At 41.5% G+C, this 49,107-nt stretch carries 39 protein-coding genes and 4 tRNA genes (1 of these 43 running past the window's edge); 14 read left to right on the top strand and 29 right to left on the bottom strand.

The genetic code is table 11. The features are described 5' to 3' along the window. Positions 1-840 precede the first annotated feature (840 nt). Complete coding sequence (locus D7322_RS17955; RefSeq protein WP_183078746.1) at positions 841-2,247, top strand: Gfo/Idh/MocA family protein; 1,407 nt, start codon at positions 841-843, stop codon at positions 2,245-2,247. Between the two features lie 69 nt (positions 2,248-2,316). Next, the gene (locus D7322_RS17950) at positions 2,317-3,354 is read left to right on the top strand and encodes a formylglycine-generating enzyme family protein (protein ID WP_121125615.1); all 1,038 of its coding nucleotides are present in this window, start codon (positions 2,317-2,319) and stop codon (positions 3,352-3,354) included. 45 nt (positions 3,355-3,399) lie between these two features. Here the strand turns inward: D7322_RS17950 and carB are convergent, their stop codons facing one another. Then, entirely contained in the window at positions 3,400-6,219 is a 2,820-nt protein-coding gene (gene carB, locus D7322_RS17945) for a carbamoyl-phosphate synthase large subunit (protein WP_121125614.1), read from the bottom strand. A gap of 260 nt (positions 6,220-6,479) precedes the next feature. Further along, positions 6,480-8,738, bottom strand: a complete 2,259-nt coding sequence (locus tag D7322_RS17935) for a glycoside hydrolase family 20 protein (protein ID WP_121125612.1) — start codon at positions 8,736-8,738, stop codon at positions 6,480-6,482. Between the two features lie 150 nt (positions 8,739-8,888). Between D7322_RS17935 and lipA the strand changes: the two genes are divergently transcribed. Then, the gene (lipA, locus tag D7322_RS17930) at positions 8,889-9,770 is read left to right on the top strand and encodes a lipoyl synthase (protein WP_104385109.1); all 882 of its coding nucleotides are present in this window, start codon (positions 8,889-8,891) and stop codon (positions 9,768-9,770) included. Between the two features lie 195 nt (positions 9,771-9,965). Here lipA and D7322_RS17925 read toward each other — a convergent pair whose 3' ends face one another. The 6 genes from D7322_RS17925 to upp all read right to left on the bottom strand — a co-directional run bounded on the left by D7322_RS17925 (position 9,966) and on the right by upp (position 14,748). Beyond that, positions 9,966-11,600, bottom strand: a complete 1,635-nt coding sequence (locus tag D7322_RS17925) for an amidohydrolase (protein WP_220700100.1) — start codon at positions 11,598-11,600, stop codon at positions 9,966-9,968. 154 nt (positions 11,601-11,754) lie between these two features. Then, a complete protein-coding gene (locus D7322_RS17920; RefSeq protein WP_104385107.1) occupies positions 11,755-12,165 on the bottom strand; it encodes a BrxA/BrxB family bacilliredoxin in 411 nt (136 codons plus the stop codon). 149 nt (positions 12,166-12,314) lie between these two features. Next, a complete protein-coding gene (locus tag D7322_RS17915; protein ID WP_121125629.1) occupies positions 12,315-12,848 on the bottom strand; it encodes an AAA family ATPase in 534 nt (177 codons plus the stop codon). Between the two features lie 23 nt (positions 12,849-12,871). Beyond that, the gene (pnuC, locus tag D7322_RS17910; RefSeq protein ID WP_121125611.1) at positions 12,872-13,474 is read right to left on the bottom strand and encodes a nicotinamide riboside transporter PnuC; all 603 of its coding nucleotides are present in this window, start codon (positions 13,472-13,474) and stop codon (positions 12,872-12,874) included. A gap of 49 nt (positions 13,475-13,523) precedes the next feature. Next, a complete protein-coding gene (locus D7322_RS17905) occupies positions 13,524-13,997 on the bottom strand; it encodes a ribonuclease H-like YkuK family protein (RefSeq protein WP_077438020.1) in 474 nt (157 codons plus the stop codon). Between the two features lie 103 nt (positions 13,998-14,100). Beyond that, positions 14,101-14,748 (bottom strand): uracil phosphoribosyltransferase, encoded by a 648-nt coding sequence (upp, locus tag D7322_RS17900; RefSeq protein ID WP_121125610.1) that lies wholly within the window; start codon positions 14,746-14,748, stop codon positions 14,101-14,103. Between the two features lie 284 nt (positions 14,749-15,032). Between upp and uvrB the strand changes: the two genes are divergently transcribed. The 6 genes from uvrB to D7322_RS17875 all read left to right on the top strand — a co-directional run bounded on the left by uvrB (position 15,033) and on the right by D7322_RS17875 (position 20,821). Continuing rightward, a complete protein-coding gene (uvrB, locus tag D7322_RS17895; RefSeq protein ID WP_121125609.1) occupies positions 15,033-17,066 on the top strand; it encodes an excinuclease ABC subunit UvrB in 2,034 nt (677 codons plus the stop codon). A gap of 130 nt (positions 17,067-17,196) precedes the next feature. Continuing rightward, positions 17,197-17,505, top strand: coding sequence for a hypothetical protein (locus D7322_RS28490; RefSeq protein WP_183078745.1), 309 nt, complete (start codon positions 17,197-17,199; stop codon positions 17,503-17,505). Further along, positions 17,436-17,801 (top strand): hypothetical protein, encoded by a 366-nt coding sequence (locus D7322_RS17890; protein ID WP_121125608.1) that lies wholly within the window; start codon positions 17,436-17,438, stop codon positions 17,799-17,801. The genes D7322_RS28490 and D7322_RS17890 overlap by 70 nt, the downstream gene beginning before the upstream one ends. Positions 17,802-18,126: 325 nt before the next feature. Further along, a complete protein-coding gene (gene proB / locus D7322_RS17885; protein ID WP_121125607.1) occupies positions 18,127-19,158 on the top strand; it encodes a glutamate 5-kinase in 1,032 nt (343 codons plus the stop codon). Beyond that, entirely contained in the window at positions 19,155-20,405 is a 1,251-nt protein-coding gene (locus D7322_RS17880) for a glutamate-5-semialdehyde dehydrogenase (RefSeq protein ID WP_121125606.1), read from the top strand. Before proB ends, D7322_RS17880 begins: the two co-directional genes overlap by 4 nt. An 11-nt stretch (positions 20,406-20,416) precedes the next feature. Beyond that, positions 20,417-20,821: a hypothetical protein gene (locus tag D7322_RS17875; RefSeq protein ID WP_147430468.1), complete on the top strand. Its 405-nt coding sequence runs from the start codon at positions 20,417-20,419 to the stop codon at positions 20,819-20,821. Between the two features lie 64 nt (positions 20,822-20,885). Here D7322_RS17875 and D7322_RS17870 read toward each other — a convergent pair whose 3' ends face one another. Continuing rightward, entirely contained in the window at positions 20,886-22,022 is a 1,137-nt protein-coding gene (locus D7322_RS17870) for an acyl-CoA dehydrogenase (RefSeq protein WP_121125604.1), read from the bottom strand. A gap of 287 nt (positions 22,023-22,309) precedes the next feature. Between D7322_RS17870 and D7322_RS17865 the strand changes: the two genes are divergently transcribed. Further along, a complete protein-coding gene (locus D7322_RS17865) occupies positions 22,310-22,945 on the top strand; it encodes a peroxiredoxin (protein ID WP_121125603.1) in 636 nt (211 codons plus the stop codon). A gap of 298 nt (positions 22,946-23,243) precedes the next feature. Here the strand turns inward: D7322_RS17865 and D7322_RS17860 are convergent, their stop codons facing one another. Both D7322_RS17860 and D7322_RS17855 read right to left on the bottom strand, forming a co-directional pair. Then, entirely contained in the window at positions 23,244-24,350 is a 1,107-nt protein-coding gene (locus tag D7322_RS17860) for a S1 family peptidase (protein ID WP_245971372.1), read from the bottom strand. Positions 24,351-24,374: 24 nt separating this feature from the next. Next, positions 24,375-24,947, bottom strand: a complete 573-nt coding sequence (locus D7322_RS17855; RefSeq protein WP_121125601.1) for an RNA polymerase sigma factor — start codon at positions 24,945-24,947, stop codon at positions 24,375-24,377. Positions 24,948-25,235: 288 nt separating this feature from the next. On the opposite strand from D7322_RS17855, the gene D7322_RS17850 reads away from it, so the two are divergent. The 3 genes from D7322_RS17850 (at position 25,236) to D7322_RS17835 (ending at position 31,050) form a co-directional block, all read left to right on the top strand. Beyond that, positions 25,236-29,285, top strand: coding sequence for a glycoside hydrolase family 2 TIM barrel-domain containing protein (locus tag D7322_RS17850; protein WP_220700099.1), 4,050 nt, complete (start codon positions 25,236-25,238; stop codon positions 29,283-29,285). Between the two features lie 250 nt (positions 29,286-29,535). Beyond that, entirely contained in the window at positions 29,536-30,777 is a 1,242-nt protein-coding gene (locus D7322_RS17840; RefSeq protein WP_121125598.1) for an MFS transporter, read from the top strand. Positions 30,778-30,825: 48 nt separating this feature from the next. Continuing rightward, positions 30,826-31,050: a (4Fe-4S)-binding protein gene (locus tag D7322_RS17835; protein WP_121125597.1), complete on the top strand. Its 225-nt coding sequence runs from the start codon at positions 30,826-30,828 to the stop codon at positions 31,048-31,050. Positions 31,051-31,108: 58 nt separating this feature from the next. Here D7322_RS17835 and D7322_RS17830 read toward each other — a convergent pair. The 9 genes from D7322_RS17830 to D7322_RS17790 form a co-directional block, all read right to left on the bottom strand. Further along, positions 31,109-31,185 (bottom strand) — tRNA-Asp (locus D7322_RS17830). A gap of 26 nt (positions 31,186-31,211) precedes the next feature. Then, positions 31,212-31,285, bottom strand: a tRNA-Asp gene (locus D7322_RS17825). A 33-nt stretch (positions 31,286-31,318) separates the two neighbouring features. Beyond that, positions 31,319-31,392, bottom strand: a tRNA-Asp gene (locus tag D7322_RS17820). A gap of 60 nt (positions 31,393-31,452) precedes the next feature. Continuing rightward, a tRNA-Asp gene (locus D7322_RS17815) sits at positions 31,453-31,526 on the bottom strand. A gap of 72 nt (positions 31,527-31,598) precedes the next feature. Then, positions 31,599-32,672 carry a peptide chain release factor 1 gene (gene prfA, locus D7322_RS17810; RefSeq protein WP_104385093.1) on the bottom strand — a complete coding sequence of 358 codons (1,074 nt, stop codon included), beginning with the start codon at positions 32,670-32,672 and terminating at the stop codon, positions 31,599-31,601. Positions 32,673-32,770: 98 nt separating this feature from the next. Beyond that, on the bottom strand, positions 32,771-33,100 hold the full coding sequence (locus D7322_RS17805) for a DMT family transporter (protein WP_108636081.1): 330 nt from the start codon (positions 33,098-33,100) through the stop codon (positions 32,771-32,773). Between the two features lie 73 nt (positions 33,101-33,173). Beyond that, positions 33,174-33,755, bottom strand: a complete 582-nt coding sequence (locus D7322_RS17800; RefSeq protein ID WP_183078744.1) for a Crp/Fnr family transcriptional regulator — start codon at positions 33,753-33,755, stop codon at positions 33,174-33,176. Beyond that, entirely contained in the window at positions 33,737-34,492 is a 756-nt protein-coding gene (locus D7322_RS17795; RefSeq protein ID WP_121125596.1) for a UDP-2,3-diacylglucosamine diphosphatase, read from the bottom strand. The genes D7322_RS17800 and D7322_RS17795 overlap by 19 nt, the downstream gene beginning before the upstream one ends. A gap of 58 nt (positions 34,493-34,550) precedes the next feature. Continuing rightward, entirely contained in the window at positions 34,551-36,719 is a 2,169-nt protein-coding gene (locus D7322_RS17790; protein WP_121125595.1) for a M1 family aminopeptidase, read from the bottom strand. 215 nt (positions 36,720-36,934) lie between these two features. Here D7322_RS17790 and D7322_RS17785 point away from each other — a divergent pair, with 215 nt between their 5' ends. Next, positions 36,935-39,058, top strand: coding sequence for a prolyl oligopeptidase family serine peptidase (locus D7322_RS17785; protein ID WP_121125594.1), 2,124 nt, complete (start codon positions 36,935-36,937; stop codon positions 39,056-39,058). A 106-nt stretch (positions 39,059-39,164) separates the two neighbouring features. Here the strand turns inward: D7322_RS17785 and D7322_RS17780 are convergent, their stop codons facing one another. The 9 genes from D7322_RS17780 to D7322_RS17740 form a co-directional block, all read right to left on the bottom strand. Next, positions 39,165-40,403 (bottom strand): thioredoxin family protein, encoded by a 1,239-nt coding sequence (locus tag D7322_RS17780; RefSeq protein WP_121125593.1) that lies wholly within the window; start codon positions 40,401-40,403, stop codon positions 39,165-39,167. Positions 40,404-40,661: 258 nt separating this feature from the next. Next, positions 40,662-41,900 carry a thioredoxin family protein gene (locus tag D7322_RS17775; RefSeq protein ID WP_121125592.1) on the bottom strand — a complete coding sequence of 413 codons (1,239 nt, stop codon included), beginning with the start codon at positions 41,898-41,900 and terminating at the stop codon, positions 40,662-40,664. A gap of 113 nt (positions 41,901-42,013) precedes the next feature. Then, positions 42,014-43,201, bottom strand: a complete 1,188-nt coding sequence (locus tag D7322_RS17770) for a C1 family peptidase (protein WP_121125591.1) — start codon at positions 43,199-43,201, stop codon at positions 42,014-42,016. A 199-nt stretch (positions 43,202-43,400) separates the two neighbouring features. Then, positions 43,401-44,453 carry a TerC/Alx family metal homeostasis membrane protein gene (locus tag D7322_RS17765; protein ID WP_121125590.1) on the bottom strand — a complete coding sequence of 351 codons (1,053 nt, stop codon included), beginning with the start codon at positions 44,451-44,453 and terminating at the stop codon, positions 43,401-43,403. Next, positions 44,453-45,424, bottom strand: a complete 972-nt coding sequence (locus D7322_RS17760) for a polyprenyl synthetase family protein (protein WP_121125589.1) — start codon at positions 45,422-45,424, stop codon at positions 44,453-44,455. Before D7322_RS17760 ends, D7322_RS17765 begins: the two co-directional genes overlap by 1 nt. A gap of 50 nt (positions 45,425-45,474) precedes the next feature. Then, the gene (locus D7322_RS17755; protein ID WP_121125588.1) at positions 45,475-46,038 is read right to left on the bottom strand and encodes a DUF3109 family protein; all 564 of its coding nucleotides are present in this window, start codon (positions 46,036-46,038) and stop codon (positions 45,475-45,477) included. 5 nt (positions 46,039-46,043) lie between these two features. Further along, positions 46,044-46,829, bottom strand: a complete 786-nt coding sequence (locus tag D7322_RS17750; protein ID WP_104385082.1) for a DUF3108 domain-containing protein — start codon at positions 46,827-46,829, stop codon at positions 46,044-46,046. Positions 46,830-46,924: 95 nt separating this feature from the next. Next, positions 46,925-47,470 carry a DUF2480 family protein gene (locus tag D7322_RS17745; protein ID WP_183078743.1) on the bottom strand — a complete coding sequence of 182 codons (546 nt, stop codon included), beginning with the start codon at positions 47,468-47,470 and terminating at the stop codon, positions 46,925-46,927. 63 nt (positions 47,471-47,533) lie between these two features. Beyond that, on the bottom strand, positions 47,534-49,107 hold the 3' portion of the coding sequence (locus tag D7322_RS17740; RefSeq protein ID WP_121125586.1) for a peptidylprolyl isomerase. Its footprint extends 532 nt past the window's final position; 1,574 of the gene's 2,106 nt are visible here — the last part of the coding sequence; its start codon lies beyond the right edge, outside the window; the stop codon is at positions 47,534-47,536.

Raw genomic sequence — 49,107 nt, 5'->3', positions numbered from 1 at the left:
GAAGCCCTTGCTGGAAACAGTCAAGGGCTTCTTTCGTTTGGGTGCTCCCCAAGGACCTTTATTTATCCTCCGGTCCATTTCCTCCCTTTGCCGGTACCATGCCCCCGCTCCATGTTCGCTATCAAGAAGCGGCGGGGAACAACTACGGAACAGGGATCCTAAAGCGCATTTAGAATAGCATTGTTCCAAAGGATTGAGTAATCATCATCCTGACACGATCCATCTCACCTCATTGGCTTTTCCCTTTTCGTTGGGCACATAGATTTGATAGCTTCGTTCATTTAACTAACTTGATCGATTAACTATTTTCATTCTATGGCTGGATAGGCGAAGGGGAGTTTATTAATATTTAATTTGCTGCTAAACGTTCAAATCTGTAATCTTCAACACCAGGAATTAGTCGAAGATTATTTGAAAACATAATCATTAAATTTCGCTTTAATGATTCAATATTTTAGAAAACCATTCAAAAAAGACCCCGCAAAATGACCTATCGATGGAAGAGTACAGGGCTAAAGTTTTGTGTATATGTTTTTTCGGATTTTGCTCTGATATTGGAATAGTGTATTTACTGTGATGCGATACTTTTCATTAAAAAGACAAGATAGTAATAAATTAAGCAATCGTTTGTGTAGATTGAACAAACGATTGCTTTCAAGTTTGATTTTTTATTTTGAGAAAAGTGTTATATTATTGTTAAAGAGATTAAGTTCTTTAGTTAGAACCAAATATAAATCCAAATCCAAAGGGATTTTTCTTATTGACTGTTTAGTTTGTTTTAAAATAGGTGATTTTTTAGAGGGACCAATTGGTCCCTTTAAATTTACATGACTTTAAATTATGGATTCTAGAAGAGATTTTTTAAAAAAGGCCGGGATTTTATCATCGCTGGCTGTTTCACTTCCTACTTTGGTGAATGCCAATGCAACGGCAGAAGCATTTAATATGTGTGGTTACGCCGCACCCAAAATTGATAAGGTGAGAGTTGCTGTAATTGGATTGGGGATGCGTGGTCCCGGAGCAGTCGAACGACTGTCTTTTATCGAAGGTTGTGAGATCGTTGCACTTTGCGATAAACACCCTGAACGAGTTGAGAAAGCACAAAAGATTCTTACTTCGAAGGGCTTGAAGGCTGCAAAGCCTTATTCAGGAGAAGATGGCTGGAAATCATTGCTGAAAGAAGAAAAGTTAGATCTTGTCTATATTTGTACGCCTTGGGATTACCATGCACTCATGAGTATTGCAGCTATGAAAGCGGGTAACCATGTGGCTTGTGAAGTGCCAATTGCATTAACTATAAAAGATTGTTGGGAGGTAGTCAAAACATCTGAAGCGACAAAAAAACATTGTATGATGTTGGAGAATTGTTGCTATGACTTTTTCGAAATGTTGACATTGAATATGGTCCGCCAAGGTTTATTTGGTGAATTGATCCATGGTGAAGGTGCTTATATCCATGACCTATTGGACTTGAATTTCTCAAAGAATGGTTATGACAATATGTGGCGTCTAAGGGAAAATATTAAATACAATGGTAACCTATATCCAACTCACGGACTCGGGCCTGTCGCACAGTGTTTAAACATCAATAGAGGAGACAAGATGGATCATCTTGTCGCGATGTCGTCCAATGATTTTATGATGGGCGAGAAGGCTAAGGAACTCGCTGGAAAGGATTCGTTCTTTCAGGAATTCGTCGGAAAGAAATACCGTGGCAATATGAATACCACGCTAATTCGGACAGCGAAGGGTAAAACAATTATGCTACAACATGATGTGACTTCGCCTAGACCATATTCAAGACTACATACATTAAGCGGTACAAAAGGTTTCGCTCAAAAATACCCAACTGAGAATATTGCATTCGGTCACGAATTCATCAAGGAAGAAAAACTCAAAGAATTATATGATAAATATACACCAGAATTAGTGAAATACATCGGTGATAAGGCCAAAGAAGTTGGCGGTCACGGCGGGATGGACTTTATGATGGACTGGCGTCTAATCGACTGTCTGCGTAACGGATTGCCATTGGATCAAGATGTTTATGATGCCGCTTCATGGAGTTGTATTGTACCATTAAGTTTTGAGTCTGTTGAAAAGAACTGTAAAACGGTAGCTGTACCAGATTTTACAAAAGGTGCATGGAAGAATAATAATCCTGTGGATATCACCTTAAATGGTGGAGGTAATACACCTATTCGCTCAAAAAATACGAAAAAAGAAAATGTACAATTGGATGTATAAATTGTGCATCTAAGTCAATAATTGAAAGGGGAGCATTTTATTGTTCCCCTTTTATGTTTATCTTTAGGTATGTTAATCAATCTGACGCTAGTTACCTGTCTATCTATATTTTCCACAAAAGATACCCTTTCATGCTGTGTCGGTGAAAATATACCTACCCGGGCCGGAATGATCAAATCTCAGTTAGCCAAACAAAGCAGTAATGCTACGGGAAAGATGGTTTTAATTGAAGGTGGTAAATTTCTGATGGGAAGTTCGAATTTCGAAGATAGTAAACCTGTACATACTGTAGAACTCCATTCATTTTATATGGATGAGCATGAAGTTACAAATGCACAATTTGCTCAATTTGTAAAAGAGACTGGATATGTGACCGTAGCTGAGCGAAAGCTTGACTCAAAGGATTTTCCCGGTGTTGATCCGAATATGCTTGTCCCTGGTTCAGCTGTATTTTCAAAACCCAAAGAACTCAACTCTTTAAATAATTATCTGATGTGGTGGGAATATATTCCTGGCGCAAATTGGCAGCATCCTGAAGGACCCAATAGTTCAATAGAAGATAAAATGAATTACCCCGTTGTTCAAGTCGCCTACGAAGATGCTGCTGCTTATGCAAAATGGGCGGGGAAAAGATTGCCTACAGAGGCGGAATGGGAATATGCTGCCCGCTCGGGTAGGGATACGAACGAAGACCTGTACTATTGGGGAAAAGAACTTAAACCCAATGGCAAGTGGGCAGCGAATATATACCAAGGAAAATTTCCGGTTGAAGACTCAAAAGAAGATGGATACGAGGGAGCCGCTCCCGTAAAATCTTTTCAGGCGAATGCATTGGGACTCTATGATATGGAAGGGAATGTCTGGGAGTGGTGCTCCGATTACTACCGTCCGGATTATTACAAGAGTAGCGCGGTGGCAAATCCCAAAGGACCTGAAAACTCCTATGATCCACAGGAACCTAATCTTGAAAAACGTGTTCAGCGTGGTGGATCATTTCTCTGTAATGATCAATATTGTGAACGTTATAAAGCGGGGAGCAGGGGAAAAGGGGAGGTCAATAGCCCGACAAATAATGTCGGTTTCCGATGTGTTAAAGATATAAAATAGAAAGGGCTTGCAAAATGCAAGCCCTTTCTATTTTATAATGACGCGTTATTGTGCATTCAAAAACATTGATTTTTGATTGTACAATTCTCTGAAATATGGATCTTGAAGATCTTTGATAAAGCGGATCGCTTCACCGGTTGATTTCATTTCAGGGCCTAATTGTTTGTCTACTTCAGGGAATTTATTGAAGGAGAATACTGGTTCTTTAATTGCATATCCTTTCAATTTACGTTCGATTGTGAAGTCACTCAATTTATTGACACCTAACATCACTTTTGTCGCGATGTTGATGTAAGGAACATCATACGCTTTTGCGATAAAAGGAACTGTACGTGATGCACGTGGATTAGCTTCGATGACATACACATTCTCACCTTTTACAGCAAATTGGATGTTTAGTAGACCACGTACATTCAACGCTTTTGCTAATTTGATGGAGTATTCTTCCATCTTATCCTGAACAGCTTGTGAGAGGCCGAATGGAGGTAATACCGCCGATGAGTCTCCGGAGTGAATACCTGCAGGCTCAATGTGTTCCATCATACCGATGATATGTACATCTTCACCATCACAGATTGAATCTGATTCTGCTTCTTCAGCGCGATCCAAGAAATGGTCGATCAGGATATGGTTACCGGGAAGGTTTTTCAATAAGTTAACAACCGCTTTTTCCAGGTCTTCATCATTGATGACTATGCTCATCCCTTGTCCACCCAATACATAGGAAGGGCGAACCAATACTGGATAACCAACTTCGTTGGCTACTTGTAAAGCCTCTTCTGCCGAGGTAGCTACGCCATATTTTGGATATGGAATATTTAATTCTTTCAATAGATCAGAGAAACGGCCGCGGTCTTCTGCCAAGTCCATATTCTCGAATGATGTACCAATGATTTTTACACCAAGTTGCTCCAAACGCTCAGCCATTTTAAGTGCTGTCTGCCCACCTAATTGAACGATTACACCTTCTGGTTTTTCCAGTTCGATGATCTCACGGACATGCTCCCAGAATACGGGTTCGAAGTATAACTTGTCTGCCATATTGAAATCTGTTGATACTGTCTCAGGGTTACAGTTCACCATGATTGCCTCGTAACCACATTCTTTCGCAGCCAATAATCCGTGTACACAAGAGTAATCGAACTCGATACCTTGACCGATACGGTTTGGACCTGAACCTAAAACGATGATTTTCTTTCTGTCTGAAGAAATGGATTCGTTTTCTTCTTCGAATGTCGAATAGTAATATGGGGTCTGTGCAGGGAATTCCGCTGCACAAGTATCAACCATTTTGTAAACACGGTTGATGCCTAGTTCCTTACGGCGGTCATATACCTGATCTTCCGTTACATTACCTAATAACCAGGCAATCTGTACATCTGAATAACCTTTTTGTTTTAAGGTCATGAAGAAATCGCGTGGAATGTTATTCAATTGATAACGACGTAATTCTTGCTCAAGGTGTACCAACTCTTGGATCTGTACCAAGAACCATTTGTCGATACGTGTCGCTTTGCGGATAGATTCCAAAGGAACACCTAATTCGAATGCATCTTTGATATGGAATAGACGGTCACCGCTTGGATGCTCTAGGCTATCCATGATCTCGTCCAGATTTCTCCATTGACGACCATCAGCACCTAAACCTGCACGACCAGTTTCAAGAGACTGACATGCTTTCTGTAAAGCTTCGATAAATGTACGGCCGATCGCCATCACTTCACCTACAGCTTTCATTTGAAGACCTAATTCCTTGTTTGCACCTTTGAATTTGTCAAAGTTGAAACGCGGGATTTTTACGATAACATAATCTAGCGTTGGTTCGAAATATGCTGAGGTTGTTTTTGTAATCTGATTTTGCAACTCATCCAAGTTGTATCCGATGGCTAATTTAGCCGCAATCTTTGCAATTGGATAACCAGTTGCTTTCGATGCTAAAGCTGAAGAGCGTGATACACGTGGATTGATTTCGATCGCAATAATTTCTTCATTTTCTGGATTAACAGAGAACTGAACGTTACATCCACCGGCGAAGTTACCAATCGAACGCATCATCAAGATCGCTTGATTACGCATATCTTGGTAGCATTTGTCTGATAATGTCATACCTGGCGCAACTGTGATGGAGTCTCCGGTGTGGATACCCATCGGGTCAAAGTTCTCAATGGTACAGATAATGATGACATTGTCGTTGGTATCGCGAAGTAATTCCAACTCGAACTCTTTCCAACCCAATACAGCTTGTTCTACCAAAACTTCATGTGTTGGTGAAGCATGCAAACCTCTGTTTAAAGCTGCATCAAAATCTTCTTTTCTATGCACAAATCCACCTCCGGTACCTGCGAGTGTATAGGAAGGACGAATAACAAGAGGATAACCAATTTCTTGTGCAGCTTCTTTACCTTCAAGGAAAGAGTTAGCAATTTTGGATTTTGCAACACCTACACCGATATCAACCATTAATTGACGGAATTCTTCACGGTTTTCAGTTTTTTCAATGGCAGCAACATCAACACCGATTACACGAACGTTGTATTTTTCCCAAAGGCCCAGATTGGAAGCTTCGATACATAAGTTCAAAGCGGTCTGACCACCCATGGTAGGAAGTACTGCGTCAATGTTATGTTTTTGCAATATCTCTTCAATACTTTCGCATGTTAATGGAAGTAAGTAGACATTGTCTGCAACAACTTTGTCCGTCATGATTGTTGCAGGGTTTGAGTTGATGATGGATACTTCAATACCTTCTTCTTTCAATGAAAGGGATGCTTGAGATCCAGAATAATCAAATTCACAAGCTTGACCGATAACGATGGGACCTGATCCGATGATTAAAACCGACTTAATGGAAGTGTTTCTTGGCATTATATCTAGTTCAAAAAATTAAATTTCCTATTGTAAATCTGAGCAAAGACAATCAAAAATAGCTCATGGGGAAGGGTCATTCCGACTGCTTTGTCGGAGTGCAAAGTTACATTTTAAATTTTGAAAATGAAGTATTTATTTTAAGAATATTTCAAAATAAAATATGCTTTATTGGAAAAGTGGTCTTGAAAATAGGAATACTAGTTGGAAAACGTAAGGAATTGGTGCTCCAACTAGTATCGGGAATCGCTTATTTTCTGTTAATAAACAATGATTTCGTCTGTAAATAAATATCCTTTTTTCGGATTGCTAGCTTTGATTTTTATGTAGCGTGCCTGCTGCGCTTTATTGAGTTTCAGCTCGAAGCGTTTAAATGTTAATTTGGATTCTGTATCGGATACATCGTTTTTTACTGTCCCTATGGAACGGAATGTCCGACCATTGTCAGAAACGAGAACCTCCATTTCCCCGGGCATATAAACTCCGGGGCCTATCATTTGCATGAAATTCATGGCAACTTGATGGATTTCTTCCCTTCTTTCCAAATCAACGACCACATCGATCGGGCTGGTAAACCCCTGCCATTGACCATCGTGATAAGAAAGGCCTCCCATTAGTCCATTGGTTAAAGTCGAATCTTTTTGCGCTGGATATCCTGACCACTGGGTGTTGTATGTTACTTTTTTTCCAATGGCACGATGAATATCAATATCAAAGGATAATGTTGGGCCTATTTTGATAGAGTCCTGAAAGTATGCTGCATTAATATGCCCTGTTGAGCTCAGTTCAAACGGACCTGTATAGGGCGTAGACTGAATCGTAGGCTCACTCCCATCAATGGTATAACGGATCTGATCCGTTTTTAGTTGCTCCGTTGTAAGCGTAATCTTGCTGTTGTTTTTAATCGCATTATATGATGCTGTATAGGCAACATTGAACGAGGGGCGGTAATAGTTCAGATTCAGTTCCTGCAGCAGCTTATAGTGTGATTGTATTCTTCGTTGAAAGTCCGGCCAGCTTTTTGCGTCTTTATTTGTCCAACTGACTTCTGACAAGGCTAAAGCACGTGGAAATACCATATATTCGACATGCTCTGTCGTTGGGACATATTCTGTCCAAATATTAGCTTGTGCACCCAGGATGTGTTTCACCTTGTCCGTTTGTATCGCGTTTGGAATAGGGTCATAAGAATATACCTTATCCAGGGTTAGGTATCCGCCAATTGCTTCGGGTTGTGTCCTTGGATCGGTCTGATAAGAATCAAAATACAGGTGTGAACCGGGAGTCATAATGACATCATGGCCGGCATTTGCCGCTTTTATTCCGCCTTCTTCGCCGCGCCAGCTCATGACCGTGGCACCTTCAGTCAGACCACCTTGTAAAATTTCATCCCAGCCGATAAGCTTTCGGCCCTTTGATTGCAGGTATAAATCCATTTGCTTGATGGCATAGCTTTGTAATTCATCAACTGATTTTAAACCTTCCTTTTGCATCAGGGCCTGGTCTTTTGGACATTTTTCCCAATGTTTCTTTTCGGCTTCGTCCCCGCCAATATGGATGTATTGGGAAGGGAATATGGTGAGTACTTCATCCAGTACATTTTTTAGGAACTCAAAAGTCTTTTCATTGCCGATGCAAAACTCGCTTTGGCTGTAGGGTTTCCCTGAACAGGAAAGTTCGGGATATACAGCTAATACCTCTTCCGAGTGTCCGGGCATTTCTATTTCCGGAATGACATTGATGCCTTTTCGGGCAGCGTAGTCGACCAGTTCGCGCGCTTCTTCCTGTGTATAAAAGCCACCACTGGCATTCGGATTTCCTTTTTCTACATATTGACGGCCATTGTTCCACCAATCTTTCCAATGCGCATGTGTACGCCAGGCAGCCTTTTGTGTTAATTCCGGATATTTTTTAATCTCCAGTCGCCATCCGGCTCCATCTGTCAAGTGCCAGTGAAAGTTATTGAACTTATAAATGGCCATGACGTCGATATATTTCTTTACGAAAGAAAGCGGCATAAAATGACGGGAAACGTCTAAATGAAGCCCGCGATAGGAAAAACGAGGTTCATCAACGATTGTCGCAAATGCTATTTTGCTGGGCTCAGCTTGGAGGTAGCCTAACTGAATCAAGGTATAAATCCCATTGATGACCTGCGGCGTATCCCAGGCTTTGAGCAGAAGACCTTTTTCATCAATTTGAATTGAATAGGCATTTTTGCTGAGGTTGTCTGCATCAACAGCCTTTACGATACGAAAGCCTTCTTTCGGTGCTTTTTTGTTTTTCTTCAGTACTTCAACCGCTAAGCCTTTGATCGCGGGGTGCTCAGTAAGCAATTGTGCCGCAGCTTGAAAATCATCCGAAACAATAACGGAGAGCTGTGTGGGGATGTTATATATTCCGGACGCTACGGTCACCTTGGATGGCTTGGGAATTAGATCAAAATTAGTTTGGGCCTGAGCGCTAAAAATGCAGGTTCCCCCAAGCAATAAAAGGGATAAGGATCGACTCAATCGCATAGTAAAGTAGTTAGATCAATAGATAATCAACACAAATATCCTAATTTTTGTTTCATTATTCTATTATTGCTGTTATTCGATAAGCTTTTATGATATAAATCCAACAAATTGCCGGATAGAAATTACATTTTTAATCCTTAACTTTGTTGTATGATTGAACTTCCAGTTATTCCGGCAACTCCTGCACAACGCAAGCCCGATTGGTTGCGTGTCAAATTGCCTGTTGGTAAAGAGTATAGACATGTCAGAAGTCTTGTTGATGAACATAAATTGCATACCATTTGTGAGAGTGGAAATTGTCCAAATATGGGTGAGTGTTGGGGGGCGGGAACAGCGACCTTCATGATCTTAGGCAATATCTGTACGCGATCATGTTCGTTTTGCGCTGTGGCAACAGGTCGTCCTCTAGCGGTCGATTTGGATGAGCCTAACAGGGTCGCAAACTCAGTGAAGCTAATGCAGGTCAAACATTGTGTCATCACCTCTGTTGACCGTGATGATCTGAAAGATGGTGGTTCGACGATTTGGGCCGAAACAATAAATGCCATCCGTAGAGAGAGCCCCGAGACAACCCTGGAAACGCTATTGCCAGATTTCAAAGGGCAATGGGACAATCTGGACCGTGTCATTGCAGTTCGCCCTGAGGTCGTTTCACATAACTTGGAAACAGTTCGCCGTCTAACTAGAGAAGTGCGTATCCAGGCGAAATATGATCGTTCTTTGGAATGTTTGCGTCGGATTTCCGAAGCAGGCCTTCGTACAAAATCAGGCATCATGCTTGGTCTCGGTGAAACGGAAGAAGACGTCATTGAAGCAATGCAGGACTTATATAATGTTGGTGTTCATATTTTGACACTTGGACAATACTTACAGCCAACGAAAGCACATCATCCCGTTATTGAATTTATCACACCAGCTCAATTTGAAAAATATCAAAAAATTGGTTTGGAAATGGGATTCAAATATGTTGAATCTGGACCTTTGGTTCGTTCATCTTACCATGCTGAAAAGCATTTGTTCGATATGCAATAATAACGTGTTAAACAGTTAGACTTCAAGTCAAGGAAAACAGGTGCTGTTTTCGTGTTGATATATAAGAAGCCTGTGTGAGATTATATCATACAGGCTTCTGTTGTCATAATGAGTCGCCAAGTTCTTGCTGTTTCTTTACAGATAAAAGTGCGGCGCTGCGACAATTTGTACTTGCTCAGCATAAATAGCTTATGCTTACCGTGTAAAAACCGTTTCTCCGGCAATGACGGTGCGCAAAGTTTTCACGTTGCGCAGCTGCTCATTCGGTATTTTGAGAATGTCGTGTTCGAGGATAACAAAATCAGCGTCTTTGCCGGCTTCTATGCTTCCCCGTTTTTTCTCCTGAAAGCAGGAGTATGCAGCCCAAATTGTCATTCCGCGCAATGCATCTTCCCGACTGATAGCGTCTTGCATTTGGAAGCCCTGATCTGGGTAACCTTTTTTATCAACGCGGGCCACGGCTGCGTGAAAACCGTATAGCGGATTGAAATGTTCAACAGGGAAATCACTTCCTAGAGCGAGTTTACCATACGCTTTCAATAGGTGCTTGTATGCATAGGCTCCTTTCATCCGCTCTTCTCCCAGGCGGTCTTTGGCCCAGTACATGTCCGATGTAGCATGGATTGGCTGTACAGAGGGAATAATCTGGAATTTTCGGAATTTATCGAAGTCGAATGGTGAGATAATCTGTGCGTGTTCAATACGCCATCTGCGATCTGTATGTGGTTGTAGATATTTGCCATAGATGTCCAGGATAATTCTGTTGGCTGAATCGCCGATTGCATGGGTGTTGGCCTGGAAATTACTCGCGGCAATCGCTTTGATCATGTTTTCATATTCCTGTGGGCTGTGTAAAAGAAAGCCATGTGTAGGTGCATCATGATAATGAGCGAGGAGGCAGGCTCCCCTTGAGCCTAACGCGCCATCTGCAAGTAATTTAAACGACTTTATCTCCAGTCGGTCTGTTTCATAAAATCCCTGCGCTATAAATGAGTCGATATTCTGCGGATTGCCAAGGATCATGGCATAATCCCTAAATTTCAATTCCCCATCCTGGTAGTATTTTTTTAAGAGGTCGAGTCTTTCTTTTGATAAACCGGCATCCACAATAGAAGTAAGGCCCACAGAAAGCAATGAGTCCTGGGTTCGCTTTAACATTCTCAGGTACTCTTTTTCATTGGGTACCGGGATTGTTTTGTTGACCAGATCCATGGCGTTGTCGATCAAAAGACCATTTGGTGTATTGTTACTTCCACCGACAACGCCACCATGAATAAGGGGAATGCTTGTCAATTTGGCCCATTCTAAGGCTTTGGAGTTTACCACAGCGGCGTGATAATCTACCCGTATCAGGTACACCGGTATATCTGGGAAAGCTTTATCCAGTAGTTCTTTTGTAGGAAAGGATTTGTCTCTCCAGCGATTTTGGTCCCAGCCACTCCCGATGAGCCAGGTTTTATTGGGATTTTTTTGCTGATAACTTTTAACCCGTTGAATCACTTCTTCGAAAGAATCAGCTCCATTGAGGTCGACCTGATCCATCAGTTCGGCTTCATCAAATAGATGCGCGTGTGCATCATAGAATCCGGGATAGATCGCTTTCCCTGCAGCGTCTATTTTTTCTTTGGCTTTATACTTTCGTTGAATCTCTTCGTCTGATCCTATGGCAATAAATTTACCGTCCTTAACTGCAAATGCTTGTGCTGCGCTAAAGGTGGAATCAACGGTATACACTTGGGCGTTGTGCACTATCAGATCTACCTTTTCTTGAGGGGAACAGGCAATGAAGATCATGGAAAAGAGGAAAACGATAACTGGAAATTTTCTCATATCCTAAAAATAAAAAAAAGTGTTTATAAAGCGAGGGGATATTTCTTTGAAATATGAACTGGCTGGAATATCATAAGGTATATTATGGGAGGTACAAAAACGGCTATCCAAATAATTCGGATAGCCGTTTTAATTCAAAAATCAAAATACGTGATTAGCAGTACTCGTCAAATGCTGCAACTAAATTGTCAGCAATCATTTGTGCCGGGCGACCTTCAATCATATGTCTTTCAATCATGTGTACCAATTTACCATCTTTGAACAATGCCATTGCCGGAGAAGATGGGGGGTAGGGCAACATGTAGTTACGTGCTGTGTTAACAGCGTCAGTTTCCATACCTGCGAAAACAGTAACTAGTTTTGCCGGATGTTTTTCGTTTTTTACAGCCGCTTTTGCTGCAGGACGCGCATTTGCTGCCGCACAACCACAAACGGAGTTTACAACCACAAAAACGGTTCCTTCTGAAGCGATTGCAGTATCAACTGCTTCTGGAGTTTTTAATTCTTCGAATCCCGCATCAACTAACTCTTGACGCATTGGAGCTACTAAATATTCTGGATACATTATTTCTTAAGTAAAATGTTAATATTCTAATTTAATTCGGTAGAGTACAGCTTTTAGTTACATTATAACTTTCTTGTTTATTGCACTAAGAGGTATACTTTACAAGTACAAATATAGCTGTAAAAGGCTGCTTCGTCAAGGTGCTTGTCTCAAATCAATGTCAGAAAATCGTTGACAGCTGTTAAGCCATTTTCCAGTCGCTGCTGTCCCTCGCCTGAGATAATGTGATATTGACCATTGACAGCATTTAATTCCGTTTTCCATACCTCCATAAAGTATTCTCGTTGCTCCGGAAAATCTCTTAAGGGATCGTCCTGCCAGGGAAGGTCGATATCCATCAGTAAGTAGAGATCATATGGATGTTGCCGGATCTTGTCCGTGATTTCTTTTGGGGTATGCTTGAATAGATAGTCAGACCAGATTTTCACAGTCATAAAAGTAGTGTCACAGAACAGGATATTTCCCTTTGCTAAAGGGAGGAGTGCTTCTTCCAAAGCAACCTGTCCATAAAACATGTTGACCTCATCCTGTAAAGTGTATTTGTTATTGAGGCTCTGACAGTAGTAGCGCGAATATTCCGGAACGCAGACCGTTTGAAATTTTTCAGCGAGATACTGTGCCATGGTTGACTTTCCTGTAGACTCGGGGCCTACGACGGCAATTTTTATTAACTCTTTTCCCACATCTATCCTTTTGATAGGCAATATTACGCAAAATTTTTATAGCTTTTTTGCCAGTCACGATAACCATTCCAGGCAATTATGGAGAATACAAGATACAGTACAGCTGTTAGCATAAGTTCTTTGTGTATATACAATGGAATATAGCAGATATCCACGAAAACCCATAGAAGCCAGTTCTGAAGGATCTTTCTCGTCATTAGAAACTGGGCTAGAAAGCTAGCTGAGGTACAGAATGCATCGATATAAGGGACATCGGAATTCGTCTTATTGTCCAAGAGGTAACCTATTAGAGCTGTTAAACAGATGATAGCGAGAATGATTAGCATCAGCTGCTTTTTATTGGCCTTAACAATTGGTTTCTTATTTTCCTCCCTTCGCTTATGCCAATAATACCAGCCGTATATGGCTGTGGATAGAAAATAAAATTGCAATACGGTATCGCCGTAAAGCCTGGCATCATAAAAAAGAATGGCATAGGACAACACACTGATGATACTAATGGGCCAGTTCCATATGTTCTGCTTTGCCGCCAAATAAACACAAAGAAAGCCCGTCAGTGTACCTAACCATTCAAGCCAAGGGGTCTGGGCAAATTGACGCGCAACCTGCTGAAAAAAATCTTGCATCTGGTGATTAAAATTACACCTAAAGATACAAAGTCTGTCCAATAGTCAGCTACTGCACCTGTTTATTGGCACAGTTGGTACTCGCAAACGACTCTGGTTTGGCCTTAAATACAAAACCCATACCCATAATATACCCCATGGCCTCTTTGAGGGCAACATTTGACTGGAAATTTGGATTGGTGTTGATGTCGGCGTGGACTTCGAGGTCTACTTTGTATTTTTCGAGGAGGGGGCAGAGTTGGTAGGCGATGTCGATGGATTTTTGGACTTCGAGCAGCATCCGTTCTTTAATACTCATTCGGTGATGCCTTTTGTCCCGCTGGATAAACATAAATCCACCTTTATGTTCCCGGAGAAAGACGATGACGGTGGCGAAGTCGATGATTCCCCTCTTTACCTGGGAATCGGTGCCGATATAAACCTTGAGCTTATTCCCGAGGGCATCTTCTCGTTTAATGACTTCTTCAACAGCATCGAAAATCGTGGAGCGAATGGATTCGCCATTGTATTTTTGCCATCTCATAGTGGTATAAATTAGATATAAAAAAATTAAACTTCATCATTGACATAAATTTACTGAATTTCAATGAGCTAAGTGTTAATTTAATTTTAAATAATTATCCACATTAATGAAGTTTTTCACCATAGGCCAGATCTCCGGCATCGCCAAGACCGGGAACAATATAGGCTTTTGTTGTCAATTCATGGTCGACATCGCCTACCCAGATATGTGCGGTAGGAACGAAAGCCTTGACATGGTTTAATCCTTCTTCCGAGGCAATTGCTGCAACAATATGAAGTTCTTTAATCTCGTATTCAGCCAAAAGATCTTTGCAGCATAAGACGAGGCTCTTTCCGGTTGCCAGCATTGGGTCGACGATGATGACCGTTCTATTATCTAAATTGGGGGTATTTACATATTCTTTATGAACTTCAAACTCACCGCTCTTCTTAGTGTGGCGATACGCCGCGATAAAGGTGTTGTCTGCTTGGTCAAAGACATTTAATAAGCCTTGATGGAAGGGAAGTCCGGCTCTTAGGATGGTCGCCAATACCGGTTGTTCCATTAACAGATGTGTTTTGGCGACGCCCAATGGTGTTTCAACTTCCACAGGTTTAAATGTCATGGTTTTGCTGATCTCATAAGCAAATACTTCTCCGAGTCGTTCCAGATTCCGTCGGAAACGCATACGATCGCGCTGAATCGTAACATCTCTCAATTCTGCAATAAAATGATTTGCAATGCTATTTTGGGTAGATAGAATAGTGACCATGGCGTGCGTGCTAGTTCTGTTAAAGCTAAAGATAGTAAATAATCAACTGAAAGTAATAACATCTTCGGCATAATTATAGTTTGATATAAAATGGTAAAAAAATTAGTAAATTTGTGGGTAGACCATTTGATATATGGCCCTAGACCATTGTTGCACAATCGCAACGTTAGTAGATTACATCATGGAGTTTGTGTGACGGATTTTTTTAGCAGAAATGTAGTAACACACCTGTTATGATGTTTAGCGAAAGGTCGAAATAGTTTTCTTTAAGAAATAGGAATTGTATGAAATTTGAATTAACATCAGAGTATAGACCGACAGGTGATCAGCCAGAGGCAATCAAAGAATTGGTAGCAGGTGTGGAGCAGGGCGAGCAATATCAGACACTTCTGGGGGTTACGGGATCCGGTAAAACATTTACCGTAGCCAATGTAATTCAAGAAACACAAAAGCCAACGCTGATATTGAGTCATAATAAAACATTGGCTGCACAGCTGTATGGTGAATTCAAACAGTTCTTCCCGAATAATTCGGTCAATTACTTTGTTTCTTATTATGATTATTATCAGCCTGAAGCATTTATAGCCTCCACAAATACCTATATAGAAAAAGATCTGGCGATCAACGAAGAAATCGAGAAACTGCGATTGGCGACGACTTCTGCATTGATGTCCGGACGACGCGATATTGTTGTGGTCTCTTCGGTGTCCTGTATTTATGGTATGGGAAATCCAGAAGATTTCTCACGATCAATTTTTCGTTTTGGCGTAGGGATGACAATTACGCGAAATGCCTTTTTACATAAGTTGGTTGAAATTCTCTATTCCAGAACAACAACAGAGTTTAAGCGCGGTACATTTCGTGTTAAAGGAGATACCGTAGACGTATATCCGGCTTACCTGGATTTTGCGATCCGTATTTCATTTTTTGGCGATGAGATTGATGAATTGAGTGAGATCGATCCGGTATCTGGTAAGACCTTGAACAAAATGGAAGATCTAGCGCTTTTTCCTGCGAACCTTTTCGTTACACCGAAAGAGAAATTTAAGGAATCGATCTGGGCTATTCAGGATGAATTGATGCAGCGTAAGACGCAATTGGAGGAGGAAGGGCTTATGCTGGAAGCCAAACGTTTGGAAGAGCGGGTGAACTATGATCTGGAAATGATGCGCGAACTGGGCTATTGTTCCGGGATAGAAAATTATTCCCGATTCTTTGATGGCAGAAAACCGGGTATGCGCCCTTTCTGTTTACTGGATTATTTTCCGGAGGACTACCTGCTTGTTATTGATGAGAGCCATGTTACCTTGCCCCAGTTACGGGCCATGTATGGTGGTGACCGTTCACGTAAGGTCTCTTTGGTAGAACATGGTTTTCGATTGCCGGCAGCATTGGACAACAGGCCGCTCAATTTTCCGGAGTTTGAATCGCTGACCAATCAGACCATTTATGTTTCAGCTACCCCCGGAGACTATGAATTGCAGCAAACAGAAGGTGTTGTTGTTGAGCAGGTCATCCGTCCGACAGGCTTATTGGATCCTGTTATTGAGGTTCGCCCGGCGATCAATCAGGTCGATGATTTCTTGGAGGAAGTCGATAAAACAATTAAAGAAGGGGGGCGTGTCTTGGCAACGACCCTGACCAAACGGATGGCGGAGGAGCTGTCCAAATACATGACCAAGCTGAATCTGAAAGTGCGTTATATACACTCCGAAATTAAAACCTTGGAACGTGTGGAGATTTTAAGGGGATTACGTTTGGGTGAATTTGATATTTTGGTGGGAGTGAATTTGCTTCGGGAGGGATTGGATCTGCCTGAAGTCACACTTGTCGCTATTCTCGACGCTGATAAAGAAGGTTTTTTACGTTCTGAGCGCTCGCTGATCCAAACCATTGGACGTGCTGCCCGGAATGATAAAGGGCGGGTTATTATGTACGCGGATAAAATGACAGATAGTATGCGTGTTACGATAGACGAAACCAACCGGCGCCGGGATAAGCAGATGAACTATAATGTCGAACATGGTATTACGCCACGCACGGTTGGTAAGACCAGGGAAGAGATCCTGGAACAGACCTCTGTCGCCGATTTCTCAGGCGTTGAACAGAAGATTTACGTTGAGCCAGACCCTACACAGGCTATTGCAGCAGACCCAGTCATGCAATACTTGAGCGAGAAAGATCTGAAGAAAGCGATTGATAATGTACGGAAGAAAATGGATAAAGCTGCAAAAGAAATGGACTTCTTGGAAGCAGCAAAATACCGTGACGAAATGTTCTCTTTAGAGAAAGTGTACGAGGAAAGATTCTCCTCGTAACAGTTCCTTTGTGTTAATATCTATTAATTATTGTTAATCAATATTAAGATTTGTTAAACAACGCTAAATAGCATTTTAATTAGGATTTCGCGGTGCATATTTGTGGCAATTATAAATAAATTGACCACATATGAAACATTTAATTGGCAGCGTTATGCTGTTATTTGCGCTTTCCACAGCATTTTGTCAAAGTAAGATTTCTTACGGTATAAATGCGGGATATACGAACGCTGGATCGCTATTATCCAACAAACGATCCCACAATTATAGCTTTAGAAGCATCTCTGGGATTACGGCAGGTGTTTTTGTCGAAATCCCGCTCATTGCTGGGATTCTATTCAACCTGAAGTCAACTTTACCCAAAATGGTATGGAGGCCAAGCATACCTTGGAAAATAACTGGAGCAGCTACCGGAGAAATGCAATTGATATCCCGTTGAATATTGCTTATAATATTACTATTGGCGAAGGTCGAATTTACCTTGCTGCTAGCCCATATTACGGTATTCAAATGAACGTCAACAATAATGATGGAAAGTTTTATGACGCGACAACCAATCCATCAGATTATGGTTTGGGCTTTAATTTGGGCTACAAATGGAATGGTGGCTATGGTCTTTTCATGGGGGCCAATTATGGGATGAAAGACATGAGCGTCAATGAGAATGTAAAACTCTATAACCGCACGTTTAATATCGGTTTACGATTTGACCTACACCAAATACTAAAAAAATAACATATCCTACTATATCTTTAACGAGAAGCAGCGCTCAATCAAGTGTACTACCTCAGAAAGTGCCTGACTTTTTGAGAGTACACATAAGAGTGCCTGCTTTTTTGACTTTATACCTATTTGTATTTGAAGGGGCATCCGATCCCATCGGAGCCATCCTAATTTTCACAATCCGATATTTCCCCATTTTCGTTTTCTAATCCATTGTAATCCTTATAACTGAAGGAATGAACTGTTGAATTATATTGTTCAAATATTAACATATTTTGCAAAAATCAAATTCTTCTCACTAAATTAGAGCTTTAATCTAAACTAAAGCATACTTACAATGAAAAAGCCTATTCTCGTTATCAAATTTGGATCGGCTTCTATTACCACGAAAGAGGGAGAAGTTGATGAACGTATTGTTTTGGAGATTGCCAGGCAGATTGCTTCTTTGCAGAGGAAGTACAATATTGTCCTGGTATCTTCGGGTGCTGTTGCTGCCGGCAAGCGTTTTCTCCCCCGTTACACAGGCACGCTGTCTGAGCGGAAAGCGGCAGCTGCCATTGGGAATCCGATATTGATTAATACGTATTCCACCTATTTCAGGCCTTTTAAGATTTCATTGGCACAAAGCTTATGCGAGCGACATCATTTTTCCAATCGGGATCAGTTCCTGCAGTTAAAGAATACCTATGAGGAACTTTGGCGCAACAATGTAATCCCTGTAGCCAATGAAAATGATGTGGTGAGCAATAAAGAGCTGAAGTTTTCGGATAACGACGAACTCGCAACACTTATTGCTGTTGGATTTGGAGCTGAAAAATTATTGTTTAGTACTTCTGTTCCTGGGGTATTGGACGCGAATAATAAAATTATAGCGACTATTGAGACCATTGACCGGGATATTCTGGGATTGGCAAGAAAAGATAAATCTGCTGTCGGATTAGGTGGTATGACCTCTAAACTGAATTTTGCACGGCTTGCCAATCAGATGGGGATCGGGGTGGTCATTTTTAGCATGCAGACCGAAGATGCGATCACAAAAGCCCTCAAACATGAGACAGGTACCTTGTGTTTGCCTGAGAGTAAAAAGATCTCTTCGCGAAAAAAATGGCTAGCGAGCGGAAGTTTGATTAAGGGCGAATTGATGATTGATCGTGGTGCCGAAGAGGCTTTATTAAAACATAAAAGCTTATTGGCTGTGGGGGTAACCCGCATTGTTGAACATTTTGAGAAGGGGGAGGTGTTGAACATTGTGAATCTCGAAGGTCTGACGGTGGCCGTGGCCAGGGCGAAAATGGATTCATCTTTGTTATCTCAGTCCAGTAAAAAGAATTTAGAAATTGCGCATGCAAATGATATCGTATTGTTATGAGTGAAACAATAATTGAACAACTGAAGGCGGCAACGAAGGCAAAACAGTTCTTGCAGCAGCTTTCTCCAGAAGGTAAAAAGAAAACATTAGATGCGATTGCTGCTGCTCTTATTGAAGAAGAAGCTCCTATCCTGCAGGCAAATAAAATGGATCTGGATCGTATGGACGATGAAGATCCCAAAAAAGACCGCCTTCTACTGAATAGTGGTCGTTTGAAGGCGCTGTCCGATAGTGTAAAGCAGATTGCTGATTTGGCAGACCCAACGGATCAGCTGTTGCTGAAGAAAATGCTGCCCAATGGACTGGAAATAGAGAAAATTACTGTGCCCCTTGGTGTGGTTGGTGTGATCTATGAATCCCGTCCAAACGTGACCATTGATGTTGCAGCCCTTTGCATACAATCAGGGAATGTTTGTCTGTTGAGGGGTGGTTCTGATGCGCTCTATACAAATGTAGCCTTGCTGGAAGTCATTCATGCTGTCCTAGAAGAACAGGAGATACCAAAAGATATTGTACAATTATTGCCGGTCGATCGCAAACATGTGTCAGAATTGCTGGAGGCAACTAAATATGTGGACATTATTATTCCGCGGGGCTCACAATCTCTGATAAATTTTGTACGGACAAATGCGAAAGTTCCGGTGATTGAAACTGGTGCGGGAGTATGTCATACCTATGTGGATCAAACTGCCGATCTCGAAATGGCAGCAAAAATTGTCGCCAATGCAAAGATCTCCAGACCATCAGTCTGCAATTCTTTGGATACGGTTTTAGTGGATCAGCAGGTGGCACCCGAGTTTTTAATTAAACTGGTACCTTATTTTGAGCATGCCGCCGTGGAAGTTTTTGCAGACGCTTATGCATTTGAGCGATTGGAGCAGCATGGATTTTCAAATTTAAAGGCAGCAGAAGAAGCGGATTTCGGTAGAGAATTTCTAGATTTGAAGTGTTCGATAAAAACAGTCAATGGATTGGACGAAGCATTGGAACATATCGAAAAGTATTCTTCAAAACATTCGGAGTGTATTGTGTCTTCAAATGAGTTGGCTATTGAACGGTTTTTGAATGAAGTGGATGCTGCAGCGGTCTATGCAAATGCTTCGACGCGTTTTACGGACGGTGGGGAATTTGGACTGGGGGCTGAAATAGGTATTTCAACGCAAAAATTGCACGCCCGTGGTCCCTTTGCACTGGAAAAATTGGTAACAGAAAAATGGATTGTCCGGGGCAATGGACAGATCCGATAATAGATTTCAAAATGGGAGTAAGTTTTAAAAAAGATTTAATGGTGCGTTGGGTTGAAGATATCGGAAAATTTCTTCGTATTTGGATCGAAGGATATGATGCTTTTGCCGAGCCTAGTGACCCGGCTTTATTTGCAGATGCCTATAAAAAGTATTTTGACAAAGATCGCGATTTTTATTTGCTGCTCTCTGATGATGAACTTACGTCCTATTCAAGAGAAGAATTGCAAGCACAGCAGCTACATCCACTGGCGTTGACCTTCTTCTTTGATGGGTTGAATGTACAGGGTGAAGAACAGCAGAATTTATTGCGGAAAGCAAAGCTCCTCTTAAATTTGGCGATGGCTGAGACGGCGAGTTTTTCTTTTCAGGATTATCAGTACCTGTCGATGATAGATAGTAAATTGAATAATCAATAAAAAAATTCAGTTCGTTTCTTTAAATGCGAACTGAATTTTTTATTCTAAGCAATGTTGTACGTTTTTACCGCAAGATTTCCCGCGCAATGACCAGCCGTTGTATCTCGGATGTACCCTCATAGATCTGGGTGATTTTGGCATCACGCATTAGTCTTTCTACATGATATTCTTTCACATAACCGTAACCGCCGTGTACCTGTACAGCTTCGACGGTATGTTTCATGGCTACCTCAGAGGCATGAAGCTTGGCCATTGCGGCCTCCTTTCCATACGGCAGCCCCTGATCTTTGGTCCATGCAGCCTTATAGGTCAACAGTCGGGCCGTTTCGATATCGACTTCCATATCGGCCAGTTTAAATTGGATAGCCTGATGTTCCGAAATAGGTTTTCCAAATGTTTTGCGTTCCTTGGCATAGGCAAGTGCCAGATTGTAAGCACCGGCCGCAATACCCAAGGCTTGCGCCGCGATGCCTATACGACCTCCATCAAGGGTTTTCATGGCAAATTTAAATCCAAAACCATCCTCACCGATACGATTTTCCTTTGGAACTTTAACATCGGAAAATAGCAAGGAATGTGTGTCTGAACTTCGAATTCCCAGTTTATTTTCCTTTGGTCCAATGGTGAAACCCGGCAGTCCCTTTTCGACAATCAACACATTGATTCCTTTATGACCTTTTTCTGGATGAGTCTGTGCAATAACGAGGTAGATATCGGCGTGACCGCCGTTTGTAATCCAGTTCTTCGTGCCATTCAATAGATAATGATCGCCTTTTTCTTCGGCTATTGTATGTTGCGAGGAGGCGTCAGAGCCTGCCTCAGGTTCCGAAAGCGCAAATGCGCCCAGTTTCTCTCCCTTGGCAAGTGGAACCAGATACTTTTGTTTTTGCTCTTCGGTTCCGTAGGCGTTGAGTCCATATAGTACCAACGAATTATGTGCTGAAACAATAACGGCTGCAGATGCATCAATTTTCGCGATTTCCTCCAATACCAGAACATAGGCCAGGGTATCCATACCGGCACCGCCGTAGGCTTCAGGCGTCATGATACCCATAAATCCAAGTTCGGCCATTTGTTTGACAAAATCGGTAGGAAATTGGGCCTCCTCGTCCCGTTGTATGACACCTGCTTTTAGTTCCTGGGCAAACTCCCGCGCCGCATCACGGATCATTTTATGCTCTTCGCTTAATTCAAAGTTCATGATATCTCAATTTTTATGGTCTATAACTTATCATAACTGTAACTGTTTACAAATCACCGCGAAGCAAAAATGTTTTTAAAACCCGCAGTAGGAGCGCTAATTTCAATCCATTTGTTGGAGAAATAGATCACTTATACCCAAATATACTAAATATATGTTATGCTTGCATAGTATTTTAGATTTGTTTTTCATCTGAATCTAAAAAAATGGGGAATTATTTGTTTGCTAAATTTAATCTACTATATTTGTAGAGTATGTAGTTTTGAACATATTTAAATGATAAGATTATGAGTTTAAGATTAGGAGACGAAGCGCCAAATTTTAAAGCGCAAACGACTATTGGTGAAATAGATTTTCACGATTATATTAAAGACAGTTGGGTGGTGTTTTTTTCACATCCTTCTGATTATACACCTGTATGTACAACGGAGCTAGGTCGTACGGCGAAATTGAAATCTGAATTTGACAAGCGAGGAGTTAAAGCGATTGCCTTGAGTGTAGACAACGTTACCGATCATTTGAACTGGATCAAGGATATCAATGAAACACAGCAAACAGAAGTTAATTTTCCGGTTATTGCCGATGAGGATCGCCATATTTCCGAGCTTTACGATATGATTCATCCAAATGCTTCGCTGACGGCAACTGTACGTTCGGTTTTCATTATCGGCCCGGATAAAAAAATAAAGTTAACATTGACATATCCTGCATCTACAGGACGTAATTTTGATGAAATCTTACGTGTAATTGATTCACTGCAGCTTACCGCCGATTATCAGGTTGCAACACCCGCTGACTGGAAACATGGCGAAGATGTCATTGTTGTCCCTGCGATCAAAACGGAAGATATCCCAGCAAAATTTCCGAAAGGATTTAAGGAAATCAAACCTTATTTAAGAACAACGCCACAGCCTAATTTATAATCAATTAGGTGTGAAATTCTTATAAAAAGAGGGAGCGTCCTGTAAGAAAGGATGCTCCCTCTTTGATTTTGCCCAGGTCCTTCATTAGCTCTTTTCGAGTGCCTATCGCGGGGAATTTCCTTCTTAGGATAGTTTCTTTTGTTAGATCCTATGTCATAGGAACTGTGAACCTCAATTGGAGCTAGCGGAACAATTCATTATTTGCATCGAAATCACTGCTGGAGGCAAATATTGCCCCGGCAAAAAAAAGGCGATACTTAAGTACCGCCTTTTTTTATAAGCATTAATTGTTGGAGTCTTAGTAGACTTTAACCATATAAATATAGTCTTGTATTTTTTTGATCTGTTCTGTTCTTGGTAAACCTGCCAAAGCATTCTTTTTATTGATTTTTACGCCCGTGGTTAATGAGTCGCTCGGAATATCAGCAAGCGCATTCATGATTGACTTGGTTTTGATGGCAAAAGCAGCACCATCTATTCCTCTTTGTTTACCGGAGATAATACCAATCACATTGCCTCTGCTATCCAATACGGGGCCACCACTGTTTCCGGGATTGACAGGAACGGATATTTGATAAGCGATCGTGTCACCCGCGTAACCTGTTGACGAGCTTAAGTATCCTTGTCCATATACTGCTTCATCACGTGGAAAGCCTATGGTATAGATATCTTCTCCTAAATCTGAAGTAGACGTTTTGAAGGTATAAGGCAAGCTTTTGGACTTTTTGAAGTTTTTATCGGCAATATATAGGATTGCTAAGTCTTTGCTGGCGTCGGTGTGAACTACTTGCGCTTTGTAGGAGTTCCCTTTACTATTTTGCAGGTAAATGGAATCAGCACCGCTAACGACGTGATAGTTTGTTACCACATAGCCATCTGTTGTCAACATAAAACCGGTTGCTCCAAATTGACTTTCGCTACTTTTAACCGACTTTTTATCGTTGATATCTTTTATTGCGGCGTTGTGGGCATTGACATTTTTTTTGACATTATTCATGTCGCGGCGCAACGCGCTGTAATCCGAAGAGGCTTTTTCCAGGTTGCTATAATAGCCACTCAGCCATAAAGTGCCAAATACCGCAAATACTGCTACAACTGCAGCTACTAAAGAGCTTGCTTTGATCCGTTCCCAAAGTGATATAACGGTAGATTGTTTTATCGGAACCACTTTTGCAGTTGGACTTTGGGATGTATGATATTCCTTGGCTGAGTTAGCCAATACTTTTTTGAAATCAAGCCTTTGGCTGGTTTCCTTCATATGGGCAACAAAGTCGCGGTGTTGTTGTAATTGGGCAGCATACGAAGGGTTTTCAGCACAAAAAGATTCGAATGCGGCTTTTTCCGCAGCAGAGAGCTCCCCGCGCAGATATTGATCAGCCAATTCGAAAAATTCTTTTTGATTCATTGTTCCCATGGTGTTACTCAAATGTTAATCTGTTGAGAAAAATATTTTTTTCAGCCGTTGCAGGCATTTATATTTTTGAGTCTTGGCGTTGTCTGTGTTGGTGTAACCGAATTTTTCACAGATGTCCTGCATCGAGTGGTTTAAGATATAGAAATCATGTAAGATTGTCTTACAGGGTTCCCCCATTTTCTCTAGCGCAAGTTCCATTTGATCGAACTTTTTTTCAAGTTCCTGATGCTGTTGTAAATCTTCTTCCTCAAATAGGGAATCTTCATACCCGCTAATGTCACTATTGCCAAAACCCGCACGATTGAGTTGCTTAAGCCAAAGCCTTCGGCAAATCGAGTAAAGATATGTTTTGAGTTTGCTGCTGAGCTCAAAGTCACCTTTGGCAACTCTATCGTAGAGCACAATTACAGCCTCCTGAAAGATATCTTTTGCTTCATCCTCACTTCCATTGTTTTGCAGTATCATATGGCTTATGGATGGATAATATCGTTTATAGATACTATCTATCGCCAAGCTATTGCCTTCTTTGAGGCCTTCAATGATCTGCTCATCATTTTCTAGCAGGACTGATTTACTGAATTTACTCACCTATTAATACCTTAATGCCTAAATTGTAACCCTTTGAAAAATGAAAATCTTCAAAATATTTTCAAACGTAAACTTTTATTTGTTGAATGCGAAATCTACGCCCAAAAATACTGCTTATTCCCTGAAACCGAAAGCATTTGTTTTTACTTCGATTTTTCAGACAATCGATACATCATGCTTTTTTTAAATGTATCGAAAAAGTTTCGCAATCGAGTGCTTTCATAATCTGCTTGTTATTCATCCAAAATGAAGTTACATTTGGTTTCCTGAACTAAAATGCTTAAATACATGATGTTAAGAAAATCCGTTATTTTTCCAACCTTGCTGGCTTCGTTGCTATCCCTGCATTCGACTTCGACGACAGGACAGTCGGTCACGGCTCCTATAGCAGGCTTCCAGTATGAAAATATAGTAGCTCCAAAAGGTAATGAGTGGGAATCGCCCCAATTGCTATCTCTCAATAAGGAATTGCCACGCGCTTCGTTCTTTTCCTTTTCAAACGTTGAAACTGCGAGAAAAGTACTTCCCGAACATAGTAACTTTTGGCGCTCACTCAACGGTTCCTGGAAGTTTCATTGGGTAAAGACACCCGAGGAACGTCCAAAAGAATTTTACGATCCTCAATATGATGTCAATGCCTGGGAGTCAGTACCTGTACCAATGAGCTGGAACATCTTTGGTATTCAAAAGGATGGTAGCTTAAAATATGGTGTACCTATTTACACCAACCAGCGCGTGATTTTTCAACACCAAGTGAAGGTTGATGACTGGCGCGGAGGGGTGATGCGTACGCCTCCACAAGATTGGACGACTTATGTATACCGTAATGAAGTCGGCTCATACCGCCGTAATTTTACCGTTCCGAAGGATTGGGACGGTCGTGAGGTATTTCTCAATTTTGATGGAGTAGACTCTTTTTTCTATCTCTGGATAAATGGTAAGTATGTTGGCTTTTCAAAAAATTCAAGAAACCTTGCTTCCTTTAATATCTCTTCTTTCTTAAAAAAAGACGGGGAGAACGTGCTGGCGGTAGAAGTCTACCGTAACTCGGACGCTTCATTCTTGGAAGATCAGGATATGTTTCGCCTGCCGGGAATATTTCGCGATGTCTCGTTGACATCAACACCTAAAATTCAAGTCCGTGATCTGGCAGCAATTCCAACATTGGATGATCGCTATGAAAATGGTACCTTAAAAATTACGGGTACCGTCCGTAATTTGAGCGATAAGAAAGCTGAGGGTTATAAGCTTGTCTACTCCTTATATAAGAATAAACTGTATAGTGATGAGAATACACTTGTAGACCAGGCTGAAGTATCCGCTGTTGTTCCACAATTGGATGCGAAGGCTTCAAACAGTATTGAAGCGACATTAGCGGTAAAAAATCCAGATAAATGGTCCGCTGAACTTCCCTATCGATATACATTGGTCGCCGAATTGAAGGACAAGAAAAATAAAACGATCGAGACTGTTTCTACCTATGTCGGATTTCGGAAGGTTGAAATTAAAGATACCAAAGCGTCTGACGACGAATTTGGCCTTGCCGGACGTTATTACTACATCAACGGCAAAACGGTTAAACTGAAAGGTGTCAATCGCCATGAGACAAATCCTGAACATGGAAAAGTCGTTACCCGCGAGCAGATGGAAGCCGAAGTAAAGCTGATGAAAAGTGCCAATATCAATCACGTGCGTAATTCACACTATCCGGAATCACCCTATTGGTACTACCTCTGTGACAAATACGGCATTTATCTTGAGGATGAAGCCAATATTGAAAGCCATCAGTACTATTATGGAAAGGAATCGCTTTCTCATGTTCCCGAATGGAAAAATGCCCATGTAGCACGGAATATCGAAATGGTGCATGCTACCATCAACCATCCTTCTGTCGTGATCTGGTCACTTGGTAACGAGGCTGGTCCCGGAGATAATTTTGTAGCGGCTTATGATGCGATTAAAAAAATAGATACCTCAAGACCTGTCCAGTACGAACGCAACAATGCGATCGTGGATATGGGCTCAAATCAATATCCTTCGATTGACTGGGTCAGAGGGGCGGTCAAGGGAACCTATAAATTAAAATATCCTTTTCATATCTCTGAATACTCACACTCGATGGGGAATGCCGTCGGTAACTTAATTGATTACTGGGAAGCCATGGAGTCGACAAACTTCTTTATGGGGGGCGCAATCTGGGACTGGATTGACCAAGCGATGTATTATTACGATAAAAAAACCGGAGACCGCTTTCTGGCTTATGGCGGCGATTTTGGGGACAAGCCGAATGATGGCACTTTCGTCAACAATGGATTGATCTTTGCCGATATGAAACCCAAACCTCAATATTATGAGGTAAAAAAGGTTTATCAAAATGTAGGCGTTAAGGCCATTGATATGACTCAGGGGAAAATTGAACTATTCAATAAAAACTATTTCAAAGATCTTGGTGACTATCAGGTTCACTGGTCACTGTTCAAAGATGGGATAGCCCTTGCCGGATATACAGGTACAATAGCCACTGCTGATCTGCCCAAAGCACGTCGAAAAAAACAGGTTGTCCTGCCAATCGAATATACTAAATTGGATGCGGGATCTGAATATTTTGTCAAGGTTCAATTTCTGCTCAACGAGGATAAGCCATGGGCAAATAAGGGTTTTGTTCAGATGGAAGAACAGCTGTTTGTTAAAGCAGCAGAAAATAAACCGTTGATTTCGGCTGTTGTTAAAGGGAAAAATCCAGTTTTATTCAAAGAAGGTGAGCTGCAGATCGTTAAAGGAGATCAGTTTCTCGCGAAATTTGATAATAATACCGGATCAATCTACAGCTTAACATATGCAGGTAAGCAAATTATACGCGATGGGGAAGGGCCTAAACTGGATGCATTGCGTGCGCCCGTCGATAATGATAATTGGGCTTACCAGCAATGGTTTGAAAAGGGCTTACACAACTTAAAGCACAAAGTCTTGTCTTCCAATAGCTATACCAAGAAAGACGGAGCTGTAGTTTTGGCATTTACAATTGAGTCACAGGCTCCCTACGGTGCTTCCTTGTTAGGAGGAACATCAGGAACCTATACACTCAAAGAGCATACGGATAAACCATTTGGCAAGGATGATTTCAAGTTTACGAGCAACCAGATCTGGACGATTTACCAAGATGGCTCGATTGAATTATCATCCAGCATTACTTCCAACAATGCATCTGTTGTATTGGCCAGGTTGGGTTATTCCTTGCAGTTGCCGGGTGAATTTGGCAACTATACCTACTATGGACGTGGTCCGATCAATAATTATGCAGATCGTAAGACGGCACAATTTATTGAATTGCATAAAAGTACAGTAAAAGATCAGTTCGTATCATGGCCTAATCCGCAGAATATGAGTAACAACGAAGATGTTCGCTGGACTTCGCTAACTAATAAGGAAGGACAGGGAGTGATCTTTATTGCAAAGGAACATCTTGCTACATCTGCGCTGGAATACAGTGAGCTGGAATTGACCTTTGCACCGCACCCGTATCAATTGCCAAAGAGCTCCGGCGTGCATGTGCACCTTGACGCTGCGGTCACCGGGCTCGGGGGCAACAGCTGTGGACAGGGCCCCCCATTGGAAAAAGACCGTGTGAAAGCGGCACCAAGGTCAATAGGATTTATTATCCGCCCTGTACAGCAAAATGATTATCTGGCTAAAGCAGGGGTGGCTACAGCTGGTGATGCGCCTATTTCATTCGCCAGAAGTTCCACAGGTGAGGTAGCTGTGCTTTCCGGAAATAAAGCAGAAACTGTACTGTACACGGTGAATAATGGAAAGGCAAATACCTACAAGAACCCTTTTGATCTGCGTCAAGGGGGAACAATAACGGCCTGGTACCTGGGGAATGAAAAACTAAAAGTAACACAGCAGTACAGCAAGATCGAGACGGTTCCGATGGAGGTCGTCTTTGCTTCCAGCCAGGAGACCGGTGAAGGTGATGCCGAGAACCTATTGGATGGAGATCCTTCGTCGATCTGGCATACGATGTATTCAGTTACTGTCGCTCAATATCCGCATTGGGTTGATTTTGATGCCGCGAGTGTCAAGACGATCAAAGGTTTTACATTTTTGCCGAGAGCGGATGGTGCCAATGGCGATATCAAGGATTATAAAATTCAGGTAAGTAAAGACGGTAAAAACTGGGAAGAGGTGATGTCAGGTACATTCGAGCGAAACAAGAAACTCAAAACTGTTCGCTTTGAGAAACCTGTCAAGGGACGTTATATCCGCTTTACGGCATTGAGCTCGCAGCGTGGCGATGATTTCGCTTCGGGGGCAGAATTTGCTGTTATTGCCGAGTAAAAAACAGGCTAAAAGCGATCAGAGCCAGTACCCTGTACACAGGAGTGCTGGTTTTTTTATTTTAGGAGTATGTGCCGCTAAGGAACTGAAACATGTCGAGGGCTCACGATATCCTAGTAGCGGATTTTGTAAAAAGGTGGACCTAAAGGTGTTAAAAGGTGTATTGAATAATTTTTATAAACTTATTGTACAGAATGTTCCAGCGCTTATGTATTTTTAAACCAGTTTAAACCAAAATCACTATTATCGTATGGAAATAGATCAACAGGCGAATGCACCCTTTACGGCGTACCAGAAACTCGTGGTGTTTTTGCTGGCGATAACACAGTTTACCGTTGTACTTGATTTTATGGTAATGTCGCCGATGGGTGATATTTTGATGAAAGCCATCGACCTAAAGCCGGCTCAATTTGGTGTCGCGGTTTCAGCCTATGCATTTAGTGCCGGTGCATCAGGTTTACTGACAGCGGGTTTTGCCGATCGTTTTGACCGGAAGAAGCTCTTGCTGTTCTTTTACTCCGGTTTTATTGTCGGAACTTTTTTCTGTGGATTTGCCAATGGTTATTGGACTTTGGTTGCTGCCCGCGTGGTGACCGGTCTGTTTGGTGGTGTCATCGGTTCGATTTCCATGGCTATTATAACGGATATATTTACGCTGCAACAAAGAGGTCGCGTGATGGGTTTTGTGCAGATGGGCTTTGGCGCCAGTCAGGTATTGGGGATTCCGATAGGCCTGTATATTGCAAACAACTGGGGCTGGCATAGTGCTTTCCTGTGGATCGCTGTGATGGCCTTGGTCATTGTCATTATTATTGCGGTTAAACTGATTCCTATTACTGCACATATCGGCCTGCAAAAACATCAATCGGCGCTGAAACACCTTTGGGCGACATTCTCTCAAAAGGAATACCGTATCGGTTTTCTAGCGACAGCACTACTGTCCATCGGAGGATATATGATGATGCCATTTGGAAGCGCTTTTGCCGTCAATAACCTGCATGTTAGCCACGAGCAACTTCCTCTATTATTTATGATTTCAGGTGTAGCCTCCTTGATTATTATGCCTATCGTTGGTAAATTGAGTGACCGTTACGATAAATTTAAAATCTTCGCACTTGCTTCGCTATGGCTGATGGTCGTGGTTTTGATCTATACCAATCTGGGAGTATCCCCGTTTTATCTTGTTGTCGTTTTGAATATTCTGATGATGGCTGGTATACTAAGCCGCATGACACCTTCTTCGGCTTTGATCAGTGCAGTTCCTCAGATGAAGGATAGGGGCGCATTTATGAGCATCAGCTCATCCTTGCAGCAGCTGGCTGGAGGAGTAGCCGCCTCCCTTGCTGGTGTGATCATTGTGCAACAGACAAAGGAAAGCCCGTTGGAGCATTATCCAACCTTGGGTATCATTGTAGTTCTGCTCTCTGTTGTGAGTATTCTTATGATTTATCGTGTCAGCAGAATGATTAAACGAAGACGTCCGATTTCGTAAAACAAAATCGTTCTTACCGCTATTAGTAATTTAGGAGAGATTTTTATTATGGAAGAAAAAATTGTTAAATATGCCCATCCCAATGGGGAGATCACTGTACTTTGGATTCCCGAGCGATGTGAACATGCAGCGGTCTGTGTTAAAAGTTTGCCACAGGTATATCATCCGAAAGATAGGCCTTGGATTACGGCTCAAAACGCAAGTACAGCCGAGCTGATCGACCAGATTAAACGCTGTCCTTCGGGAGCACTGCAGTATGAGTTGAAAAAATAGGCGTAGAGATTTTTGTAACAAAAAAAAAGCATCATTTGAATAAAATGATGCTTTTTTTTGGCGGTCTGGACGGGACTCGAACCCGCGACCCCATGCGTGACAGGCATGTATTCTAACCAGCTGAACTACCAGACCAACAAGGTGTGTTTTTAAAATTTTAGCGGTCTGGACGGGACTCGAACCCGCGACCCCATGCGTGACAGGCATGTATTCTAACCAGCTGAACTACCAGACCTAAAATCTTAAAGATTGTTTTTAATAATTTTAGCGGTCTGGACGGGACTCGAACCCGCGACCCCATGCGTGACAGGCATGTATTCTAACCAGCTGAACTACCAGACCTAAAAATCTTAAAAACTTATTTTGTTAAAGAACTTACCGAGATTACTCTCTTTTTTGAAGCGGTCTGGACGGGACTCGAACCCGCGACCCCATGCGTGACAGGCATGTATTCTAACCAGCTGAACTACCAGACCTCAACCCTTCTCCTCAGAAGGTGTGCAAATATAGCGTTTGTTTACGTATCTGCAAAGATTTTTTGAAAAAAACTAGTCTACTTGACCGTCTTTCATCTTCTCCGCATTCTCTGCAAATTGTAATGCGTCGATAATTCCTTGAATATCACCGTCCATAATCGCCGGTAGGTTGTACATCGTCATACCAATACGATGCTCTGTTACGCGACCTTGTGGATAGTTATAGGTACGGATTTTTGCTGAACGGTCACCTGTGGACACCAAAGTTTTTCTTTTTGCAGCAATATCACCGTTCTTTTTGTTCAGTTCAAGTTCATAAAGTTTGTTACGAAGCATCTCCATCGCTAACTCACGGTTGGCCAACTGGGAGCGTTCAACCTGACAAACAACAACAATACCTGTTGGTTTATGTGTCAATTGTACTTTTGTTTCTACTTTATTGACGTTCTGACCTCCGGCACCACCCGAGCGGGATGTCTGTAATTCGATATCACCCGGATTGATCTCAACATCCACGTCTTCTGCTTCTGGCAATACGGCAACTGACGCAGCTGATGTATGTACACGTCCTTGTGTCTCTGTATCAGGGACACGTTGTACGCGGTGTACACCAGACTCGTATTTCAGTTGACCATAAGCATCCTCGCCGATCACTTTAAGGATAACCTCCTTATAACCCCCTGAAGTTCCTTCGGTAACGTCCATCACCTCATTGCGCCAGCCTTTTGTTTCAAAATAACGGGTGTACATACGGTAAAGGTCTCCGGCAAATAAAGCCGCCTCGTCACCGCCGGTTCCACCTCGGATCTCGATAATGGCATTTTTGGCATCCTCAGGATCTTTAGGAATCAGCATCAAACGGATTTCTTCTTCTTTTTCTTCTTTTTCAACCAATAAAATATCCAGCTCTTCCTTGGCCATCTCACGAAGTTCCTGATCCTTCTCGTTCATGATGATGTCTTTATTGGTATCAATATTACTGACCATATTTCTATAAATATGGTATTGATCCACGATTTTGCCCAAATCTTTGTATTCTTTATTCAATTTGGCAAAACGTTTCATATCTTGCATGGTGTCAGGGTTGCTTAATTCAGCTTCCACTTCTTCCCATCTTTCTTTGATCGCTTGTAATTTATCTAACATATATCAAAAATGCTTCTTCCAGGAATTTATGACCTAGATTACTATTGAGAGTACAAAAGTAAGGAAATTTTGTTGCTTTTGAACTACCTAGCCAGCTATTAATGAGAGGAAACTGCTTTTAGTCCAACAATGGAAGCAATCAGCGTGAAAATAAAGAATATGCGCCAGAAATCTGCAGGTTCTTTAAAGAAGATAATACCCATTAAAACCGTTCCGACAGCACCGATACCTGTCCATACAGCGTAGGCTGTTCCGAGCGGAAGTGTCTGTGTTGCTTTGATCAACAAGCCCATACTTGCAAATAGGAAGACAACAAAGGCTCCATACCAGAGCCATTGCTCACTGCCCTCTGCATCCTTGGCTTTTCCTAGACAGGTTGTAAAACCAATTTCACATATTCCGCCAAGAATTAAAAATACCCAGTTCATATATCTGTTTTTTTGTTTCAGGAACAAAGGTCTACGTTTTTCCGCAGAATAATTTTAACAAATGTTAAAAATTTTAAGGGATATTTGCCCGGATGCGGCTGAGGGTCACTTGGCTAACGCCCAGATAAGAGGCAATGTAACCAAGTTTGATCCGTTGTATATATTGAGGATATTTTTCGAGCAACTCGGCGTATCGTTCCTGGGCTGTATTAAAAAGTTTGGACATGGTACGCTGTTCCGCTTTGATAAATTCTAGTTCAGCCATTTTTCTGCCCCAGTTAGCAATGGCTATGTCGCTCTCATAGAGACTAAATAGCTGTTTCTGGTCAATTTTGTAGACTATACTGTCTTCGAGGAGGTCTATGTTTTCGTAGCCCGGTGTGTCATGCACATAGCTGTTCATCGAGATTAATGTGCCGCCGGGAGAGACAAAATCGAGTGTGATCTGTCGGTCTGCAGTTTCGTAATAGACACGGGCTAATCCGGAAGCCAAGAAATAAATGTCTTTCTGGATTTTATCCTGCCGGATCAGTACACTATTCCTTTTACAGATAAGCTTTTCACTGATCTGCTCCAACCGGTCAATGCTCGTGGGGTTTAGAAAATGGTAACCCTGAAAGCAGTCTGCTAAAGAAATTACAACTTTTTCTCCCATTTTTCTAAACGTAAAGTTTCCCCATCCCATACTGCGTAAGTATAATAATTGATCCACTCCCCCAAGTTAACAATACGGCTTTCCGCATTGAGCCTTAGATCGTAGGGCAGGTGTCTATGGCCAAACAGATAGAAGTCGTGATGTTGTTTATGCTCGATTTCTTTCGCATAACCGATCAACCATTCTTTGTCTTCACCGAGAAATTTTTCATCTTCATTGTTGGCAAGCCTGCTATGTTTGGACCATCGGGTGGCAATACCTATCCCTAGATTGGGGTGCAATCGAGCAAATAACCATTGACAGAAACGACTCCGAAATACTTTCTTAAGCAATTTATACTTGTAGTCCCCGGAGCCTAGTCCATCCCCATGATGGATGTAGAAAAGTTTATTGCCAAGTTCAAGCTCCAGTTCATTGTCAATGATCTGCGCATTTAATTCCTTTTTGAGGTAATCAAACATCCACATATCGTGGTTACCCTTAAATAAAGTGATCGGGATACCCAGATCGGCAATTTCTGCCAGTTTGCCCAGAAAGCGGATATAGCCTTTGGGTACCACGGTCGCATATTCAAACCAAAAATCGAAAATATCGCCAACAAGGTAGAGCTGTGCTGCGTCGACCTTGATTTCGTCGAGCCACTGAATAATAGCCTGTTCTCTTTCGCGGGAGCGCTCCAGTGGATAGGATCCAAGGTGGAAGTCTGAGGCAAAATAGATTTTTTTTCTTGTTGACATGTGCCCAAATCTAAAGAAAATGGAAGCGAATACAAAATTCGCTTCCACAATATATTTTTTACAATTTGGACAGATCTGTCAGGAGGGATTTCAAATATTCCGAAGCTTCGGGGTCTATGTTCTTGGCTGCCTGCTGAAGTTGATCAGGATAGGCATCCTTAATGGCCATGAGTGAACTGGCGATAACCATATAAGACTGATCTTTAACTCCGTTAAACAGCAAGTTTTTATACTTTTTATCTTTGATCTGTCCCAGCTTGCGGATTGCAGAAGCGCGTACGACCGAGGCTGTGGATTTTTCAGCCAATGAAGCAATGATGTTCACCGTTGATTTCCTAACAGCAGGATCGGTTGGATCTGTGCCCTGAATGGCCATCGCTGCCAGATCTGCATCGGGATCAGCCAAGGCCGCTGTCAGTATCTCCTGTCCAACTGTTGTTTTCGGATTTTTCATTGCAAATAGTAATGCGGTAAAACGGTTGGTAAAAGATGGTGCATGTTTATATTGATAACGATAATCCGCATCGCTTTTGTCGATCCGGATCTCGCCGACAAGCGTTTTTTGGGGATCGATATCAATAAATTCAGGGGGACTTGCCAAGGGAATGGTCAGCTGTGTCGTACGTTTGTTGAGCTGTACCGTTTTGCTGATTTTGCCTTCTTTGGTATAGATGTCAATCGTGAGTGGTAATTGAAATGTTTGAACGCTGGAATCTTGTGCTTGATCGATGTTGAGGACAAGTGTGTTGTTCTCATTTTTGTGTGTTACGTTGAGGATCGGATGGCCGCCTTTGTAATACCATTGATTGAAATAAGGTGCCCAGTCCTTACCAGTAACTTCTTCCATGGCCAGACGTAATTGCTGTGGCTCGCCGGTTTTGAAAGAATTTTCCGTTAAGTATTTTTTGAGTGATTGATAGAACGCTTTATCGCCCATCTGTTCCTTTAAGGCGTATAATATCAACGAACCTTTGGCATAGCTGATATGATCAAACATATCTTCTTTGTCGTGGTAATAGTAACGTGCAAGTGCTGGGCTATTACCGTTCTGCGTTGATTTGAGGTACGACTGTAGCTTTTCGAATCTTGATTTATCCCCTTTTTCTTTGCCACCGTCATGCTCATGCCAGATGATCTCGCCAAAGGTTGCGAAAGATTCGTTCATCGTTAAGTTGGACCAGGATTCGGCGGTAACCAGATCACCAAACCATTGATGGAACAGCTCATGGGCAATGGTGCCTTCTTCATTTTCGTCCAAAAGTTCCCTTTTGGTCTTTTGTACATGTTCGCCATGCAGCGTTGCCGTGGTGTTTTCCATGGCGCCGGAGACATAGTCGCGACAGACGATCTGTGCATACTTGTTCCACGGATAGGGAACGCCCAAGGTTTTACCATAGAAATCCATCATGGCAGGGGTTTTACCAAAGATATCTTTCGCATATGGGGCATACTTCGGCTCCAGGTAGTAATCCACAGGAATATTATTGTATTTATCCCGGTAAATCTTAAAATCTCCTACGGCCATCATAAAGAGGTAAGGCGCATGAGGTAGGTCTATTTTCCAGGTATCGGTACGTGTTCCGTCGTTGTTTTTTTGCTGGTTGACCAGAGCACCATTGGACAGACTGACATAATGATCCAGTACGGTCATTGAAATTTCGGCTGTCGTCTTTTGGTTGGGGCGGTCAATGGTTGGAAACCAGGCCGAGGACGCCTCTGTTTCACCCTGAGTCCAGATTTGTCGCGGTTTATTCGCTGTCCGTTCGTCGGGATTAATAAAATAAAGTCCTTTCGCATCATTGATCGCTGCACTTCCCTGTACTTTGAGTAGGTTCGGTTTGGCGGTATAGTCCAGGTATACCGTATATTTTTCGTTTGAAAGATAATTTCGGTCCAGTTTGATCAGAAGAGAATTATCGTCGTAAGTATATTCTAGGGGAACGAGCTGCTGCCCATTGACCAGTGCAATCTGTTTGATATCCATGCCTTTGGCGTCCAGGCGAAGTGAGTCTGTTGGATAGAAATGTGGCTGCAGCGTAATCCATTCTTTCCCATTCAGAAATTGATTTTTATAGTCAAAACGGACATCGAGTTTGGTATGGACAAGGTTGTTGACCTTGGTCGAGGTAGTACGATATTGCTGATCTATCGAAAGCTGTTGCGCTTGACTCACACCGAAAGCAGAAAGGGACATGGCCAAGTAAAGGAAAGCGATTCTTTTGCGCATTGTTGGATATTTAAGAGATTAAATAAAGCTAAAAAAAATTCAGCTGATGTAAAAATAAGGATTCTGGAAATTTCATCAGGATAAGATCCGACCTTTGGTCTGAAGGCGAGAGTTATTGTTCAAGATGCCCTGATCATGATACTTACTTTAAGCTATCGTTATGAAATCTGAAATTATATTTGTTATTTTTGGGTGAAACAAGTATAAAGTTTTTTATGATAAACAAAAAAATTGGTCTTATCCTGATGGTGATCGGTATGGCTGGTACAGCAACTACTGTGTGTGGACAACAGTTGAAATATCCAACGACGAGCAAAGGCTCTGTTGTTGACGAATTCTGGGGCGAGAAAGTAGCAGATCCCTACCGTTGGTTGGAAGACGACCGGTCAGCAGAAACTAAAAGTTGGGTCCAAGCCGAAAATAAAGTCACTTTTGATTATCTAAATACCATTCCTTTCCGGACAAAATTGAAAGAGCAGCTGACGGAAATCTGGAATTATGAAAAAATAGGAACTCCTTTCAAAGAGGGTGCATATACCTATTTCTTTAAAAATAATGGACTTCAGCAGCATTCCGTACTTTACCGTAAACAAGGTGAGAATGGTACAGAGGAGGTTTTCCTTGATCCGAATACCTTTTCAAAAGATGGATCTACTTCTTTGGCTGACGTTTCTTTTTCAAAGGATGGAAGTCTGGTTGCTTATTCGATCTCTGAGGGAGGTTCAGACTGGAGAAAGGTGATTGTGTTAAATGCTAAGGATAAAGCTCCCGTTGGGGAGACACTTGTGGATGTGAAATTCTCGGGCATCGCCTGGAAAGGAAACGACGGATTTTACTATTCAAGCTATGATAAACCCAAAGGATCGGAATTATCCGAGAAGACGGATCAGCATAAATTATATTACCATAAGCTCAGAACGGCGCAATCTACGGATCAGCTGATTTTTGGCGGATCGGCAACGCCGAGACGTTATGTAGGCGCTTCATTAACTGATGATCAGCGTTATTTGATTATCTCTGCCGCCAATACAACTTCGGGTAATGAGCTTTATTACCAAGATCTGAGTAAACCCAATAGCAAGATCATCTGCCTACAGGATCATTTTGATGCAAATACGGGCGTAGTCGATAATGTCGGGGATACTTTTCTATTGGAAACAAATTATAAGGCGGCCAACAATAGATTAGTCAAAGTTGATCTGAAAAATCCGGCCAGGGAAAACTGGAAAGATGTGATTCCGGAAACTGAAAATGTACTTTCGATCAGCACCGGTGGTGGTTATCTATTCGCAAATTACCTGAAGGATGCCGTCTCGGCTGTCATCCAATACGACTATACCGGTAAAAAAATCAGACAGATCGAATTGCCGGGTGTAGGAACAGCAAGTGGTTTCTCGGGCAAGAAAAAGGAAAAAGAGATCTACTTTGGTTTCTCGAATTATATTACGCCTTCATCAAGCTATAAGTTTGATGTCAACTCGGGACAATCGACTCTTTATATCAAACCGAATGTCAAGTTTGACAGTGATCAATATGAATCTAAGCAGGTGTTTTATACCTCCAAGGACGGAACAAAGGTACCTATGATTATTACCTATAAAAAAGGCATCGCCCTGAATGGAAAAAATCCAACGATTGTATATGGTTATGGTGGTTTTAATATCAGCCTTACTCCGGCTTTCAGTACTTCCGTTGCGGTCTGGCTGGCAAATGGAGGTGTGTATGCTGTTCCCAATTTACGTGGTGGTGGTGAATATGGTCAAAAATGGCATGATGGCGGTAGACAGCTCAATAAACTGAATGTGTTTAACGATTTTATCGCTGCGGCTCATTATTTACAGGAAAATGGTTATACTTCACCTGAATACACCGCATTGTCGGGAGGTTCCAATGGTGGCTTACTTGTCGGAGCAACAATGACCATTGACCCTAAAGTAGCTAAGGTAGCACTACCAGAGGTTGGTGTGTTGGATATGTTGCGTTACCATACTTTTACGGCAGGTGCGGGCTGGTCATACGATTATGGTACGGTTGCTGACAGCAAAGAAATGTTTGACTATCTGAAAGCCTATTCACCCGTGCACAATGTGAAAGCAGGTGTTTGTTATCCGGCAACCATGGTATTGACCGGAGATCATGATGACCGCGTTGTTCCTGCGCACTCCTATAAGTTTGCATCCGAGCTGCAGGCGAAACAGGCCTGTGATAATCCAGTGTTGATCCGTATTGAAACCAAAGCAGGACATGGTGCCGGCCGATCTACCGAGGTGTTGATCAATAGTACGGTTGATAAGTATGCTTTTGCGCTCTGGAATATGGGAATTAAAGAACTAAAATAAGGTAGTAATACTCTTTCCTTTGAAAGTGACCGCTGAATATGGTTAAAGGAAAGGCCCCGATCAATGTAAATTGATCGGGGCCTTTCCTTTTTTTATAGACGATATATTATTGCCAGGTCTTTTCGCCTTTTTTCATTTTTTGTAAAGTTGCCACATATTGTTCTTTTTGTGTGGCATCTGTAAGAAGTGAGATCGCCTTTTCCTGTGTTTTAATGGCTTGCTCTTTGTTTCCTAATCGGTAAAGAAGGTTTGCAAAGGTATCTAAATACATCGGTGCATCTTTCTCTTTCTCAAGCGATAATTTGCTCCATTCTGCAGCGGCCTTTAAACAGGCAGGGTCATCACAGCCTTCAAAAATTGACCAGGCCATGTCGTTCAGTTGTCCTGCAGTAATCGCTGAACCATATTTTGCGATATATTTATTGAAGCTATCTCTTAGTCCTGGAAAATTTTTCGTGTAAGCAAAATAACGGGGCTGCATTTCCAAACTCGCTTTTTCGGTATTGATGGTAGGATATTTTTGAGCCAGTTCTTTTTCAATGGCCGCAAAATCTACCGCTTCTTTTGCTTGTATTTTGGTATTGACAGCCTCACCAATCAGTAGTTTCGACAGAAAATCATTTGCTTTGACTTTTTCACTGACTGCATCAAATTTAGCGGGGTTATCTTTTATCAAGTTAAACGCTTTTGAATCCTTTATGCTCGCCGAAGAAAGCAATAACTCCACATTGTCTTTTGTAAAGATTTGGTCTGTCGATAGGGTGGATAGTACTATACCTTCTGCTTTTGCCTGTGTTTCTTTATCATAGGCATCTTTTGCAGCTGCTGCCATGGCTTTTGCAATTGTTGCATTTTGTGGATCAGCATTGAATTTCGCCAATAGGGTTTCATATTGGGTGTTTGGATCTAGCGCTTTTTGGGCTTTAGCGATAAAAGCATCTGCTTCTCCGCCACCAACAATCCGATGGACAAGATTGCCTTTTGAATCGAAGATCAGGAATGTAGGATAGGCTCTTACTGTATAATCTTTGGCAAAACGATCTGCTTCTGCATACCAGGATTTTATTTCCTCGCTGTCGTCCTTGGTTTTATCCATCTGGATTTTGGCGTTGATAAATTTAGCATTGAAGAAATCTCCCACTTTTGCCTGTGGAAAGATTGTACTTGCCATATACTTACAGGGACCGCACCATGTGGTGAAACAATCCACAAAAATAAATTTGTTTTCTTTGGCCGCTTTTTCTTTTATCTGATTCCAATTGAGGCCATGCTCAAATTTTACACCTTCACTCTGCGCAAATAGGAGCGATGGAATCAGAAGTAACATTAAAATTAACTTTTTCATAATCCGTTGATATTTAGGTGTTAATTTACGGAATAAAAATTGCGATCAAGAAAAATATTGTGAAAAAAAATTAATCAAGGAGTTTACTATTTTGAGACATCGATGGATACATCTGTCGAATTAGAATCCTGGTCAATAAAATAAGGCAATGCCTCGGCGACATTGCCTTATTTTATTGACCACATGTTAGAGGTCCGGCCATTGCATTTAAAGCATATTCATTAAAAAGTCAAACGCGGGGATCCGTGAAGGAGAGCTTTAATTTTCCCAGGTTTTTATCCCCTTGGTCATTTTGTCCAATGTTTCCTGATAGATCGGTCGATCGTCGTCACTGGCCATTTCTATGGCTTTATTTTGCCACTTGATCGCCTTGTCTTTTTCACCTTTTTTATACAGTAGGTTGGCATATGTATCTAAGAATGCAGAACTGGGATCCTCTATGATCGATTTTTTGCTCCAGCTGATCGCTGCGTCGATACATTCGGGATCGCTGCTGTTATTAAAGATTGTCCATGCAAAGGTATTCAATTGATGGGCAGTAAAATCCTCTGACGATAGATAATCATTGATGGTATTTTTCATGGCCACATAGTTCTTGACCTGAAGATAATAGTGTGCCCTGATCTTTTTAAACATTGGGACAAAGTCTATGTCCGGATATTTTGCGGATAGCTCGCTTTGGTAACTATCCCAGTTAGGCTCGTGTTTGGCGTCTATTTTAATTTGAAAAAGCTCATTGACTACGACGTTTGCCAGTGTACGGTTGGCGATTCCCGGAGATTCCAGCAGAATATCTATTTTTTCCTTATTGTTGCGAATCAAGTTAAAAGCTTTTGAATTTGTAAACTTGGCAGCAGCCAATAGAATATGTACATTTTCTTTCTTAAAAAGCTCGTCGGTGCCCAAGGAGTTGGCTAAAGTATTCTCTGCTTTACGGGCGGTATTCTCATCATAAGCAATGTTTGCCGCTTTTAACATCTGTTTGGCCGTGTAGATATCCTGAGGCCTTTTTTCGAATTTTTTTAATAGGGTATAATACTGTGTTTCCGGATACAGTCCATCCGATACATGTTCGACAAACTCAGGGGCATCGCTCGCACCAACAATGCGGTGTACCGCTTCCCCGTTTGGATTGAAGATCAAAAAGGTTGGAAAGGACTGGATATTGTACTCACTGGAAATAGCACGGGCATCAGCGTACCATTTCTTGACAGCAGCATTGTCCGCTTCGGTGGAGTCCATCTGAACCCGGATACTGATAAAATTTTGATTGATGGGCTCACCAACCTGTTCCAAAGGGAAAATTTCATTACTCATGTATTGGCAGGGGCCACACCAGGTTGCAAAAAGTTCTACGAAGATAAACTTATTTTCTGCCTTCGCTCTTTCTTTGACCTGTTTCCAACTTAATCCTTCTACAAATTTCACCCCTTTGGTCTGGGACTGTGCTAAGTTCCCAAATAAAATTGCAAGGCATAATGTGATTATACTTCTCATACTCACTGAACAACTAGATTTATAATTTATGTTTAAGTTATCAAATTAATCTGAAAACAAAAACACCTCTGAAAGATTAATTTCAGAGGTGTTTTAAAGGGTCTTTAAATCGCTTATTTGATATTTATCTTTGATTTTAAATCTTTGGTCAGACCATCTTTATGTAACAGTAAAGATGTTGTTTTATAGCGTACAAATTCTTTGGAAGCATACAGATATCCTTTGTAGTCATTGGATGTTCCCCAGGAGTTTTTAACGATATAGTATTCTTTTCCGGTTTGATCTTTCACCAGACCTACGATATGCATACCGTGATCATCTGTTGTTTGCCAATTGTCGAAAGCTTTCTGGCGCTCCTCTGGCGTAATTTTCATTTCTGGTTTAGGGCCTACAAACATGCTGGCTTTTTCTTGCTCGCTCATTTGTTCGAATGGTTTTTCCGGTACATAAGCAACGCCGTTTTTCCAGGAGAATCCTTTTTCTGACACGTCAGTTGCCCATGCAACAGTATACCCTTTTTGTAAAGCATTATCGATGATGTCCGTTAAATCGTTCATTTTGACGTTATAAAAACGGTCAAATGACCAGTTGTCGGGAATTAAAAGAACAAATTGGCTGTAATAAGGGTGGTCAGTAACTGAGGCAATGCCAACATAATCATCTGGATTGATACCAATGACCTGGTCTGCGAATGTACGTGGCGTATATGATTTACCGTTGTAATCGAATTTTTCAGGAACTTCACCTAAGTAAGAGTCCATTGCTGCCGTATAGGCTTTTTCCCAGTTCGGAGTCAAAGTTTTACCTTTTACAATCGAACCTAACATTGCGTCAAGCATAGAGGTCATTTCACCAAAGTTATTGCGTGTGCTGCCATAGTGTAGACCAGTATAGGCCGATTGGGGCATCGTACCATATTTGCGGAATGAATTCAGCACATCGTGGAATTGACCGCCTTCGCCCAGAGATAATCCGCCATGAAGACGTACATAAGTACGTGCTTTATCTAAATACGTATTACGTGCTGTATATATCTGAGAGATCTCCACAGGTTTTTTACCCATACGGATCATCTCGGATTCTAAAAACGAGTTTCCTGAATAAGACCAACATGTACCTGAAGAACCTTGATCCTTGATCGAGGTGTTACCTAAATTGATAACTTCTGTAAATGTAAACCCAGATTTGCTATTGTCATTTTGATTTGCTTTTAAGGCATTGATCAAATTGTCCTGTGCTTGTACTTGGAATGAAGCTGCAAAAAGAGACGCGGCTAGTACAATCGATTTATTCCAATTCATTTGTTCGTATTTTGTTAATTTAAAGTGGTGCTAAATTAAATAAATTAAATTTAGTAAGGTAAATTCCTCTGTAAAATAATTGTTCTTAAAAAGAGGCTGTTATTCAGCCCTTTTTTAGGTTGGCTTATAGGCGTAAAAACTAGGCTTAAACTATTGAAAAGCAAAGGGCCGTAATTTTTACGACCCTTTGTTTGTATGTTTATTCTGCAATTTCTTTGTGCTTAGGAAAGAGCAGCGAAGCAATAATGCTTAAGGCAAGTATACTGATGATCACAATCAGAGAATGTGTCGTTGTAAAGCCAACTTCTGCCAGCCAGTGATGCAATAACATCTTCAAACCAATAAAGACTAATAAAAATGCCAGACCAACTTTTAAATATTGGAATTTATGAATAATATTGACCAATAAGAAGAACATGGAGCGTAATCCCAGGATGGCGAAGATATTTGAGAAGAACACCACATACGGATCTTTGGTCACCGAGAAAATGGCAGGGATAGAATCCACTGCGAAAATAAGATCAGTGAATTCAATTACTAATAAGACCAAGAATAAGGGGGTCATGTATTTTACACCATTCTCGATATGGAAAAAATGACCACCATCCAATTTTGGTGTTACCTTAAAATATTTAGAGGCAAATTTGACAACAGGGTGGTTTTGCGGATCGACTTCTTCCTCTTGATTGCGGTTGATAAACATTTTGACACCAGTGAAGACTAGGAAAGCACCAAAGACATATAGAATCCAGCCAAATTTAGCGATCAGGGTTGCCCCTAGGAAAATAAATAAGAACCGCATAATGATTGCACCCAAAATACCCCAGACCAAAACTTTATGATAATAGCGTTCAGGAATTCCAAATGAAGTGAACAGGAGTACCATTACGAAAATATTATCCACAGAAAGTGCATATTCAACCACATAACCTGTCAAATATTCCAAACCCAAGTTTTTATTATAGACGTCTAAACTTGCCGCCAGATCGCCGGGAATAATTTTGATCTCGTGGTGATGTTTGGTGATGACTTCTTGTAGATGATTTAAATCATGGATATTATGCAATTCAAATCCATAATGGCGTAGTAGCCAATAGAAGCCTAAAGAGAACAATACCCATACTGCGCTCATAATTGCTGCAGTCTTTAAGCTAACAGGCTTATCACCCTTGGAGAATAATCCAAGGTCAATGGCTAGCATCAGTGCAATGAAGATTAAAAAACCTCCAAAAAACATTAATTCGTGACTCATTATTTTTTTCTTTCTGTTGTATATTTTACCAATTGTAATAATCCTTCTTTGTATTCGTTATCAGGGAAATCCTCCAGGATCCGAAAAGCATCTTGTTGGTATTCCAGCATTTTGTGCGTTGCGTATTCCAGCCCACCGCTGTTGCGTACAAAATCAATCACTTCAGCAACCTTTTTCGGATCTTCATTATGGTTTCGAACCAGATTGATGATCCTCCGCTTTTCGCTGGAACTTGTCTGATTTAAGGCATGAATCAAGGGTAAAGTCATCTTTTTCTCTCTGATATCATTGCCGAGCGGTTTTCCTACATCATCTAATCCAAAATCAAACAAGTCATCTTTAATCTGAAATGCAATGCCAATTTTTTCGCCAAATTGATGGAGTTTGTTCACCGTCTCTGGATCTGCATTGGATGAAGCCGAGCCGCAGGCACAACAGGATGCGATTAACGAAGCTGTTTTTTTCCGTATGACTTCAAAGTAAATGGATTCTTCGATATCCAGTTTGCGGGCCTTTTCGATCTGAAGTAATTCACCTTCACTCATTTGGTCAACTGCTTCTGAAACAATTTTTAACAGGTGATAATCCTGATGTTTTACAGAAAGCAACAAACCTCTTGAAAGCAAGAAATCACCTACCAGCACCGCGATCTTATTTTTCCAGAGTGCATTGATGGAAAAGAAGCCCCTACGTTCATACGAGTTATCAACAACATCATCATGCACCAGTGAAGCTGTATGTAATAATTCAACCAAAGCGGCGCCCCGGTAAGTCGATTCATTAATCCCATTGCAGATGCCCGCTGAGAAAAAGACAAACATTGGCCGCATTTGTTTGCCTTTGCGTTTGATCAGATATTGCGTGATACGGTCCAACAATGGAACGGAGCTTTTCATCGATGCTTTGAATTTCTTTTCAAAAGCCTCAAGTTCGTGGATAATAGGGCGTTGGATCTCTGTTAATTTTGACATGAATTGGAATGAAATACCAAAAAAGTTAAAGCTTAAAGATAGTGATTTTGTTACAACTCGTCGACTGCCCGCTCAAGATTTTTGTACCATTCTTCGCCATAGGTGCGGATCAGGGGATCCTTTAGAAATTTATAGACTGGCACCTGAAGTTCCTTTCCAAAACTACAGGCATCTTTACAGATATGCCAGCGGTCGTAATGAAGTACGTCAAATTCTGGATAATGCGTCGTCCGGATAGGATAGAGGTGACAGGAGACTGGTTTCCGCCAGTGAACTTCTCCTAATTCATAAGCCTTCTCTATAGCACATTTGGTAATACCATTTTCCCAGGTGACGTACGCACATTCTTTGTTGCCATCAACACATGTTGTGGTTAGATCACCATCTACATCGACGACGTATTTGCCTTGTTCTTCGATAGCCTTGATACCTTTCTCGGTCATATATGGCTTTACCTTGGGATATATCTCTTCCAATACTGCCTTTTCGCTTTCCAGCAAAGGTGCTCCCGAATCTCCTTCGATACAGCATATACCTTTACATTTTGATAGATTGCACACAAAGTCATTATTGATCAGATCTTCGTGTACCAACACATTTCCTACTTCAATCATTCTATTTATTTTGAGTAGCTTGCTTTTTGGCCCAATTTATATTTTAGTCCGCTTGCTTCCAGGAGTTCTAAAGTGACAGAGCCAATTAATATATCGACATTGGCCTTCACAGGAATGCGGTTACCATCGTTGGTTACCCAAAGGTATAGCTTGCTATTTTTTTTAAAGATACGCCCCGGTTTAATTTCGGGACTGAATTTAAGGCACTCCAATGTACCCAATTCGGTTTTTATTTTTTCGATTCCGATATACTGAATGCCCAGTGTGGCAATTTCGTCATTCAGGAAATAGGTCAGTTTAAAGGATTCCCCGGGCTTTACCGAACTTAAGTCCAAATTACGGGCAAAGTAGTAGGAGGACAGCAAATCAAAGGTTTGATCCACCTTGGATGTAAATGTTCCCTTATTACCGACCACTGTATGTGTATCCTGATTGAAACGTACTTTATCGTTCCTTCTGTAACCACCTTCACGGATGTTTTCCGTATAATAGTAAGGTAAGAATGTCTTACTATTGATATACGAATTATATTCGTTTCTTACGGTATAAATGGCAAATGCTCCAGCTGTTTTACCAGCGGCATACAGATGAAAGGAAGGATTCCCAAATCCGTCTTTTGTATCACCGACAGTCAACGTTCCCGTTGCTGCGGAAATTATACCATAGCGGAGTTTGTACTTTAATTTCTCTCCACCTTTAAATGCCGATTCCTTTAAATGGGGTAAATCCTGAGCGAAAACTGTACTTACAAAAACTGATAAGTATAGGAGCAATGTCGATATAAGTTTCATGTACGTAAGTTTACGAAAATTGTTTGAAAAGAAATGTTAATTTCATCAGAATAAATTGTCTTTTTAAGGTGATGAAACCCACATGAGCCAGCTGCTTATACTTGTTTGTCAGCTGCTTTTGGCGCTTGAGGACTTCTTTTAAAAACTGGAACTGTGGAACAGGGTTCCCCGTACATAATACTTTTAGCTACTTTGCTAAGTTTTACCGTGAACTGAACAAATGACGATTCCGGAATGAAGGTGTCTCCACAGCCCTTCACGACCACCCGTTGATCGCGAAACTGCTCCATGTCAATTTGGTCAATAGCGGCGGCATACTGTATGCGTACGAGCTCATCTAAATCTCCGAAGATAACAGTAGCGGCATGAGGTTCTAGCTTATTTGCCAGCAGCATATAGGCCCATGTGGGTACAATAGCATCAGCGGTACAGGTGATGGCAACATGTTTGTTAGTATACAGTGACCAGTCATGTGTTTTGATGAACTCGCGGAAATCTTTTTCCCGTAACATCAGACCATGGAACAAATTATCCTTGATATCATATAGGACGTTGTCGGTCTTCGGATGATAATCCGCCAGATCAACGGTCATCAATCCACTTTGCGCAACTTTATTGACAATATTTGTTTGAATTTCCATAGTTATTTTATCAAAAAAAGCCGGACGATAATTCGTCCGGCTACAAATTTACTTAAAAATCTTCTAAAAGAATTTCACTCTATTGTCAATGATTTCAGCTTTGTCTTGCAATGCGCGGAAAATAGATCCCCAAGCGCGTTGTGCCTTAGCGGCAAGCATTTGTTTCTTTTGTCCGTTGATGTCAGAGATCGCTGATGGGTTTGTGAAACCATTCACCTGCACGACATACACACCTGTGTTCCCTTCAATAGCTTTCGAAGGTTTGTTTGGTTGAAGTCCAAATACAGTACCTACTACTGCATTTTCCAAGGCTACACCCGGAATAACAGGGTTGGCAAATACCACATTCTCCACATGGATCGCCGATTTGCCCACTTTTTGAGCCACTTGGTCAATGGAAGAAGCTCCAGCCAAAGCTTTTGCAAATCTTTCTTTTAATACTTTCGCTTTAACCTTATTTTTAACTGCAGGCTCAATGTCTTTTTTCACCGCGTCCAAAGAAAGCACCCCTTTGGGTTGTACATCCACTAGGCTCGCTAAGATATAAGAAGTTTCGGTTTCAAAGACTTTGTCGGAAATATCACCTTTTTTAGCTTCAAAAGCCCATTTTATCAAATCACGTGGCGCTTCAGTACCATCAAGCACATTGTCCATTGCTGTAACACGTGATGCTGTGCGCGCTTCCAAACCAAGTTTTTTAGCCTCTTGTGCAAAGTTTTGTGCAGTAGCTGCAGATAAGAATGCTGTCGCTTTGCTATGCGCATTGTTTAGGGTTTCTTTACCACTGTTGATTACCTTGTCGATGATCGCAACTTTCGCGTATTTCGCTGTACCGATCTGTTTTTCGATTTTGATAATATGTACGCCAAACTGGGATTTTACCACTTTAATGTCTCCGGTTTTGCCTTCAAATACTGCTTTTTCAAATTCAGGTACCATGCGGCCTCTTGTAAAAGTACCTAGCTCACCACCATTTGTTTTACTGCCCGGATCACTGCTGAACTGGACAGCTAATGCTGCAAAGTTATCGCCTTTTTGGATTAAGCCTTTGATAGAATCCGCTTTTGCCAATGCTTTGTCCACACCACCTTCGGCGGTAGCATCCAATAGAATGTGCGAAGCTTTTACTGAATCCGGTCCTACGACTGTTGAAACTACTTTTGCAATTTCGTAAGCATTGTTGCTCAAGAACGGACCTACTGTAGTACCTGCAGCTACGTTGAAGACTACAGAATCCAAGGATGGACTCAATTGGCCTTTTTTCACATAGGTGAATGGATATTTATTGTCCGAATTGATGGAAGCAAATAGTGAATCATCCTTCGCAACAATAAGATCTTGTTTTAACTTGTCGATCGCTTCTTTGACAGCTAATGAATCTTTAGCAAGAGGTTTTGCATCTACAGTAACGTATTGGATCGCACGTGTTTCCTCTTGTGTTTTGAACATATTTTTATGCTCATTGTAGTATTCCTGGAAATCCGCATCGGTCACTTTCGCTTCAGCATCTTTTACAGAAGCATAGTCTAAAAGGATGTATTTGAAATTGGCCAATTTATTGCGTTCCTGATATTCTTCGTTAGCTTCCAATGAAGTTACGTAAACACTGTTCGAAAGCAATTCGCCATACTTGCTGC

It is taken from the genome of Sphingobacterium puteale (assembly GCF_003627955.1).
Lineage (GTDB): Bacteria > Bacteroidota > Bacteroidia > Sphingobacteriales > Sphingobacteriaceae > Sphingobacterium > Sphingobacterium puteale.
This window is presented reverse-complemented; position numbering and strand designations above follow the sequence as displayed.

Excerpts from the sequence above, each read along its gene's own strand:
- D7322_RS17955 (WP_183078746.1), top strand. The coding sequence starts at position 841 with ATGGATTCTAGAAGAGATTTTTTAAAAAAGGCCGGGATTTTATCATCG.
- D7322_RS17950 (WP_121125615.1), top strand. The coding sequence starts at position 2,317 with ATGTTAATCAATCTGACGCTAGTTACCTGTCTATCTATATTTTCCACA.
- carB (WP_121125614.1), bottom strand. The coding sequence starts at position 6,219 with ATGCCAAGAAACACTTCCATTAAGTCGGTTTTAATCATCGGATCAGGT.
- D7322_RS17935 (WP_121125612.1), bottom strand. The coding sequence starts at position 8,738 with ATGCGATTGAGTCGATCCTTATCCCTTTTATTGCTTGGGGGAACCTGC.
- lipA (WP_104385109.1), top strand. The coding sequence starts at position 8,889 with ATGATTGAACTTCCAGTTATTCCGGCAACTCCTGCACAACGCAAGCCC.
- D7322_RS17925 (WP_220700100.1), bottom strand. The coding sequence starts at position 11,600 with ATGAGAAAATTTCCAGTTATCGTTTTCCTCTTTTCCATGATCTTCATT.
- D7322_RS17920 (WP_104385107.1), bottom strand. The coding sequence starts at position 12,165 with ATGTATCCAGAATATTTAGTAGCTCCAATGCGTCAAGAGTTAGTTGAT.
- pnuC (WP_121125611.1), bottom strand. The coding sequence starts at position 13,474 with ATGCAAGATTTTTTTCAGCAGGTTGCGCGTCAATTTGCCCAGACCCCT.
- D7322_RS17905 (WP_077438020.1), bottom strand. The coding sequence starts at position 13,997 with ATGAGATGGCAAAAATACAATGGCGAATCCATTCGCTCCACGATTTTC.
- upp (WP_121125610.1), bottom strand. The coding sequence starts at position 14,748 with ATGGTCACTATTCTATCTACCCAAAATAGCATTGCAAATCATTTTATT.
- uvrB (WP_121125609.1), top strand. The coding sequence starts at position 15,033 with ATGAAATTTGAATTAACATCAGAGTATAGACCGACAGGTGATCAGCCA.
- D7322_RS28490 (WP_183078745.1), top strand. The coding sequence starts at position 17,197 with ATGAAACATTTAATTGGCAGCGTTATGCTGTTATTTGCGCTTTCCACA.
- D7322_RS17890 (WP_121125608.1), top strand. The coding sequence starts at position 17,436 with ATGGAGGCCAAGCATACCTTGGAAAATAACTGGAGCAGCTACCGGAGA.
- proB (WP_121125607.1), top strand. The coding sequence starts at position 18,127 with ATGAAAAAGCCTATTCTCGTTATCAAATTTGGATCGGCTTCTATTACC.
- D7322_RS17880 (WP_121125606.1), top strand. The coding sequence starts at position 19,155 with ATGAGTGAAACAATAATTGAACAACTGAAGGCGGCAACGAAGGCAAAA.
- D7322_RS17875 (WP_147430468.1), top strand. The coding sequence starts at position 20,417 with ATGGGAGTAAGTTTTAAAAAAGATTTAATGGTGCGTTGGGTTGAAGAT.
- D7322_RS17870 (WP_121125604.1), bottom strand. The coding sequence starts at position 22,022 with ATGAACTTTGAATTAAGCGAAGAGCATAAAATGATCCGTGATGCGGCG.
- D7322_RS17865 (WP_121125603.1), top strand. The coding sequence starts at position 22,310 with ATGAGTTTAAGATTAGGAGACGAAGCGCCAAATTTTAAAGCGCAAACG.
- D7322_RS17860 (WP_245971372.1), bottom strand. The coding sequence starts at position 24,350 with ATGAATCAAAAAGAATTTTTCGAATTGGCTGATCAATATCTGCGCGGG.
- D7322_RS17850 (WP_220700099.1), top strand. The coding sequence starts at position 25,236 with ATGATGTTAAGAAAATCCGTTATTTTTCCAACCTTGCTGGCTTCGTTG.
- D7322_RS17840 (WP_121125598.1), top strand. The coding sequence starts at position 29,536 with ATGGAAATAGATCAACAGGCGAATGCACCCTTTACGGCGTACCAGAAA.
- D7322_RS17835 (WP_121125597.1), top strand. The coding sequence starts at position 30,826 with ATGGAAGAAAAAATTGTTAAATATGCCCATCCCAATGGGGAGATCACT.
- prfA (WP_104385093.1), bottom strand. The coding sequence starts at position 32,672 with ATGTTAGATAAATTACAAGCGATCAAAGAAAGATGGGAAGAAGTGGAA.
- D7322_RS17805 (WP_108636081.1), bottom strand. The coding sequence starts at position 33,100 with ATGAACTGGGTATTTTTAATTCTTGGCGGAATATGTGAAATTGGTTTT.
- D7322_RS17800 (WP_183078744.1), bottom strand. The coding sequence starts at position 33,755 with ATGGGAGAAAAAGTTGTAATTTCTTTAGCAGACTGCTTTCAGGGTTAC.
- D7322_RS17795 (WP_121125596.1), bottom strand. The coding sequence starts at position 34,492 with ATGTCAACAAGAAAAAAAATCTATTTTGCCTCAGACTTCCACCTTGGA.
- D7322_RS17790 (WP_121125595.1), bottom strand. The coding sequence starts at position 36,719 with ATGCGCAAAAGAATCGCTTTCCTTTACTTGGCCATGTCCCTTTCTGCT.
- D7322_RS17785 (WP_121125594.1), top strand. The coding sequence starts at position 36,935 with ATGATAAACAAAAAAATTGGTCTTATCCTGATGGTGATCGGTATGGCT.
- D7322_RS17780 (WP_121125593.1), bottom strand. The coding sequence starts at position 40,403 with ATGAAAAAGTTAATTTTAATGTTACTTCTGATTCCATCGCTCCTATTT.
- D7322_RS17775 (WP_121125592.1), bottom strand. The coding sequence starts at position 41,900 with ATGAGAAGTATAATCACATTATGCCTTGCAATTTTATTTGGGAACTTA.
- D7322_RS17770 (WP_121125591.1), bottom strand. The coding sequence starts at position 43,201 with ATGAATTGGAATAAATCGATTGTACTAGCCGCGTCTCTTTTTGCAGCT.
- D7322_RS17765 (WP_121125590.1), bottom strand. The coding sequence starts at position 44,453 with ATGAGTCACGAATTAATGTTTTTTGGAGGTTTTTTAATCTTCATTGCA.
- D7322_RS17760 (WP_121125589.1), bottom strand. The coding sequence starts at position 45,424 with ATGTCAAAATTAACAGAGATCCAACGCCCTATTATCCACGAACTTGAG.
- D7322_RS17755 (WP_121125588.1), bottom strand. The coding sequence starts at position 46,038 with ATGATTGAAGTAGGAAATGTGTTGGTACACGAAGATCTGATCAATAAT.
- D7322_RS17750 (WP_104385082.1), bottom strand. The coding sequence starts at position 46,829 with ATGAAACTTATATCGACATTGCTCCTATACTTATCAGTTTTTGTAAGT.
- D7322_RS17745 (WP_183078743.1), bottom strand. The coding sequence starts at position 47,470 with ATGGAAATTCAAACAAATATTGTCAATAAAGTTGCGCAAAGTGGATTG.